50 protein-coding genes (2 of these 50 only partly in view) are annotated in these 57267 nt (G+C 63.9%); 23 read left to right on the plus strand and 27 right to left on the minus strand.

The features are described from left to right. From ytfR to AC3WVQ_RS21275, 5 genes are all read left to right on the plus strand, one after another. A protein-coding gene (gene ytfR, locus AC3WVQ_RS21255) for a galactofuranose ABC transporter, ATP-binding protein YtfR (protein ID WP_440657421.1) crosses the window boundary here: on the plus strand, positions 1 to 561 show its 3' portion. 954 nt of this gene lie to the left of the window's left edge; only the last 561 of its 1515 coding nucleotides appear in the window; its start codon lies off the left edge, out of view; the stop codon is at positions 559 to 561. Then, entirely contained in the window at positions 558 to 1583 is a 1026-nt protein-coding gene (locus AC3WVQ_RS21260; RefSeq protein WP_060519347.1) for an ABC transporter permease, read from the plus strand. Before ytfR ends, AC3WVQ_RS21260 begins: the two co-directional genes overlap by 4 nt. Continuing rightward, entirely contained in the window at positions 1580 to 2548 is a 969-nt protein-coding gene (yjfF, locus tag AC3WVQ_RS21265) for a galactofuranose ABC transporter, permease protein YjfF (RefSeq protein WP_034789588.1), read from the plus strand. Before AC3WVQ_RS21260 ends, yjfF begins: the two co-directional genes overlap by 4 nt. Positions 2549 to 2563: 15 nt before the next feature. After that, positions 2564 to 3292 carry a FadR/GntR family transcriptional regulator gene (locus tag AC3WVQ_RS21270; protein WP_440657420.1) on the plus strand — a complete coding sequence of 243 codons (729 nt, stop codon included), beginning with the start codon at positions 2564 to 2566 and terminating at the stop codon, positions 3290 to 3292. Between the two features lie 150 nt (positions 3293 to 3442). After that, a complete protein-coding gene (locus AC3WVQ_RS21275) occupies positions 3443 to 4966 on the plus strand; it encodes an FAD-dependent monooxygenase (protein ID WP_404524458.1) in 1524 nt (507 codons plus the stop codon). A 105-nt stretch (positions 4967 to 5071) separates the two neighbouring features. Here the strand turns inward: AC3WVQ_RS21275 and AC3WVQ_RS21280 are convergent, their stop codons facing one another. The 3 genes from AC3WVQ_RS21280 to katG form a co-directional block, all read right to left on the minus strand. Further along, positions 5072 to 8260, minus strand: coding sequence for an efflux RND transporter permease subunit (locus tag AC3WVQ_RS21280; RefSeq protein ID WP_218686193.1), 3189 nt, complete (start codon positions 8258 to 8260; stop codon positions 5072 to 5074). Positions 8261 to 8263: 3 nt separating this feature from the next. After that, on the minus strand, positions 8264 to 9376 hold the full coding sequence (locus AC3WVQ_RS21285) for an efflux RND transporter periplasmic adaptor subunit (RefSeq protein ID WP_060519355.1): 1113 nt from the start codon (positions 9374 to 9376) through the stop codon (positions 8264 to 8266). A 405-nt stretch (positions 9377 to 9781) separates the two neighbouring features. Continuing rightward, positions 9782 to 11989 carry a catalase/peroxidase HPI gene (gene katG / locus AC3WVQ_RS21290; RefSeq protein ID WP_404524455.1) on the minus strand — a complete coding sequence of 736 codons (2208 nt, stop codon included), beginning with the start codon at positions 11987 to 11989 and terminating at the stop codon, positions 9782 to 9784. 439 nt (positions 11990 to 12428) lie between these two features. On the opposite strand from katG, the gene AC3WVQ_RS21295 reads away from it, so the two are divergent. Beyond that, a complete protein-coding gene (locus tag AC3WVQ_RS21295; protein WP_440657418.1) occupies positions 12429 to 14717 on the plus strand; it encodes an aq_1923 C-terminal domain in 2289 nt (762 codons plus the stop codon). A gap of 42 nt (positions 14718 to 14759) precedes the next feature. Here AC3WVQ_RS21295 and AC3WVQ_RS21300 read toward each other — a convergent pair whose 3' ends face one another. After that, positions 14760 to 15140 carry an alpha/beta hydrolase gene (locus AC3WVQ_RS21300; RefSeq protein WP_252160798.1) on the minus strand — a complete coding sequence of 127 codons (381 nt, stop codon included), beginning with the start codon at positions 15138 to 15140 and terminating at the stop codon, positions 14760 to 14762. Positions 15141 to 15462: 322 nt separating this feature from the next. Here AC3WVQ_RS21300 and AC3WVQ_RS21305 point away from each other — a divergent pair, with 322 nt between their 5' ends. From AC3WVQ_RS21305 to AC3WVQ_RS21350, 10 genes are all read left to right on the plus strand, one after another. Then, positions 15463 to 16353, plus strand: coding sequence for a helix-turn-helix domain-containing protein (locus tag AC3WVQ_RS21305; RefSeq protein WP_034789833.1), 891 nt, complete (start codon positions 15463 to 15465; stop codon positions 16351 to 16353). A gap of 133 nt (positions 16354 to 16486) precedes the next feature. Next, positions 16487 to 17395, plus strand: coding sequence for a helix-turn-helix domain-containing protein (locus tag AC3WVQ_RS21310; protein WP_113189198.1), 909 nt, complete (start codon positions 16487 to 16489; stop codon positions 17393 to 17395). Between the two features lie 227 nt (positions 17396 to 17622). After that, positions 17623 to 18531, plus strand: a complete 909-nt coding sequence (locus tag AC3WVQ_RS21315) for a helix-turn-helix domain-containing protein (protein WP_060519361.1) — start codon at positions 17623 to 17625, stop codon at positions 18529 to 18531. A 146-nt stretch (positions 18532 to 18677) separates the two neighbouring features. Beyond that, a complete protein-coding gene (locus AC3WVQ_RS21320; RefSeq protein ID WP_043623178.1) occupies positions 18678 to 19328 on the plus strand; it encodes a hydrolase in 651 nt (216 codons plus the stop codon). A gap of 84 nt (positions 19329 to 19412) precedes the next feature. Next, positions 19413 to 19700, plus strand: coding sequence for a XapX domain-containing protein (locus AC3WVQ_RS21325; RefSeq protein WP_060643584.1), 288 nt, complete (start codon positions 19413 to 19415; stop codon positions 19698 to 19700). A gap of 2 nt (positions 19701 to 19702) precedes the next feature. Beyond that, positions 19703 to 21685 (plus strand): amidohydrolase, encoded by a 1983-nt coding sequence (locus AC3WVQ_RS21330; RefSeq protein ID WP_440657417.1) that lies wholly within the window; start codon positions 19703 to 19705, stop codon positions 21683 to 21685. Between the two features lie 23 nt (positions 21686 to 21708). Continuing rightward, complete coding sequence (locus AC3WVQ_RS21335; protein ID WP_060520016.1) at positions 21709 to 21924, plus strand: hypothetical protein; 216 nt, start codon at positions 21709 to 21711, stop codon at positions 21922 to 21924. 122 nt (positions 21925 to 22046) lie between these two features. After that, entirely contained in the window at positions 22047 to 22433 is a 387-nt protein-coding gene (locus AC3WVQ_RS21340) for a DoxX family protein (protein WP_420829002.1), read from the plus strand. Continuing rightward, on the plus strand, positions 22430 to 24031 hold the full coding sequence (locus AC3WVQ_RS21345; RefSeq protein WP_060529159.1) for an MFS transporter: 1602 nt from the start codon (positions 22430 to 22432) through the stop codon (positions 24029 to 24031). Before AC3WVQ_RS21340 ends, AC3WVQ_RS21345 begins: the two co-directional genes overlap by 4 nt. An 85-nt stretch (positions 24032 to 24116) precedes the next feature. Then, positions 24117 to 24947, plus strand: coding sequence for an alpha/beta fold hydrolase (locus AC3WVQ_RS21350; RefSeq protein ID WP_060520010.1), 831 nt, complete (start codon positions 24117 to 24119; stop codon positions 24945 to 24947). A gap of 223 nt (positions 24948 to 25170) precedes the next feature. On the opposite strand, the gene AC3WVQ_RS21355 is transcribed toward AC3WVQ_RS21350, so the two are convergent. Further along, on the minus strand, positions 25171 to 25812 hold the full coding sequence (locus AC3WVQ_RS21355) for a Vgb family protein (RefSeq protein WP_060520008.1): 642 nt from the start codon (positions 25810 to 25812) through the stop codon (positions 25171 to 25173). A gap of 10 nt (positions 25813 to 25822) precedes the next feature. Beyond that, on the minus strand, positions 25823 to 27043 hold the full coding sequence (locus tag AC3WVQ_RS21360) for a helix-turn-helix domain-containing protein (RefSeq protein WP_112772317.1): 1221 nt from the start codon (positions 27041 to 27043) through the stop codon (positions 25823 to 25825). Between the two features lie 320 nt (positions 27044 to 27363). Here AC3WVQ_RS21360 and AC3WVQ_RS21365 point away from each other — a divergent pair, with 320 nt between their 5' ends. Continuing rightward, on the plus strand, positions 27364 to 28578 hold the full coding sequence (locus tag AC3WVQ_RS21365) for an MFS transporter (protein ID WP_113135496.1): 1215 nt from the start codon (positions 27364 to 27366) through the stop codon (positions 28576 to 28578). An 83-nt stretch (positions 28579 to 28661) separates the two neighbouring features. On the opposite strand, the gene AC3WVQ_RS21370 is transcribed toward AC3WVQ_RS21365, so the two are convergent. From AC3WVQ_RS21370 to AC3WVQ_RS21420, 11 genes are all read right to left on the minus strand, one after another. Continuing rightward, positions 28662 to 29966, minus strand: a complete 1305-nt coding sequence (locus AC3WVQ_RS21370; RefSeq protein ID WP_112975340.1) for a CynX/NimT family MFS transporter — start codon at positions 29964 to 29966, stop codon at positions 28662 to 28664. Further along, on the minus strand, positions 29963 to 30640 hold the full coding sequence (locus tag AC3WVQ_RS21375; RefSeq protein ID WP_034790270.1) for a FadR/GntR family transcriptional regulator: 678 nt from the start codon (positions 30638 to 30640) through the stop codon (positions 29963 to 29965). The genes AC3WVQ_RS21370 and AC3WVQ_RS21375 overlap by 4 nt, the downstream gene beginning before the upstream one ends. A gap of 219 nt (positions 30641 to 30859) precedes the next feature. Further along, entirely contained in the window at positions 30860 to 31201 is a 342-nt protein-coding gene (locus tag AC3WVQ_RS21380) for a slr1659 superfamily regulator (protein ID WP_034790268.1), read from the minus strand. A 13-nt stretch (positions 31202 to 31214) separates the two neighbouring features. Then, positions 31215 to 31775, minus strand: coding sequence for a slr1658 superfamily regulator (locus AC3WVQ_RS21385; protein ID WP_034790266.1), 561 nt, complete (start codon positions 31773 to 31775; stop codon positions 31215 to 31217). Between the two features lie 4 nt (positions 31776 to 31779). Continuing rightward, positions 31780 to 34140 carry a SpoIIE family protein phosphatase gene (locus AC3WVQ_RS21390; protein ID WP_112772320.1) on the minus strand — a complete coding sequence of 787 codons (2361 nt, stop codon included), beginning with the start codon at positions 34138 to 34140 and terminating at the stop codon, positions 31780 to 31782. After that, the gene (locus tag AC3WVQ_RS21395; RefSeq protein ID WP_034790262.1) at positions 34137 to 35309 is read right to left on the minus strand and encodes a class I SAM-dependent methyltransferase; all 1173 of its coding nucleotides are present in this window, start codon (positions 35307 to 35309) and stop codon (positions 34137 to 34139) included. Before AC3WVQ_RS21395 ends, AC3WVQ_RS21390 begins: the two co-directional genes overlap by 4 nt. Next, positions 35309 to 35827, minus strand: a complete 519-nt coding sequence (locus tag AC3WVQ_RS21400) for a hypothetical protein (protein ID WP_034790260.1) — start codon at positions 35825 to 35827, stop codon at positions 35309 to 35311. Before AC3WVQ_RS21400 ends, AC3WVQ_RS21395 begins: the two co-directional genes overlap by 1 nt. Positions 35828 to 35980: 153 nt before the next feature. Then, the gene (locus AC3WVQ_RS21405; RefSeq protein WP_034790258.1) at positions 35981 to 37657 is read right to left on the minus strand and encodes a putative bifunctional diguanylate cyclase/phosphodiesterase; all 1677 of its coding nucleotides are present in this window, start codon (positions 37655 to 37657) and stop codon (positions 35981 to 35983) included. 530 nt (positions 37658 to 38187) lie between these two features. Next, positions 38188 to 39984: an adenine deaminase gene (gene ade / locus AC3WVQ_RS21410; protein ID WP_492382960.1), complete on the minus strand. Its 1797-nt coding sequence runs from the start codon at positions 39982 to 39984 to the stop codon at positions 38188 to 38190. Positions 39985 to 40051: 67 nt separating this feature from the next. Then, complete coding sequence (locus AC3WVQ_RS21415) at positions 40052 to 41452, minus strand: NCS2 family permease (protein ID WP_060520030.1); 1401 nt, start codon at positions 41450 to 41452, stop codon at positions 40052 to 40054. 60 nt (positions 41453 to 41512) lie between these two features. Beyond that, a complete protein-coding gene (locus AC3WVQ_RS21420) occupies positions 41513 to 43312 on the minus strand; it encodes an adenine deaminase (protein WP_440657415.1) in 1800 nt (599 codons plus the stop codon). Positions 43313 to 43423: 111 nt separating this feature from the next. On the opposite strand from AC3WVQ_RS21420, the gene AC3WVQ_RS21425 reads away from it, so the two are divergent. Further along, positions 43424 to 44365: a LysR family transcriptional regulator gene (locus AC3WVQ_RS21425; RefSeq protein WP_090299107.1), complete on the plus strand. Its 942-nt coding sequence runs from the start codon at positions 43424 to 43426 to the stop codon at positions 44363 to 44365. 54 nt (positions 44366 to 44419) lie between these two features. On the opposite strand, the gene AC3WVQ_RS21430 is transcribed toward AC3WVQ_RS21425, so the two are convergent. From AC3WVQ_RS21430 to AC3WVQ_RS21455, 6 genes are all read right to left on the minus strand, one after another. Continuing rightward, entirely contained in the window at positions 44420 to 45382 is a 963-nt protein-coding gene (locus AC3WVQ_RS21430; protein ID WP_440657414.1) for a pyridoxal-phosphate dependent enzyme, read from the minus strand. Further along, entirely contained in the window at positions 45379 to 46356 is a 978-nt protein-coding gene (locus AC3WVQ_RS21435) for an ornithine cyclodeaminase family protein (RefSeq protein ID WP_440657413.1), read from the minus strand. The genes AC3WVQ_RS21430 and AC3WVQ_RS21435 overlap by 4 nt, the downstream gene beginning before the upstream one ends. After that, a complete protein-coding gene (locus AC3WVQ_RS21440) occupies positions 46353 to 46964 on the minus strand; it encodes a helix-turn-helix transcriptional regulator (RefSeq protein ID WP_083523682.1) in 612 nt (203 codons plus the stop codon). The genes AC3WVQ_RS21435 and AC3WVQ_RS21440 overlap by 4 nt, the downstream gene beginning before the upstream one ends. 156 nt (positions 46965 to 47120) lie before the next feature. Next, positions 47121 to 48626 (minus strand): tripartite tricarboxylate transporter permease, encoded by a 1506-nt coding sequence (locus AC3WVQ_RS21445; protein WP_060529152.1) that lies wholly within the window; start codon positions 48624 to 48626, stop codon positions 47121 to 47123. A gap of 24 nt (positions 48627 to 48650) precedes the next feature. Further along, positions 48651 to 49109, minus strand: coding sequence for a tripartite tricarboxylate transporter TctB family protein (locus AC3WVQ_RS21450; protein ID WP_060519980.1), 459 nt, complete (start codon positions 49107 to 49109; stop codon positions 48651 to 48653). Between the two features lie 127 nt (positions 49110 to 49236). Beyond that, a complete protein-coding gene (locus AC3WVQ_RS21455) occupies positions 49237 to 50208 on the minus strand; it encodes a Bug family tripartite tricarboxylate transporter substrate binding protein (protein ID WP_060585733.1) in 972 nt (323 codons plus the stop codon). A gap of 279 nt (positions 50209 to 50487) precedes the next feature. On the opposite strand from AC3WVQ_RS21455, the gene AC3WVQ_RS21460 reads away from it, so the two are divergent. The 3 genes from AC3WVQ_RS21460 to AC3WVQ_RS21470 are packed head-to-tail and all read left to right on the plus strand — an operon-like array spanning position 50488 to position 53637. Further along, a complete protein-coding gene (locus AC3WVQ_RS21460; RefSeq protein WP_268087897.1) occupies positions 50488 to 51162 on the plus strand; it encodes a response regulator transcription factor in 675 nt (224 codons plus the stop codon). Further along, complete coding sequence (locus AC3WVQ_RS21465) at positions 51149 to 52534, plus strand: sensor histidine kinase (protein WP_090299122.1); 1386 nt, start codon at positions 51149 to 51151, stop codon at positions 52532 to 52534. Before AC3WVQ_RS21460 ends, AC3WVQ_RS21465 begins: the two co-directional genes overlap by 14 nt. Positions 52535 to 52536: 2 nt before the next feature. Next, positions 52537 to 53637 carry an ABC transporter substrate-binding protein gene (locus AC3WVQ_RS21470; protein WP_113504345.1) on the plus strand — a complete coding sequence of 367 codons (1101 nt, stop codon included), beginning with the start codon at positions 52537 to 52539 and terminating at the stop codon, positions 53635 to 53637. Positions 53638 to 53682: 45 nt separating this feature from the next. On the opposite strand, the gene AC3WVQ_RS21475 is transcribed toward AC3WVQ_RS21470, so the two are convergent. From AC3WVQ_RS21475 to AC3WVQ_RS21490, 4 genes are all read right to left on the minus strand, one after another. Beyond that, positions 53683 to 54192, minus strand: coding sequence for a DoxX family protein (locus AC3WVQ_RS21475; RefSeq protein WP_060643983.1), 510 nt, complete (start codon positions 54190 to 54192; stop codon positions 53683 to 53685). 4 nt (positions 54193 to 54196) lie between these two features. Then, positions 54197 to 54973, minus strand: coding sequence for an HvfC/BufC N-terminal domain-containing protein (locus AC3WVQ_RS21480; protein ID WP_060643982.1), 777 nt, complete (start codon positions 54971 to 54973; stop codon positions 54197 to 54199). A 13-nt stretch (positions 54974 to 54986) separates the two neighbouring features. Further along, positions 54987 to 55913, minus strand: a complete 927-nt coding sequence (gene bufB / locus AC3WVQ_RS21485) for an MNIO family bufferin maturase (protein ID WP_090427667.1) — start codon at positions 55911 to 55913, stop codon at positions 54987 to 54989. Between the two features lie 126 nt (positions 55914 to 56039). Continuing rightward, a complete protein-coding gene (locus AC3WVQ_RS21490) occupies positions 56040 to 56363 on the minus strand; it encodes a BufA1 family periplasmic bufferin-type metallophore (RefSeq protein ID WP_034790329.1) in 324 nt (107 codons plus the stop codon). A gap of 208 nt (positions 56364 to 56571) precedes the next feature. On the opposite strand from AC3WVQ_RS21490, the gene AC3WVQ_RS21495 reads away from it, so the two are divergent. Both AC3WVQ_RS21495 and AC3WVQ_RS21500 read left to right on the plus strand, forming a co-directional pair. After that, a complete protein-coding gene (locus AC3WVQ_RS21495) occupies positions 56572 to 57108 on the plus strand; it encodes a sigma-70 family RNA polymerase sigma factor (protein ID WP_034790212.1) in 537 nt (178 codons plus the stop codon). 2 nt (positions 57109 to 57110) lie between these two features. Further along, positions 57111 to 57267 carry the 5' portion of an NrsF family protein gene (locus tag AC3WVQ_RS21500; protein WP_034790211.1) on the plus strand. The gene runs 482 nt beyond the window's last position, so the window shows 157 of its 639 coding nt (coding positions 1–157); the start codon lies at positions 57111 to 57113; its stop codon lies beyond the right edge, outside the window.

Below are 57267 nucleotides of genomic sequence, written 5' to 3' on the forward strand. Positions count from 1 at the left end.
CGTGCGGTCGATCTCTCGTCGCCGCGCGCTGCCATTCGCCATCGCTTCGGCTTCTGCCCGGAGGATCGCAAGACTTCGGGCATTATCGGCGATCTCTCGGTGCGCGAAAACATCGTGCTGGCGCTGCAGGCCCGCCGCGGCTGGACGCGGCCGATCTCGCGGGCGGAGCAGAACCGGCTGGCGGACCACTATATTCGCGCGCTCGATATCCGCACGGCCGATCGGGAGAAGCCGATCAAGCTTCTGTCCGGCGGCAACCAGCAGAAAGCGATCCTCGCGCGCTGGCTCGCGACCGAGCCCGAATTCCTGATCCTCGACGAGCCGACGCGCGGCATCGATGTCGGCGCCCATGCGGAAATCGTCAAGCTGATCGAGGCGCTGCGCGAGAAGGGCCTGTCCCTGATCGTCGTCTCCTCGGAGATCGAGGAACTGGTCGCTTACAGCACCCGGGTCATCGTGCTTCGCGACCGCGCCCATGTCGCCGAACTCGACGGCAGCCGCATCACTGCCAGTGAGATCGTCGAAGCGATCGCCGCAACCAATGAAAGGAGGACGTCGTGACGTCGTTCCTCAGGCTCTATTTCAACCGGTTGCTGCCGCAGCTGATTGCGCTCGGCATAATCGTCGCGGCGGTATCACTGGTGTTTCCCGGCTTCCTCAACCTGCAGATCCAGAATGGCCGCCTCTATGGCAGCCTCATCGATATCCTCAATCGCGGCGCGCCGGTGGTGCTTTTGGCAATCGGCATGACGGTCGTCATCGCCACCAAGGGCATCGACCTCTCGGTTGGCGCGGTCATGGCGATCTGCGGCGCAACGGCCGCCGCGGCGATCACGTCGGGACACTCGCTCGCCGCGACGCTGCTGATCACGCTTGGCGTCGGTATCCTTTGCGGTCTCTGGAATGGGGTGCTGGTCGCGGTGCTCGACATCCAGCCGATCATCGCGACGCTGGTGTTGATGGTCGCCGGCCGCGGCGTCGCCCAGCTCATCACCGAGGGGGCGATCCTGACCTTCAACGACCCCGGCCTCGTCTTCATCGGCAGCGGTTCCTTTGCCGGCCTACCGATGCCGGTGGTGATCTGGTTGATATTCGGCATATTGACTGCGCTGCTCGTAAGGCGGACGGCGCTCGGCATGCTGATCGAGGCGATCGGTGTCAATCGCCAGGCGAGCACGCTGTCCGGGGTGCTGACGCCTGTGCTGTTGATCGCCGCCTATGTGCTTTCCGGTCTCTGCGCTGCCATCGCCGGCATTATCGCCGCCGCTGACATCCGCGGTGCGGATGCCAACAATGCCGGTCTGTGGCTGGAGCTCGATGCCATCCTTGCGGTCGTCGTCGGCGGCACGTCGCTGCTCGGCGGCCGCTTCAGCATCGCCGCATCGGTGCTCGGCGCGATCATCATCCAGGCGATCAACACCGGCATTCTTCTCTCCGGCTTCCCGCCAGAGTTCAACCTGATCATCAAGGCCGCGATCATCGTCTTCATCCTGGTGCTTCAGTCGCCGCGCTTCCGCACGGCCTTTGCCTTCCTCGTGCCGGCGCGCGGTGCGAGAAACCCGAGCGAGCGAGCCGCAAAATGAAGCCGAAATATCTTCCGCTCACGGCAACGCTCGTGATCTTCCTGCTCGGCTACGCGCTTTGCGTGGCGCAATATCCGAACATGCTGTCGACGCGTGTCATCGGCAACCTTCTGACGGACAACGCCTTCCTCGGCATTGCCGCTGTCGGCATGACCTTCGTCATCATCTCCGGCGGCATCGATCTTTCGATCGGCTCGGTGATCGCCTTTACCGGCGTGTTTCTCGCCGTCGTGCTGGAACACACGAGCATCCACCCGCTCATTGCCTTCGCGATGGTTCTGGCGATCGCGACGCTCTTCGGCGCCGCGATGGGGGCGATCATCCACTATCTGGAAATGCCGCCCTTCATCGTCACGCTGGCGGGCATGTTCTTGGCGCGGGGCATGGCCTTCGTGTTGTCGATCGACAGCATTCCGATCAAGCATCCCTTCTACGCGACCTTGAAGGCGCTGTACTTCAAGCTGCCGGGCGGCGGGCGCATCACCCTGATTGGCGGCCTGATGTTGCTCGTCTTCGCGATCGGTATCCTGATCGCGCACCGCACACGCTTCGGCACCAATGTCTATGCGCTCGGCGGTGGCACGGCGACGGCGCGACTGATGGGCGTGCCGGTTGCGGCGACGACGATCCGCATCTATGCGCTCTCGGGCCTGCTTGCGGGATTGTCCGGCATCGTCTTTTCGCTCTACACCTCGGCCGGCTATTCCCTTGCCGCCGTCGGCGTGGAGCTCGACGCCATCACCGCGGTCGTCATCGGGGGCACGCTTTTGACCGGTGGTTCGGGCTTTGTTGCCGGCACGCTGGTGGGCATCCTCATTCAAGGGTTGATCCAGACCTACATCACCTTTGACGGATCGCTGTCGAGCTGGTGGACGAAGATCCTGATCGGCCTTCTGCTCTTTGCTTTTATCCTGCTGCAGAAGGGTATCATCTTCGTTTCGCGCCAGCGCCAGCAGCGGGCGTGAGGCAAGGGTCGCGCGATGTGGCCGTCCCCCCATCAGCCGCGCAAACGCACGAGCCACCGGCTCGTCGTCGAGGAACTCGGCCAGGCGGTGGTCGGAGGGGAATTCGCTGTCGGGGATATCCTGCCGGGCGATGTGGAACTGGCGGCACGCTTCAACGTTTCGCGCACGGTCCTGCGCGAGGCGATGAAGACGCTTGCCGCCAAGGGGCTGATCGTCGCCCGCGCCCGCATCGGCACGCGCGTGATGCCGCAGGCAAACTGGAACCTGTTCGATGGCGACGTGCTTTCCTGGCATTTCCGGGCCGGCGTCGATGAGGCGTTTCTCCGCCATGTCAGCGAGGTCCGCCTGGCGCTCGAACCCTATGCGGCCGGACTGGCGGCACGCCGCGCCACGGACGCGGATATTTCCCAGATGATGCGGCTGGCCGTTGCCATGGGCGATGCCGGCCATAGCGCGCAGACGCTGGCGCGTGCCGATCTAGACTTCCATCTCCGTCTGCTCGAAGCGTCGCTCAATCCGTTCATGCAGACCGTCGGCAGCCTGATCGAGGCGGCGCTGATGGGTGTCTTTCAATTGAGCAACACGGCCGCCGATGGCGCCGAGATCGACCGCGTCGCTGTCGCGCATATCCGCATCGTCGAGCAGATCCGCCTGCGCAATGAGGAAGGTGCACGGGTTGCGATGGAGCAGGTGATCCGCGTCGGCCAGCAGCAGTTGATCGCCAATTTGAGGGCACGCGGCTGATCCGCAGCCGTGTCCGTCGGCAAGACACAAGGCGGAATTCGCCGCGCTGCTTGGCATTTGCCGGCACCTGCGCGTAGGCTGCCGTTGTGGGCGGAGAAACCCAAATCCCGATGCGACCGGGCCGCCGACAGAGCGAGCGGGGAGAGCAGGGTGAAACAGGATGTGCTGATCGCCGGCGCGGGACCGACCGGCCTGGTGCTGGCTCTCTGGCTGACCGCCCAGGGTGTCAAGGTCCGCATCATCGACAAGAACGTTGGTCCCGGCCCGACATCGCGGGCGATGGTCGTGCATGCGCGAACACTTGAGCTTTACCGGCAGCTCGATCTGGCCGATGCCGTGCTCGAGGCGGGTCACCGCAACCCTTCGGTCAACCTCTGGGCGAAGGGCAAGGTCAAGGCGCGGATATCCTTCAGTCCGACCGGCGGGAAAATGACGCCCTATCCCTTCGTTCTTGTCTATCCGCAGGATCATCACGAGCGGCTGCTGGAGGCCCGACTGGCGGCCTTGGGCGTCAAGGTCGAACGGCAGACCGAGCTTGTCGACTTCGAGCATGACGCCGCCGGGGTGAGCGCTCGCTTGCAGTTGCCCGATGGCGGCTCGGACGTTTGCACGGCGCAGTATCTTGCCGGGTGCGACGGCGCGCGCTCGCCGGTCCGGCACGGACTGGAGGTCGATTTTGCCGGCGGAACCTACAACCAGACCTTTTACGTCGCTGACGTTGAAGTGAGTGGCGCGACTGCGAATGGAGAAGCCCATATATCGCTCGAAACCGGTGATTTCGTCGCCTTGCTCGCCTATGCCGAGGGGCGGGGCCGCCTCATCGGTCTGGTGCGGGAGAAGCGGGAGGATGCAGACGCTCTCACCTTCGCCGATGTGAGCCATCGCGCCATCGAAAGCCTTCGCCTCACCGTCGACAAGGTCAACTGGTTCTCCACCTACCGTGTGCATCATCGTGTCGCCGATCGCTTCGGGCGCGGGCGCGTGTTTCTGCTCGGCGACGCTGCGCATGTGCATAGTCCGGTCGGCGGCCAGGGCATGAACACCGGCATCGGCGACGCGGTCAACCTTGCCTGGAAGCTCGCAGCGGTGCTGAAGGGACAGGCGCCGGACCGCCTGCTCGACAGCTATGAAGGCGAACGGATCGCATTTGCCCGCCAGCTTGTCGAAACGACCGACCGGCTGTTCACCTTCGTGACGGCCGAAGGCAGCGTCGCGGATTTCCTGCGCGTCCACGTCGCCCCAGCCTTGGCTGGTGTCGCTTACCGCGTCGGCGGTGTCAGAGAATTCCTGTTTCGCATCCTGTCGCAGACGCAGCTCAACTATCGCGGCGGCCCCTTGAGCCGGAGTGCGCGCGGCCGGGTGCAGGGTGGCGATCGGCTGCCCTGGCTAGGCATCAATGGCCTCGACAATTACGCTTCGCTGGCGGCCATCGCCTGGCAGGTGCATGTCTATGGCGAGGCGCAAAACGACATAAGAGCTTGGTGCGCGGCCAAGCACATGCCGCTTCACGTCTTCCCATGGGGCGAGCAACAGGCCGCCGCCGGCCTGGCGCGGGATGCTGCCTATCTGTTGCGTCCGGACAGCTATGTGGCGGTGGTTGCGGACCGAGCGATGCCGGAAGCCCTCGAAGCCTACTTCGCCGACCAGGGGATCCGCCTGTCGGCGCCGGCTTGAGATTTCTCGAGACGGCGGCGCGGTGCGCCGCCGATGCTTGGTCGCAAGGAGCGTCAAACTGAGACGAGAGATACGATCCCTTGTCGGCTTGAACTCGACCGGCGGTCAGTGCCCGGCCGGCGTCTCGGCCTTGCCTTCCGCCGCTTCGCCTTCAACGGCCGGATGCCGGGAAATGCCCACGAGCTTGTGGCCGCGCTCACGCAGCCACTGGAAAGCGACGTAGAGCGCCGGAATGACGAAGATGCCGACGAGCGCTGCGGCAAGCATGCCGCCAGCGACACCGGTGCCGACCGCGCGCCGACTGAGTTCGCCGGCGCCCTTGGCGACCACCAGCGGCACCAGGCCAACGATGAAGGCGAAGCTCGTCATCATCACGGCGCGGAAGCGGGCGCGGGCGCCTTCGATCGCCGCATCGACGATGCTTGCTCCAGCCTCGCGGTGCGCCTTGGCAAACTCGACGATCAGGATCGCGTTCTTCGAGGCGAGCGCGATCAGCACGACGAGGCCGATCTGGGCGTAGATGTCGAAGGACAGACCCGCGACGAGCACGGACAAGAGCGCGCCTGAGACGCCGAAGGCAACCGACAGGAGCACCGGCACGGGGATCGTCCAGCTTTCGTAGAGCGCGACGAGGAAGAGGTAGGCGAACAGCACGGCCATTGCCAGGATGGCGGTGGTCTTGCCCGCCGCCTCCAGCTCCTGCAACGCCGTTCCGGTCCATTCGTAGCTGTAGCCGGGCGGCAAGGTCGAGGCCGACAACGCTTCCATGGCGGCAAGCGCCTCGCCCGAGGAGTGGCCGGCGGACGGCTGGCCGTTCAGCGTGATCGAGCGATAATTGTTGTAGCGCACGATCGACTGGGGACCGACGATATAGTCGACCTTGGCGACTGAGGCGACCGGCACCATGTCGCCGCTCGTATTGCGCACGTGTAGGCGCTGGATGTCGTCGACGGCGTTGCGGTCGGCTTGCGCCGCCTGCATCGTCACCTTCCAGGTGCGGCCGAAGAGGTTGAAGTCGTTGACGTAGTAGCTGCCGAGCGTGCCCTGCAGCGTGGTGAAGAGGTCGCTGACCGAAACGCCGAGGGCCTGCAGGCGGTCGCGATCGATATCGAGATAGAGTTGCGGCGAGCTTGCCGAATAGGTGGTGAAGGTCGGCCCGAGCGCCGGGTTCTGGTTGGCGGCGATAATCAACCCGCCCGCCGTTGCCGAAAGGTCGGCGACGGAACGGCCCTGCAGGTCGAGCAACTGATACTCGAAGCCCGAGCCGGTGCCGAGGCCCATGATCGGCGGCAGGTTGAAGGCGAAGATCTGCGCGCCGCGGATCGCCTGGCCCTTGACCATGGTCGTGCGGATCGCCGCCTCGACGCCGGCCGCATCGCTCAGGCGTTCCGCAAAGGGTTTCATCGTGACGATCGCGAAGGCCGAGTTGGACTTCGACAAACCGTCGAGGAAGGAGTAGCCGGTGACGGTGATGACGTTGGCAACGCCCTCGATGCCGCCGAGCATCGTCTCGACCTGTTTCACGACTTCGTCGGTGCGGTTGTAGGAGGCGCCTTCCGGCAGACGGATTTCCGTGAAGAACGCGCCCTGGTCTTCCGCCGGCAGGAAGCCGGTCGGCACGACCTTGAAGAGGAAGCCCGTGGCGACGAAGGCGACCGCGAGCAGTGCCAAGCCGATGATGGCGCGCCGGGCGATGTGTCCGGCGACGAAGGCGTAGCCGTCGCGCCCCTTGTCGATGGTCCGCGAGATGTAACCGAGGATGCCGCGTTTCGGCCCGTGATGGGGTTTCAAGAGCACCGCGCAGAGCGCCGGGCTGAGCGTCAGCGCGTTGATCGCCGAGATCACCATCGACACCGAAACGGCGACGGCAAACTGCTGGAACAGCTGGCCGCTGAGGCCAGGAATGAAGGCGACGGGCACGAAGACGGAGAGCAGCACGAGGGTGATGGCGACAATGGCGCCGGTGATTTCGCCCATCGCACGCCTTGCCGCTTCCGCAGCCGACAGGCCTGGATTTTCCTCCATCACCCGCTCGACGTTTTCGACGACCACGATCGCGTCGTCAACGACGATGCCGATCGCCAGCACCATGGCAAGCAGCGATACGGTATTGAGCGAGAAGCCCATGGCGAGCAGCACGGCGAAGGTGCCGATGAGCGCGACCGGAACGGCAACGAGCGGGATCAGGGTCGCCCGCCAGTTTCCGAGGAACAGGAAGACGATGATGATGACGAGGATGAAGGCCTCAAACAGCGTCTCCTCGACGTTGTCGACGCTGGCTTCGACAAACTGGGCTGTGTCGTAGGAGACCGAATAGGTGAGGCCCGGCGGGAAGGATTTCGACAATCGTTCCATCGCGTCCTGCACGCCCCTGGCGGCAGCAAGCGCGTTGGCGCCCGGCGCCTGGTAGGTGCCGATCATGGCGACCGGCTTGCCGTTGATCCGGGCGTTGGAATCGGAGCTGGCGGCGCCGAGCTCGACGCGCGCGACGTCGCGGATGCGCACATAGGAGCCGTCGGGCCGTGCGCGCAGCACCACATCCTCGAATTGCTTGGGATCGGTCAGGCGCCCTTGCGTCTGGAGATTGAGCTGGAACAGCGGGTCGTCGGTCATCGGCTGGGCGCCGATGCGGCCGATCGCGGCCTGGACGTTCTGGGCCTTCAGCGCATTGATCACATCGGTCGGCGTCAGGTCGAGGCTGGTCATGCGGTCGATGTCGAGCACGACGCGCATCGAGTAGTCCTGGGCGCCGAAGAGCTGGGCATCGCCGACGCCGGGCACGCGCTTGACCGTATCAAGCACGTTGATCGTGGCGTAGTTGGACAGGAACAGGCTGTCGAAGTTCTGCTTCTCGTCCGCTGCAAAGATCGTGACGACCTGCATCAGCGCAGAGGACTTCTTGCGCACGCTGACGCCGCTCTGCTTGACCTCGGAGGGCAGGCCGGCCTCGGCGAGCGACACGCGGTTCTGCACGTTGACGGTGGCGATATCAGGATCGGTGCCGACGGCGAAGGTGACGGTCAGCGTATAAGAGCCGTCGGCGCCGCTCGTCGACTTCATGTAGAGCATGTCGTCGACGCCGACGACTTTGCTTTCGATCGGCTGGGCGACGGTGGTTTCGACCACGTCGGCGCCGGCGCCGGGATAACTGGCGGTGACGCTCACCTGCGGCGGCACGATATCGGGGAACTGGGCGATCGGCAGACGGGTGAGCGCAAGCAGACCCGCCAGCGTCAGCACGATGGAAATGACCGTGGCGAAGCGCGGGCGATCGATAAAGATCTCTGAAATCATCGCTTAGCCACCTGCTGCCGTGGCCGCATCGACGGTGATGCCCGGGCGAACCTTGCCGGCGCCCTCTGTGATGACGTTCTCGCCTTCCTTGAGGCCCTTGCTGATGACCGCCTGGCCGCGGGCGTTGCGTGACACGTCGATGCGGCGAAGCTCGACCTTGGAGCTGGCGTCGACCACCAGAACGAAAGCGCCCTGCTGGTCACGCTGGACCGCTTGCTGCGGCACGGCAAGCACGTCCTGCTTGTCGGATTGTTCGAGCATCACCCGCACCAGCGCACCGTCGAGCAGGATGCTGTCCGGATTGGGGAACTCGGCGCGCACGGTCACCGTGTCCGTCCCTTGCGAGACGTTGCTGGCGATAAAGTTGATCGTGCCTTTTTGCTTGTACTCGGTGCCGTTCGGAAGGCCGAGCCCGACATTGGCGCCGCCGCTGATCTCGCCCTTCAGCACCCGTTCGCGATAGGTGAGGTAAAGTGCGGTCGCCACCGGAAACTGGACATAGATCGGGTCGAGCCGGGTCAGCGTCACGAGCGGGCCGCTGTCCGGGCCGACGAGGGCGCCGACATCGGCCGCCGTCAGGCCGACGATGCCGTCGAAAGGCGCCGTGATCTTCGTATAGGAGAGGTTGAGGTCGGCGTTGTCCTTGCTGCCCTTGAGCCGGATCAGGTCGCCTTCGGCTTTCCTAACTTGCGCGTGCGCTTCGTCGACCTTGGCTTGGCTGATCGTCTTGCTGGTGAGGAGCTGCTCGGCGCGGTCGCGCTCGAGGATCGCGAATTCCTTGGCGGCTTCGGCCGCCTCGATCTGCCCTTCGATCTCCTGCACGGCGGCGCGGTAGGCGCCGTCTTCCACCCGGTAGAGCTCCGTGCCCGCCGTCACCTTCTGCCCTTCGGTGAAGTTGACCGCCTCGAGGAAACCCGAAACGCGGGCGCGAATGTCGACCTTCTGGATCGCCGTAACCTTGCCCGTCAGATCCACGCTCTCGCGCAGGTCCATGATGGTGGCCGGCGCCACGACCACGGCTGGCGCCTGCTGCGCCAATGCCGTTTGCGCGGAAAACCCGATCGCGACAAGCAGTGCTGATGATAGTGAAAGGGCAGGAATTCTCGAACGACGCATGCAACGTTCCCCCTGAACGAAACAGCTGGAGATAAGATCAGTCCTTGGCAGTGCATTGAAATCAGAACATGTTCTCCGCGCCAAGTCACGCAATCATGGGTTGATTTAAGCGGAGGCTTGCAAAGATGATGCAAATACCCGCGAAAGGCGGGTTCAGAGAGAACTTGTCACAAAAGCAATGATTTGCTGGACCATCGTGCGTTCACGGCAGAGGGAGGCGACAGGCTGATTTTGTCGGATTTCGGTTGAGGGAAGTGCGTGGAGGCGAACGTTTTACGTGTGCCACATCGTCACAATTGACGAGATCGATCTGCAACCTCCGGTGACATTTCCGCGGAACCATCGAGTAGACAGGTCCCGGCGCGATGCCGGGACCAAGCTTAGTACTGTTGCCGGATCCAGCCGTCAGACGAGGTCGAAACGGTCGGCGTTCATCACCTTGTTCCAGGCCGCGACGAAGTCGCGTACGAACTTCGCCTTTGCATCCGCCTGGCCGTAGACTTCGGCGATGGCCCGCAGCTGCGAGTTCGAACCGAAGACGAGATCGATGCGGGTGGCCGTCCGCTTGACGTCGCCGGTTCTGCGGTCACGCCCTTCGAAGACATCCTTCGCGTCGGACGTCGCCGTCCAGGCCGTGCCCATGTCGAGCAGGTTGACGAAGAAGTCGTTGCTGAGCGTTTCCGGGCGATCGGTGAAGACGCCGTGAGCGGTCTGGCCGTGGTTCGCGCCGAGAACGCGCAAGCCCCCGACGAGCACGGTCATCTCCGGCGCGGTCAGCGTCAGCAGCTGCGCCCTGTCGATCAGCAGCTCTTCCGGCGAAACCGCGTACTGGGCCCGCTGGTAGTTGCGGAAGCCGTCGGCGATCGGTTCGAGAACCGCGAAGGACTCGACATCGGTCTGCTCTTGCGTCGCATCCATGCGGCCAGGCGCAAAGGCGACCTCGATGTCGTGGCCGGCGGCTTTGGCTGCCTTCTCGACCGCTGCGGCGCCGCCGAGCACGATCAAGTCGGCGAGCGACACCTTCTTGCCGCCGGACTGGGCGTCGTTGAAGCTACGCTGGATGCCTTCGAGGACATCGAGAACCTTCGCCAGCTGTGCCGGCTGGTTGACCTGCCAGTCCTTCTGCGGGGAAAGGCGGATGCGCGCGCCGTTGGCGCCGCCGCGCTTGTCCGAGCCGCGGAAGGTCGAGGCCGACGCCCAGGCGGTCGAAACCAGTTCGGATACCGAAAGGCCCGAAGCGAGGATCCTGGCCTTGAGATCGGCGATATCCTTGGCGTCGACGAGCGGATGATCGACGGCCGGGATCGGATCCTGCCAGATCAACTCTTCGGCCGGCACTTCCGGGCCGAGATAGCGGGCGCGTGGACCCATGTCGCGGTGCGTCAGCTTGTACCAGGCGCGGGCGAAGGCGTCGGCGAAGGCATCCGGGTTCTCGTAGAAATGCCGTGCGACCTTCTCGTAGGCCGGGTCGACGCGCAGGGCGAGGTCGGTCGTCAGCATCGACGGCGCATGGCGCTTGGATTTGTCGTGCGCGTCCGGCACGGTGTTGGCACCCATGCCATGCTTCGGCGTCCACTGGTGTGCGCCGGCCGGGCTCTTCGTCAGTTCCCATTCGTAGCCGAAGAGGTTCCAGAAGAAGTTGTTGCTCCATTTGGTCGGCGTCGTCGTCCAGGTGACTTCGAGGCCGCTCGTGATGGTGTCGCCACCACGGCCGCTGGCGTAGGTGCTCGCCCAGCCGAGGCCCTGTTCCTCGATGCCGGCAGCTTCCGGCTCGCGGCCGACATTGGCCGCATCGCCGGCGCCATGGGTCTTGCCGAAGGTGTGGCCGCCGGCGATCAGCGCCACGGTTTCCTCGTCGTTCATCGCCATGCGCGCGAAGGTTTCGCGGATGTCACGCGCGGCGGCGAGCGGGTCCGGAGTGCCGTTCGGGCCTTCCGGATTGACGTAGATCAGGCCCATCTGAACGGCGGCGAGCGGGTTCTCGAGGTCGCGGTCGCCCGAGTAGCGCTTGTCGTCGAGCCAGGTCTTTTCCGTGCCCCAGTAGATGTCTTCCTCCGGTTCCCAGACGTCGGGGCGGCCACCGGCAAAGCCGAAGGTCTTGAAGCCCATAGACTCGAGCGCACAGTTGCCGGCGAGGATCATCAGGTCGGCCCAGGAGATGCTGTTGCCGTATTTCTGCTTGATCGGCCACAGCAGCCGGCGTGCCTTGTCGAGGTTGGCGTTGTCCGGCCAGCTGTTGAGTGGCGCAAAGCGCTGCTGTCCGGCGCCCGCGCCGCCGCGGCCGTCACCGGTACGGTAGGTGCCGGCGCTGTGCCAGGCCATGCGGATGAAGAGCGGGCCATAGTGACCGAAGTCGGCCGGCCACCAATCCTGCGAATCGGTCATCAGCGCGAAGAGGTCCCTCTTCACCGCCGGCAGGTCGAGTTTCTTGAATTCCTCGGCGTAGTCGAAGGCTTCGCCCATCGGATCGGACAGCGAAGAGTTCTGGTGCAGGATCTTCAGGTTGAGCTGGTTCGGCCACCAGTCGCGGTTCGAGGTGCCGGGCGACTGTGCGCTCGTCTGGGCTCCGTGCATGACGGGACATTTGCCCGTTTTGTCGGCTTTCGCGTCCATTTTTATCTCCCTTCAAGATGACGTGAATTTTGGATGGGTCAGAGGAAAAGCGCCAGGCGCGGACAGGCGCCCAGCCGAGCCCGCGGCCCGGCATGTCTGGTGCCGTCGGTGGTTGTCGTTCCGCGAAGCGGTGTCGCCACTGGCTGCGTCTCCCTCATTGTGCCGTAGACTCTATCAAAGTGGTTCCATTAATTTAAGTTGGATTTCCTGATTGTGGCGATAAGCAGATCCTATCGCTAATGGACATGGGTCCCATGGGCACATGCTTGCAGCCCTCCATGCATTTTTGATGACGTTCGAGCGTTTGCCGATTGCAGCCGATACAAGAAAATTGTTGCACTGCACTCCCGCCAAACTTGCGGAAGGTAGCGCCAATGGTTAGTCACACCGCAACGACTCAAGAGCTTTCCATTTTTCGTGTGACGAAAGGACAGAAATCGTGGCTGAGACAGAAATTGGTGCCGGCAAGGGCCGTCGCAAAGCACTTTGGGCTGCTGTCGCGGTCATCGCGATCGCAGCCGCGGGTGTCGTCGGCGGCAAGTTCATGCTCGAAAAGGCGGTCGGGACCTTCATCGCCGAGCGCGGCGGGAAGGCCGGTTCGGTTGAGGCGGACTTCTTCGGCCGCATTCATCTGCGCGACGTCACGCTGCCTTTCGCCGATGGTGTCAGCGCGCGCATCGCGGCAATCGACGGACGTCCGAAGATCTTTTCGCTGAGCGGCAAGCTCGACGTGAAGGGCCTGGAGCTCGACCTGAAGGCCGCCAAGCTTTCCGTGCCTGCGGCAACGCTGGAAGATCCCGACTTTTTCGCAGCCGGCCTGACGGCAAGCGGGGAAAAGGCTGACCTTTTGAAGCGCATCGAGCGCTTCGCGGCAAAGCAGGTCTCCGCGCCGGAAGTGGCCATCGTCCAGAACGTTGCAAGCTCCGAGCAGAAGACGGTCTACAAGGATGTCCGGCTCGAGGATATCGCCAGCGGCCGCGTTGCGCGCTATTCGGCGAGCGGCGCCACGTTCGCCTTTGCCATGGATATTCCTGACGGCGAAGGGGCAACGAAGCGGGAAAAGATGGACGGCACCATGGGCGCCGTCACTGGAGAGAGCTTCGATGTGGCCTACATGGCCCGCATCTACACGCAAAAAGCCGGTCCTGAGGACAAGGAACCGAAGCTGCTCTACGGCCCGATCTCCGTAAAGAACCTTGCCTTCTCCGATAGCAAGTCGCGTTTCGGCTACGACGAAGTGCGCAGCAGCGGCCTCAGCGTCCGCATGCCGACCGAGCCGCTTCTCGAAACGCTCGAGCAACTCCAGGCGGTCAGCGATCCGCAAGCCCTGCCACCGGCGGAGCGCCAGGCATTCTTCAAACGCATTCTTTCGCTGGTCGACATGCTGGCAAAGGGCGACATGGAATTGCTCGGCCTGAAGATGGAAGTGCCGGAGCAGGAAAGCGCCGAAGGCAAGCTCGTGAAGCTCGCCGTCGACAAGATGGCGTTCCAGCTCAACGGCCGCAGTTTCGATGGCACGATGAACGGTGTCACGGCGGGCGAGGGGACCGACTACTTCAAGTTTGCCGAAGCCAGCATCAACGGTTTCTCCTGGGCTCCGACCATGGAGGCACTGACGAAGCTTGCGGGCCTGAAGGAGGAGGAATTCGAGACCTTCCCCTACACCACGCTGATGCCGGAATTCGGCACGATCCGGGTCGCCGGGCTCGACGTGGACATGCCCGGCGGCGACCCGGCAGCCGTGACGGACAGTGAAACCGTCGAGGACGAGAGCGCGACCGAAACCGAGGTCGATCCGTCGATCAGTGCCGAACAGGCGCCGGAAGCCGAGCAGGTGCCGGACGAAACGACAAACGGCGAAGCCGCCAGCGACGCGGCGGTCCCCGGCGATGCAGCAGAAGAGCCAATGGCCGAGGCGCCTGCAGAGCAGTCGGCGGATGAAGCGACCGACGGCGAAGCCGCCAGCGGCGCGGAGATCGCCGGTGAAGTGCCGGAAGACCCGATGGCCGAGGCGCCCGTAGAGCAGTCGGCCGTGCCGTCCGTTCCGGAACGCGTTCGTTTCACGCTCGATACCTATGAAATCGCGCTGACGAAGCCGCGCAACGGCATTCCGACGGATGTCCGCGTCAGCTACCGCGACCTCAGCGTTCCGATCCCTGCGGACACGCAGGAAGAGGGCTTCAAGACGCTGCGCAAGATCGGCCTCGACAAGCTGGTCTTCTCGTCCAACGTCGAACTGTCGTGGGATGAGCCCAACGAGAACTTCGTCATCAAGCAGATTTCGCTGGATGGCAAGGACATGGGCAGCCTCTCCTTCTCCGGCGTCATGGGCGGCGCTTCGGAGGACTTCTTCTCCGGCGATCTCAATGCCGCGCAGATCGCGATGTTCGGTCTTACGGCGAGGGAAGTCACGCTCAAGCTCGAGGACAAGGGCATCATGGCCAAGGGCATCAAGCTCTATGCCGAAGATAACCACATGACCGAGGACAGCGTTCGCGGCCTGCTCGTGTTGATGACGAGCGCCGGTGTGCAGCATTTTGCCGCCACGCAGCCGAAACTGCAGGACGCGGCGACGGCGTTTACCCAGTTCATCAGCAAGCCCGGCACCTTCACGCTGAAGGTCAAGGCCAAGGATGAAGCCGGTGTCGGCGCGCTCGAACTGATGGGAGCTGCCGAAAACCCGGCGCTTCTGCTCGAGCAAGTCGATATCGAAGCCAAGGCGCAGTAAAATCTATCGCGGGCCGCGTCATCAGATGCGGCCCGCATTGCTTCAGTCGATGGCCGCCTGAAGGAAATCCCGAAGCGCTATCAATTCATCCTGCTCGATCTCGTGTGCGGCCCGATTGTAGAGGGGTCGGACATCAGCTTTCTGCCCCGCAAGATAATCGACCAGTTGTTCGGCGAGCGCCAATGGACCGGTAGGATCGTCTTGGCCGCCGGTGGCCAGGATCGGTTTGCCCTGAAGTCCGGCGTTGCCGGGTGGCACCCAAGACACGAGGGGATGCAGCAGGACCGCTCGCTCGAACAGACCAGGATATTTGACCAGGAGTGCGGCGAGCAGCGTCGCGCCTGTGGCGTAGCCGATGCCATAGACGGCTTGGCCCGGGTACACACGCCGCCTGTCGCCGATGGAGTTCGCCAGGTCTTCCACGGAGGCCGCGAATGCCCGGATGTCGCACAGCCCGTCAACGGCTGCCGCTCAGGGTTGCCAAGTTCTCCGATTTCTTCGAGAGCTACGTCACCGAGACGCGGCCGCTTTGAAGCGGCGGGATCATGCGGCATGAAGTCAATACAGAGCCGTTTGCGGCTAAATGTGAGCAAAGGATACAAGAAATTACTGGCAGCACCCCCCATGTTTTCTCGGATATGAGCGGCAATAGCGAGATGCCCCCTTGCGTCGGATCTTTCGCGCATCGAATCGGATTGCACGCGAGGAGTGAACTCCATCGCCAGGGGGCGGGGCTGGACGGATGATGACAGAGCCAAGCGGTATTGGAGCGTATTTTGGCGAGCCGAAGGCGCCGTTTCTCATGGTGCGGCCCGTGCGGGACGCCCGGTTTTCGGTGACGCGCCTGCGGTGCCGGCTGAACGGAGAACTGAGCCGCATCGTATCGCTGCCCGCCGACGACGCCTATTTCCTGATGTTCTACTTCAAGGATGTCATGCACTGCGACCTGGTGCCGGGCGAAAGCGAAAGTGAAATTCGCCGCTACCGGCAGGGGTCGATCTGTCTCGTCGATCTCGCTGAGGGCGCCAGTATCCGGCTCGTCAGCGATCTCGATTCACTCGCTTTCCATCTGCCACGGGCCTTGTTTCATGAAGTCTGCGAGTTTTCGCATGCTCCCGCCGCCACCAGTCTTAGATGCCGTCGCGGCGAGGTCGACGACGTCATGCACAATCTCGCCTTGGCGCTGTCGCCGCTTCTTGACGAGAGCGAGGGTGAACCGGGTGCGGTGCTGCAGCACATCGCCGTCGCCATCTGCGCGCATCTTCTGCATTCCTACCCGGATCGCGCCGTCGCATCCGGCGGCCCCGATCTGTCTGTGTGGCAGGAGAAGGCGGCCAAGGACTTCATGATCGACCATTGGGCCAAGGACTTTTCGTTTGCGGCAGCAGCAGCGGCCGCAAATCTTTCGGAAGAGGGTTTTGCCGCGGCTTTTGCATCCGTGACCGGCCAGACGCCGCAAGAGTGGTTGATGCGGTACCGGATCGGTCGCGCCAAGCGCTATCTGATCGAAGAGGGATGGTCGCTGAGCAAAACCGCCGCCAGTTGCGGCTATGCCGACGAGGCCCGGTTCGTCGAGGCCTTTCGTGAGGTGACGGGCGTGACACCCGCCGTCTGGCGCGCGCGCTGGCTGCAGTGAGGGTACCATGCTGACCTTTGACGCTCGGCGATGCATCGCTGGATTTGCCTCTGTATTGCGACAGCCAACCGTTGTAGCATCCGCCCGGCCGCTGAAGCGGGCGGCTGAGCTGGAAATCGGGAGACCCTGACCGATGGCCTTGCAAGAAGGACTGAGCGCAGACGAACGCACACCGCGCCCTATCGTCAAGCGGATCAGCGCCGGCGACATCACCGTCACGAGAACCTTCTCGGATCGCTTCGATCTGGAAGTCGGGCCGCTGATTCCGGTCGCCGATGCCTTCAACGTCATCGTCCAGATGCGTGACTTCGAGGCGCATCGCCTGTGGCGGCGTGGCGAACTCGTGTATGAGGGAGGGCATCCCAAGGCTTCGCTCGCGATCACCGATCTTCGCGACCAATGGCAGTGCCACCATCTGTCGCCCTTCGACAATGTCCGCTTCCACATTCCCTTTGCCTCTATGCGGAGCTTTACCGAAAGGGCCGGGCGCGGCGAGTATGTGTCGCTGTCTCCCGTGCAGGGACGCGTGGATCCGGTCATGTTCGGCCTTGCCCAGGCGCTGCTGCCCTCGCTCGATGAACCGGACCGGGCCAATCTGCTCTTCGTCGAACAGATCAATCTTGCCGCATTGGCCCATCTCAGCCAGGCCTATGGCGGTCTGCATTTCCCCGTCGACAAGAAGGGGACGCTGGCGCCATGGCAGGAGAGGCTGGCGACGGAGTTTCTGGTCGCCCATTTCAACACGCCGTTCTCGATCGGCGATCTTGCGGCCCAGTGCGAGCTCTCGCGCAGCTATTTCAACAAGGCTTTCAAGGAAAGCTTCGGGCGCACACCGTCCAGGTGGCTGTCCGAATATCGGATCGCGCGGGTCAAGGAGTGTCTGCTTCAGGACACCCCCCTTGCTGAAATTGCTATCCACTGCGGCTTTGCCGACCAGAGCCACATGACCCGGGTATTCACCAGCCTGACGGGGGAAACGCCGGCACGCTTCCGGAAAAAGAACCGGTCGGTCGGCGTCGCTGTGGATCGACCTCCGCAATAGGGTGGAAAGAGGGCGCGCCCTCGTGCAAAATTTTCAAAACAGGTGAAAAACGTGCAAGAATGATGCGGCGACCGGGGCAATCATAGGGCCGCTCCTGCAAATGATTTGGTGAAACCGAGAATGAATTGCGCGCACGTTTACCCTGCGCGAGGCGACTTACGTCTTTCGTTTTCGTCGTCACGGCAGGTGGGTTTGGCGGGCAGTCTCGACACATAGGAGCGAAGACGATGACGAATGTTTCCGCTGCCTCGGCCGGAGCGCGACCGCGCGACAGTCTCGGATGCTCGCTCGACCAGCTGGATGACGACAGGACGATCGAAGGCCGCGACATGGTCTTCCACCGCAAGCGGTCGACAGCGGGACCGCCGGGCCAGGTCACGACACCTGGCAACGGGCGAGGCTATCTGATCGGCCTATCGCTTGTGGGCGGTCATCGCCGCCGGGTTTTCGGAGCGCACCACTCTGCGACCCAGGAGTTCGGCCAAAACTCGATCTACGTCAGGAACTTTGCCGACGATTATAAAGCCGATCTCAAAGGATCCTTCGATTTCACCTTGCTTGAAATCGGCCACGGTGCGCTCGAACGCATCGCAGACGCGGCAAATGCTTCTGGCGTCAGCGAGCTGCGGCCCGTTTCCGGCTCGCCCGACCCTGTTCTCGGCGGCATGCTCGGCGCTTTGTTTGCGTCGGTGGACGGATACACGGATCGAAGCGCGCTGTTTGTCGACCAGCTCTCGGTGGCAATCGGCGTGCATATGGTCCGGCAGTACGGTAACGGCCGTGGCGAGAGCCTTGCCGGAGGACGCAGGCTTTCGCAGCGCTGCCAGGCAAAGATCCGCGATCTGGTGCAAGCCCGTCTGGATGGCGAGCTCACCGTCGAGGAAATGGCTGCGACCTGCAATCTGTCGCAGGCGGCTTTTTTGCGTGCCTTTCGCGAGACCATGGGCAGCACGCCCTACCGCTGGCTGCTGCAGCAGAGGATCGAAAAGGCCAAGGATCTGTTGCAGTTCTCGCCCACGTCCCTAAGTGAAATTGCCGTCGTCTGCGGCTTTTCGGATCAGAGCCATTTTACCCGGGCCTTTGCGCAGGCCGCAGGTGCCACGCCGCGCCAGTGGCGGCGCAGCCGACAGTCGTAACCCTCTGAAAGTACACGCGCCCTGCCGGCTGAAGGCGAGCGAAATTTTCAAAAATCCACCTTTGGCGACAAGAATGGGTCGCCGGTCGGCGGCATAGTTGGGCCTCGCCAATCGGAGTTCAGTTTCAACAGTAAGAGGTCACGACCATGTCTGCGACAGCGACCCCCGGCAAACTCCTCGTCTCGCCCAAAGACCACACTCTGATCATGATCGACTTCCAGTCGCAGATGTCCTTTGCGACCAAGTCGATCGACGCGGTGCTCTTGCGCAACAACGCAGCACTTGTCGCCAATGCGGCGGCAGGTTTCGGCGTTTCGACCATCCTCACGACCGTTGCCGAAAAGACCTTCTCCGGCCCGATGTTCTCCGAGATCACCGATGCCTTCCCCGGCCAGAAACTGCTGGACCGCACCTCGATGAACACCTGGGAAGACGCCGCCGTGATCGAAGAGGTCAACCGCATCGGCAAGAAGCGCCTTGTCATGTGCGGGCTGTGGACCTCGGTCTGCATCGTCGGCCCGACCCTCTCGGCGCTCGATCAGGGATTCGAGGTCTATGTCATCGCCGACGCCTGCGGCGACGTTTCGGATGAGGCGCATGAGCGGGCGATGGACCGCATGGTGCAGGCCGGCGTCCGGCCGATGACCTCGCTGCAATACATGCTCGAGCTGCAGCGCGACTGGGCGCGCACCGAGACCTACGACATGACCACCGGTATCGCCAAGAAGTTCGGCGGTTCGTATGGTCTCGGCATCATCTACGCCAAGTCGATGTTCGGCGCGTCCGAAGGCCACTGACAGAACGCTTCCGCGCTCTAGATTAACGCTCTGGCCGCCTCGCTGCGGCCGGAGCGCCACCTTTATCCCGTAAAGGAGTTGGCGATGAAGATGTACCTTCTCTCGCTTGGAGCCGGGCTGGTCGTCGGCGTCATCTATGCGCTGCTCAACGTCCGCTCGCCGGCGCCGCCGGTCATCGCGCTGATCGGTCTGCTCGGCATTCTCATCGGGGAGCAATCCGTCCCCCTGGTCAAGCGCGCCCTGTCGGGTGAGCCGGTCAACCTCTCCTGGTTCAATCGGCAGTGCATGCCGCACGTGTTCGGCCATCTGCCCGGCGGGCAGATCGCAACCGGCACGGCGAAGGATGCTGCCGGCCCCGACGAAAGGGCCTGACGATGCCGACTAGACGCTCGTTCCTCGGTGCCGCCTCGTCGCTGGCGCTGCCCGCTCTCTTCCCGTCGGCCCGCACCGCCGGCGCCCAACAGACCGGAGATACTTCGATGACGCCCGACCTGATCCTTCACAACGGCCTCGTGACGACGCTCGACCGCGCCAATCCGACTGCCACTGCCGTTGCCGTCAAGGATGGCCTGATCCTCGCTGTCGGTGACGACAGGACGATCATGGCGCTGGCAGGCTCAGGCACAAAGACCATCGACCTCAAGGGCAAGCGCGTCCTGCCGGGCCTGAACGACAATCATACCCACGTCGTGCGTGGCGGCCTCAACTTCAACATGGAGCTGCGCTGGGACGGCGTGCGCTCGCTTGCCGATGCGATGGACATGCTGAAGCGGCAGGTGGCGATCACGCCGGCGCCGCAATGGGTGCGGGTCGTCGGCGGCTTCACCGAGCACCAGTTCGCCGAAAAGCGGTTGCCGACGATCGATGAGATCAACGCGGTCGCGCCCGATACGCCGGTGTTCCTGCTGCATCTCTATGACCGGGCGCTGCTCAATGCCGCGGCGCTCCGCGCCGTCGGCTACACCAGGGACACGCCGAACCCGCCGGGCGGCGAGATCACTCGCGATGCCAGCGGCAACCCGACGGGGCTGCTCTTGGCCAAGCCCAATGCCGGCATCCTCTATTCGACGCTCGCCAAGGGGCCGAAGCTGCCCTTCGATTACCAGGTCAACTCGACCCGTCATTTCATGCGCGAGCTCAACCGGCTCGGCGTCACCAGCGTCATCGACGCCGGCGGCGGCTTCCAGAACTACCCGGATGACTATGCCGTCATCCAGAAGCTCTCGGACGAGGGCCAGATGACGGTCCGCCTTGCCTACAACCTCTTCACCCAGAAGCCGAAGCAGGAGAAGGACGACTTCCTGAAATGGACGTCGTCGGTCAAGTACAAGCAGGGTAACGACTATTTCCGCCACAACGGTGCCGGCGAGATGCTGGTGTTTTCCGCCGCCGACTTCGAGGACTTCCGCGAGCCGCGCCCGGACATGCCGCCGGAGATGGAGGGCGAACTCGAAGAGGTCGTGCGCATTCTTGCGGAGAACCGCTGGCCCTGGCGACTGCATGCCACCTATGACGAGACGATCACCCGTGCGCTCGACGTCTTCGAGAAGGTCAACCAGGATATCCCGCTTGAGGGCATCAACTGGTTCTTCGACCATGCGGAGACGATCTCTGACCGCTCGATCGACCGGATCGCCGCCCTTGGCGGCGGCATCGCCGTGCAGCACCGCATGGCCTATCAGGGCGAGTACTTCGTCGAGCGCTACGGCCATGGTGTCGCTGAAGCGACGCCGCCGGTGGCCAAGATGCTGGCAAGGGGCGTCAACGTTTCCGCCGGCACCGATGCGACCCGCGTCGCATCCTACAACCCCTGGGTTTCGCTGTCGTGGATGGTGACCGGCAAGACTGTCGGCGGCCTGCAGCTCTACCCGCGCGCCAACTGCCTCGATCGCGAGACGGCGCTTCGGATGTGGACCGAGAAGGTGCAGTGGTTTTCAAACGAGGAAGGCAAGAAAGGCCGGATTGAGAAAGGGCAGTTCGCCGACCTCATCGTGCCGAACAAGGACTTTTTCAACTGCGCCGAGGACGAGATTTCCTTCCTCACGTCAGAGCTCACGATGGTCGGCGGCAAGATCGTCTATGCGGCCGGCGAACTTGCCTCTCACGACGAGAACAAGGTGCCGCCGGCAATGCCCGACTGGTCGCCGGTCCGCACCTTCGGCGGTTATGCCGCCTGGGGTGAGCCCGAGGGCGCCGGAAAGCGCTCGCTCCGGCGCACCGCGATCACGTCGTGCGGCTGCGCCAGCGATTGCGGCGTCCATGGCCACGATCATGCCGGCGCCTGGACGTCGAAACTGCCGATCGCCGACCTTAAGGGTTTCTTCGGCGCGCTTGGATGCTCCTGCTGGGCGGTGTGACGATAGCGGAAGGGAGACGCAGAATGCGCACGAAAGCTGGCGCCGTCGCGATGGCCGCGGTCTCAATCTTGCTCAACGCATCGCTCGGACCGGAGCAGGCCTCGGCCTCGCCGACTGAGGGCGTCCGGCACCTCTCGGCGAAAGTCGTGGTGAACCATCCGCCGGCGAAGCATGGAGCCTACTACCAAGGCATATCCCAGAGCGCGATCACCGCTTTGAAATGGCCGAAAAATCGATGAGGGCGGCTTTGCCGCCCATCAAGCCGAAGACCGCCTGACAAGGAAACGAAAGATTGAGCCTCTCTTCCCTCGAAAATCGTCTCGCCGCTCGCCTCCGGCCGGGCCTTTCCGGCAACCGTGTCATATTCGTCGGGTTGCTGGCGCTCTGCTCGGCCTATATCCAGGGACCCTTGACGAAAATTTTCGACTTCCCGGGCGCGCTTGCCGAGATGGAGCATTTCGGCCTCTATCCGGCACCGCTCTTTGCTGTCGGCATCATCGTTTTTGAGCTTGCGATGTCGGCTCTCGTTCTCTCAGGCTTCTACCGCTGGGCGGCGGCAGGCGCGCTTGCGGCCTTCACCCTCGCCGCCACCTTGCTCGCATTCCGCTTCTGGGAACTGCCGCCCGGCATGGAGCGCGCGATGGCGACAAACGGTTTCTTCGAACATATCGGCCTTGCCGGCGCATTCGTGCTCGTTGCAGTCTATGATCTGCGCGAACGTGCATCCACGGAGAGGGGCGGCCAATGACGCAGGCAGCGACCAACAACGCCGGCACTTTCGCGCCCTTGCGCCAGAAGGTCTTCGCCGTGCTCTGGGTGGCGACGATCATCGGCAACACCGGCAGCTTCATCCGCGATGTCGCAAGCTCCTGGCTCGTCACCGACCTGTCGGCAACGCCCGCCGCCGTCTCGATGATCCAGGCGGCCGCGACGCTGCCGATCTTCCTGCTCGCCATTCCCGCCGGCGTGCTCTCCGATATTCTCGACCGACGCAAATTCCTGATCGTCGTGCAGTTCCTGCTCGCATCCGCGAGCCTCTGCCTGTTGTTCCTCTCTGCAAGCGGGCTGCAGTCGGTGACCTCGCTGATTGCGCTTACCTTTGTCGGCGGCATCGGCGCAGCGCTGGTTGCCCCCACCTGGCAGGCGATCGTGCCGGAGCTCGTGTCGCGACCGGACGTCAAGGGCGCGGTCGCACTGAACTCGCTCGGCATCAACATCTCCCGCGCGATCGGCCCGGCGCTTGGCGGTCTGCTGCTTGCCTGGTTTGGCGCGGCCGTCACCTATGGCGTCGATGTCATCAGCTATGTCTTCGTCATTGCCGCATTGGTCTGGTGGCGGCGGCAGGTGCCGGAGGACGACGCGCTCGCCGAGCGCTTCCTCGGCGCCTTCCGGGCCGGCCTGCGCTATGCGCGCGCCAGCCGCGAGCTGCATGTGGTGCTTTTGCGTGCAGCCGTGTTTTTCGCTTTTTCAAGTGCGATCTGGGCGCTGCTGCCGCTGGTCGCCCGCCAGCTTCTCGGCGGCGGCGCCAGCTTCTACGGCATCCTGCTCGGCGCCGTCGGCGCCGGCGCAATCGGCGGCGCGCTGGTGATGCCGCGCTTGCGGGCCCGGATGGATGCCGACGGATTGCTGCTTTTGTCCGCGGTCCTGACCGCCGCCGTCATGGGCGTGCTTTCCTTCGCGCCGGCGCAATGGGTGGCGGTGGCGGCGCTGCTCGTCTGTGGTGCGGCCTGGATCACGGCGTTGACGACGCTGAACAGCACTGCGCAAGCGATCCTGCCCAACTGGGTGCGCGGACGCACGCTCGCCGTCTATCTGACCGTCTTCAACGGCGCGATGACCGGCGGGAGCCTTGCCTGGGGCGCGACCGCCTCGGCGATCGGCGTGCCCTTCACGCTCGCCGTGGCGGCCATCGGCCTTCTCTCAGTCGGCTTCGCCTTCCACGCCATGAAGCTGCCGAAAGGTGAGGCGGATCTCATACCTTCCAATCATTGGCCGGAGCCGCTGACCAGCGAGCCGGTCGAACACGACCGCGGACCGGTTCTCGTCCTGATCGAATATACGATCGACAAGGCGGATCGGTCCGAGTTCCTGAAGGCGCTCGCCCGCCTGTCGCACGAGCGGCGGCGCGACGGCGCCTATGGCTGGGGCGTGACCGAGGACGCGGCCGATCCCGGACGGCTGGTCGAATGGTTTATGGTCGAATCCTGGGCAGAGCATCTGCGCCAGCACAAGCGCGTGTCGAAGGCCGATGCCGACATTCAGGACGATGTCCGCCGCTACCACAAGGGGCCGGCCGCGCCGGTCGTCAACCACTTTCTCGCGATCAACCACCCCCATCTCGGTTGACGCGGACCGCACGTCCCGGCGCGGATCTCGCGCCGGGGCCACATCTCGAAGACATACACCCAACCCAAACAAAGGAACCGTTCCCATGACCGAGAACTTCGTCAGGACTGAAGACGGCGTCGATATCTTCTACAAGGATTGGGGCTCGGGCCAGCCCATCGTCTTTCACCATGGCTGGCCCCTGTCGGCGGACGATTGGGATGCGCAGATGCTTTATTTTGTCAGCAAGGGCTACCGGGTCATCGCCCATGACCGCCGCGGCCATGGCCGTTCGACGCAGGTGAGCGAGGGACACGACATTGCACACTACGCGAAGGATGTTGCGGCGCTGACCACCAAGCTCGGCCTCAGCGATGCAATCCACATCGGTCACTCCACCGGTGGCGGCGAAGCGGTGGCTTACGTGGCGCGCCACGGCGGCGGCCGGGTTTCCAAGCTGATCATCGTCGGCGCTGTGCCGCCGATCATGGTCAAGACCGAAAACAATCCGGGCGGCCTGCCGATCGAGGTGTTCGACGGTTTCCGGGCGGCGCTTGCTGCCAACCGCGCCCAGTTCTTCCTCGACGTTCCGGCCGGCCCGTTCTACGGCTACAACCGCCCGGGTGCCGAAGTATCGGAAGGCGTCGTCCGCAACTGGTGGCGTCAGGGCATGATGGGCAGCGCCAAGGCCCATTACGAAGGCATCAAGGCCTTCTCCGAAACCGACTTCACCGAAGACTTGAAGGCGATCGACGTGCCGACGCTGGTCATGCACGGCGACGACGACCAAATCGTGCCGATCGACGACAGCGCGCGACTGGCGGTGAAGCTGCTGAAGAACGGCACGCTCAAGGTCTATGAGGGTTATCCACATGGCATGTTGACAACCCATGCCGATGTCATCAATCCCGACCTGCTCGCCTTCATTAAGGCCTAAAGCTCGGGCACGGTCCGCGGTGTCCGGGTATTGCGGACCGTGCCGGGACAACGCTACTGCATGGTTCCCTATTCATCGCCGGTTTTGCGGACGGAACATGCAGCGCTTCGAAGCGCTACAGCGCCCTCTATGCGCCTCAAAGGCGCGCGGCGCTGTAGTGCCGGCGCCGCACCGACAGCGGCGCGCAGCCGCGCCGGTTGCCAGGAATTCATCGTCAGTGTCTTCAGCGCGCCCGCTTCGGCCGGCGAACGGCCCGGACGACGCCGCTCGGGCCGCCGCCACAGAAGAAGCGCTCGCCGCCATCGGACTCTAGGCCCGATACGCCCATTCCGGACGGCATGGCGACCGTTTCGAGCACCGCTCCCGTTTGCGGATCGATGCGCCTGATATCGCTTTCGTCACCCTCCCAGGTGCCGTGCCAGAGTTCGCCGTCGACCCAGGTCACCCCGGTCACGACGCGCTTGGATTCGATCGTGCGCAGGATTGCGCCGTTCTCGGGATCGATCTGATGAATTTTGCGGCCCCGATGCTGCCCGACCCAAAGCGTGCCCTCGGCCCAGGCAAGGCCGGAATCGCCGCCACCGCCCGGCGCCGGGATTGTTGCGAGAATTTTCCCGGTTTCCGGATCGATCTTCTGGATGCGATCTTCGGCGATCTGGAAGAGGTGCTTGCCGTCAAACGCCGTACCGGCATGCGCGGCGACGTCGATCGAGCGGACGGGCGCACCGTTTTCCGGGTCGAAGGCGTTGATCGTGTCACCGGCGGCGAACCATACGTTCCGGCCGTCGAAGGTGACGCCATGGACCTGGTCTGCCCCGGGGAACGGGCCATATATCTGGATGATTTCGGCTTCGGATCTTTTCATGGGTCTGATCCTATTCGTTTGGCAAAGGGCCGGGGAGTAACAACACTGTCGGGAATGCGGCAATCGGCGGCACGACCCAGCGCCGTGCCCGCCCGCGCCCGATCGGCATAACCTTGCCTTGCGAGGCGAGCTCTTCGAGCGCCCGCTGCACGGTGCGCGCGCTGGCGTCGAGCGCGATTGCGAGCGCCGAACTTGACCAGGCCTCGCCGTCCGCCAGCAGCGCCCGCATCGTCGCATGTCGCTCGTCGACCGGCGGGGCAAGGACGACGACTGTGTGCTTGCCGTGCGGCACCAGCCGGAAGCCATCGCTCGTCGCCGTGATATCCGCAAGCGGGCGCAGTTCCTCGCGCAGCCGGCCGATTTCGACACGCAGCCTTGCCCGGTGGGATTCGTCGACATGTCGTGCGCCGAAGGCCCGGGCGAGCAAGGTTCGCCTTGAGACGTCTCCCGGCCAGGCTTCGCCCAGCGCGCGCGCCAGCGCAAAGAGCACCGGCCGAGTGGCAAGCGTGCACAAGGTCGCTTGTCTTCGGACGAGGTTCCGGCAGGCGTCGATGACGAGGGCGCCGGAAGCAAGCAGCTCTTCGACCTCGCCAAGCAGCAGCGAGCGCTCTTGCCCATCCGCCATGAGGCGGGCAGCCGGCGCTTTAAGCACGGCGGCCGCGTTTTCAACTTCCAAGATCAGGGCCGGAATGCCGGTCGCCCGTGCCGCTTCGCCCGCCCGCCCGAAGGCGGCGGTGGCGGCCTCGGTTCGCAACCGGCGCACGGCGATGCCGGCGAGCGCCAGGTCGTGGGCGGCTTTCGACAGCGGTGTCAGCCGCGCCGTATCGATATCGGCAAGCAAGTTCTCGGCCTCGTCCAGACGGCCGATCAAGAGCAGGCGCCGTGCCCCGAGATTGCGGGCGTGGGCGGCATTGAGGTGGTCGCCATGGGTTTCGAGCGTCGAGCGGGCGGCGTCGAGCGCCCGCATCGGCCAGGAAAGATCACGGGAGACGATGGCGATCTCCGCCTCGGCGACGATGCACCGCGCCCGCGCCACCGCTTCCTTCGGGCCGAAGGCGCGCGCGGCGTTCTTCAGCAGGACCTTTGCGCGGGTGAAGTCTCCAAGCTGGGCCATGGCGATGCCGCGCAGCGCCAGTGCCGGCGGATCGTCGCGTAGCGCCACCCGCTTCAGCGCGCCGAGCGGGTCGCCCGACGCCAGTGCTCGCGCCGCGGCGGTGATCAGCGAATCCATCGAAATCCCGTCACACTTGTCACTCCCGCAAGCCGTGTTCCAGCCTTTATCTATCTCTCAGGTGGCAACGGACAACAGAAAGAAGCTTCGTCGCACAATCAAGCGGAAACAGTCGGGCGCATGCCTTCAAGGCTGCATCGAATGTGAATCTGCACCTATTATGAAATTCTTTCGAAGCTCCTGTCGGCTTGGCACCGGCGTGAGCGTCTTTCAATCGGGCGGGCGAGGGGATGTCCCAGGCACGGTCCGTCGCGCGATCAGGTTGCACAATTTTTCGGCGTGGCCGGACGTCGGGCCGGGCGGATTTAAGGAGATTTGCAATGACCAATTCGCATTACCGTTGGGTCATCGTGGCGGCGGGCGGGCTGCTCGGCTGCCTGGCGATCGGCGCCATGTTTTCGCTTCCGGTGTTCCTGCTGCCGATTTCGCGCGACACCGGCTGGTCGGTGACAGGCGTTTCGAGCGCCATGACCATCGGCTTCCTGGCCATGGCATTTGCCAGCATCGCTTGGGGCAGCCTTTCCGACCGATGGGGCGCGCGTCCGATCGTGCTCATCGGCTCGGTGCTCTTGGCCGTCAGCCTGATGGCAGCGAGCTGGACGACCTCGCTGATCGCCTTCCAGATCCTTTTCGGTGTCGTGGTCGGCACCGCGACGGCGGCGATCTTCGCGCCGATGATGGCTTGCGTTACCGGCTGGTTCGATACGCATCGCAGCCTCGCGGTCTCGCTCGTCTCGGCCGGTATGGGCATGGCGCCGATGACGATGTCGCCCTTTGCCGCCTGGCTGGTATCCGCCTACGACTGGAGAACCGCTCTGCAGATCATCGCGCTGGTCGTTGCCGTCATCATGATCCCGGTCTCGTTTCTCGTTCGCCAGGCGCCGGCACTTGCCGACGGCGCTGCCGCGGCCTCGCCCGGGGAAGAGCCCCATTCGTCGATGACGACCAGCCAGGTGCTGAAATCGCCGCTCTTCATCATCCTGCTTCTGACCAACTTCTTCTGCTGCGCCACCCATTCCGGCCCGATCTTCCACACTGTGAGCTACGCGATCACCTGCGGCATTCCGGTCATGGCGGCCGTGTCGATCTACAGCGTCGAGGGTCTTGCCGGCATGGGCGGCCGCGTCGTCTTCGGTCTGCTCGGCGACCGTTTCGGGGCCAAACGTGTGCTCGTTCTTGGACTTCTGGCCCAGGCCTTCGGCGCGCTTGCCTATGTCTTTGCCGCCGGGCTCGGCTCGTTCTACGCAGTTGCCGCCCTGTTCGGCTTCATCTACGCGGGCGTCATGCCGCTCTATGCGGTGCTTGCCCGCGAGAATTTCCCCTTGCGGATGATGGGGACGGTGATCGGCGGGACGGCCATGGCTGGCAGCCTTGGCATGGCGACGGGACCGATTGCCGGGGGCCTGATCTATGATGCGCTGGCAAGCTACACCTGGCTTTACATCGGTTCCTGGGGCATCGGCCTCGGCGCGTTCCTGATCGCGCTCACCTTCCGGCCGGCGCCGCGCTACCAGGCGGCGGTGGCCGCGGCCTGATGCGAGCGTGCTGACAGCGAGAGAAAGGGCTCCGCCTGGGAAGGGGACCTTTGGATCATTCCACGCGCTGATCCGCGTCCGTCTTAGCGGTCGTCTATCCGGACGGTTCGTGCGCCGACATGCAGCGCCCGGCCGGCGCCCAGACCCATGATCGCCACGCCGATGCCGAGCGCGATGAAGAGAACGGCGCTGGCGGCGAAGCTGCCGGTCCAGCTGCGGATGAAGCCGACAAGCAGGGGGCCGATGGCGGCAAGCACGTAGCCGACGCCCTGGGCCATGCCGGAGAGATGGGCCGCCACGTGCGAATCGGGCGAGCGCAGCACAATGAGGGTCATCGCTGCAGCAATCAGGCCGCCCTGTCCGATCCCTTGCAGAACAGCCCAGACGAGCACCGTCGAGAGCGGCGCGAAAAGGATGCCGATCAGTGCGATGACGGCGGCGGCGACGAGCGCCACGCAGACGGCGCGCTGGTCGCGGCGCCTTACGGCGAAGGATGGCACGAGCAGGCAGGTGACGACCTGCATCATGATCGAGGCGGAGACGACCGCACCGGCAGTTGCGGCATCGAGGCCACGCTCACGCAGGATCGGCGCCATCCAGCCGAAGACGCAATAGGCGAGTGCGGATTGCAGACCCATGAAGAGCGTCACCTGCCAGGCGAGCCGATCGCGCCAGAGGCCGACGACGCGGAAGCCGCTATGGCGGGCTTGCGCCTTGCCGCGCAGCGCCTGCGGTGCCCAGATCATCAGCACGATGAGGGCGGGTACCGCCCAGGCCGCGAGCGCGCCGGACCAGGAGCCGACCACATGGTGTTCGATCGTCAGCGTCAGGCCGGCGGCGCTGGCAGCACCGGCGCAGAGCGCCATGGTATAGAGGCCCGTCATCATCGCGGCGCGGTCGGGAAAGTCACGCTTGACGAGCCCGGGAAGCAGCACGTTGCCGATCGCGATCGCCGCACCTGCCGCAAATGTCGAAAGGAAAAGCAGCGGCACGGACTGAACGCCGCGCAGACCCGTGCCGAGCGTCAGCAGGACGAGCACCCCGAGAAGCGTGCGTTCGGCACCAAAGCGTTGGGCGAGCTTCGGCGCAAGCGGCGCGAAAAGGCCGAGGCAGAGCACCGGCAGGGTGGTGAGCACGCTGGCGCTGGCGGTGGAAAGGCCGGTCGCCTGCATCACCTCGGGCAGCAGCACCGAGAGACTTGAAAACAGCGGCCTGAGGTTGAAAGCGATGAGCACGAGGCTGGCGCCCAGCAGGATGCGGGCGCTGCGGCTCAGCACCGGTGGTTGCGGTGCCGGCAGGCTGTCGGCCTCGGCATCGATAAGCTGGTCTTCGATGTCCAGCGGTTCGGCGGCTTCGGCTTTGTGGGGATCACGAAAAGTCTGGTTCATTGGGAAAGTAGCCGATCAAGTTCAGCGAGGACGGGGGCCATGAACGCCCGAACGGCGGCCGCGGCCTTGTCCGGATCACTGGCCGCAATGGCCTCGACGATCGCCGCATGCGCCCGGTCGTCCGGCTCCGGCAGGTCGCCTGACAGCGTCGAGTGAATGGTTTCAAGAATGGCCGAAGTGAAAAAGTCATAGAGCTCGACGATGGCCCTGTTGCCGGAGGCCTCGACGATCGACCGATGAAAGGCGATGTCGCGCCGTCCGAAGGCCTCACGCCCGCCATCGGAAACCGTGCCGCGGGCGAGAAGAAGGCGCTTCATATGTTCCAGATCCTTGGGCGAATGTCGCAGCGCCGCCAGGCGTGCGGCTTCCACGTCGAGGGCCGCGCGCGCCTCCCATTGGTCGCGCAGGCTCGCCCGCTTGACGCGGTCAAGCGCGCCCGAGCTATCGACCGTCGAGCGGACATAGGTGCCGGAGCCCTGGCGGGCGTCGAGCAGCCCCTTCGAGATCAGGACCCGAACGGCCTCCCGCACGGTTCCGCGGCTCACCGCCAGAAGTTCGGTCAGCGCCGTCTCGTTGGGAATGCGTTCGCCGATAGCCCAGCGGCCGCTCAGGATTTCCGCCCGCAGGCTTTCGGCAGCGCTCTCGGCAAGGTTGGTACGATTGATCGGTTGCATTGTCTGCTCATCAAGTCATCAGATGATTTGATCAATAGGGTTAGGCGTTCGCAGAGTCAAGCGTGACGACGGGGAATGAAGAAGGCGTCGAAGCCTCGTGAGGCCGGTTTCGGCGACAGGATTTGTCGGTGGCTGGCGCGCGGAATCGCGGTCGCGCGCCGGTCGGCGCGCGATACTCAGGCTTTAGCTACGGGAATCCAGTCCCGGCACCGCGTGATCTCAGTTGAGCCTGAGATCGAGGCCGGGATGCAGCTTCTTGAGGTTCGGCAGCGATTTCGACTGCCACGGGATCTCAGAGGTTCCGCGCACCGTCAATTGCACGTTCGGGCGGTTGCGTGCCTCGATCGTCAGCTTGGCGAGCAGGTTGATCCCGGACGAGTTCAGGAACTGCAGTTCGGTGAGGTCGATCGTGATGTGCTCAGGCTCGGTCTCCAGAACGCCCATCACCGTCGAGAAGATCGGGGCATAGGCCTCCGTTCCCGGCAGCCGCATCGTGCCTTCAAAATGAATATCGTTGCCTTCGGACCAAACGCGATACTCTTCTTCGTCCTTGTTTTCCATGTTCACCGGCTCATCAGTTCGAGAGGTCTGGGACCGCAATGGAGGCATAAGTCTCCAATGAGGTTTCGCCGTCGTCACCCTGGGCGCCAAAAACCCAAGCGAAACGAACGCCATAATCGCTCATCAGCGTCAAAAGACCAAGCCCCGAACCGCTCTTGCCGAGTCCGGTTGCGTTGGCTTCAATGCGCTCGATGAGCAGGTCGCCCGGGTCGCCGTCGGCGATCTCGGACAAAAGATCCTGGAAGCGCGCAGCCGCTTCGTTGTCGATCACGTTCGACACTTTCGTGCGGAAGCTGTGGCCCTCGAGGGCGGCCTCGACGACCACGGAACCGGAAGCGCGGAACTTCACGGCATTCTCGACCAGTTCGTTGGTGAGGTAGCCGATGTTGTGGCGCACTTCCCGATAGGTGTTGCGCGACGCGCGATAGCGCAGCGCCGCCAGTTCGGCGACGAAATCCGAAGCCATGGCGCAATGCTTCCAGCTGAGATCCAGCGGCCCGTCGTAAAGACGCAGCCGGGTCATCTTCTGGTGGGCGCCGATCGTCAGGTCCGCCAGTCCGTAGAGCGTGGTCATCTGATCACCTGTGTCTCATGACGACGAGCGTGATGTCGTCGTAGATCTTCTGCTTGCCGATATGCGCCATCAGGTCGTTGATGATACCCGATTTGACGTCCTCGGCGCTCTGTCCGTAAAACTTTCCGGCACTCTCGCACAGTCGCTCGATGCCAAACAGTTCGCCCTTGGCGTTCGCTGCCTCGGTCACGCCGTCCGTATGCAGCACGATCATGTCGCCGCGGCCGAACGAGATCTCGCGGGTGGCAACAAAGCGCGAAATGTCCGATTCCAGGCCAATCGGCAGGCCGAGGTCGAGCGTGTCGATCCGCTCGATTTCCGCACCCTTGCGCACGACGATCAGTTCCTCGTGCTGCCCCGACAGCGTCAGGCGGCCGTGGTCGTAGTCGAGGAAGGCCAACGACAGATGCTTGTCAGTGTTGGTGCGCACGATGTTCTTGTAGATGGCGCGGTTGAGGCGGTTGAGAAACTGCTCCGGGTCCATGTCGCCGGCTTCCTGCAGGGCCCTTGCGACCGACTGCACCATCAGCATCAGCACGCCGCTTTCAAGGCCATGACCGGTCACGTCGCCGATGCCGATCTTCAGCCGCTCACCGTCGCGCAGCACATCGTAGTAGTCGCCGCCCACCTCGTCGGCCGGGCGCATATAGGCGGCGATTTCGAGATCGGCGATTTCCGCGAGCTCGCCGGCCTTCGGCAGCACCATCATCTGGATCTGCTTGGCGACGGCGAGTTCGGCGCCAAGGCGCAGGTTCTCGCTGCGCAGTTGGGTATTCAGCGTCGAAATCTGATGGTTGGCGTCCTCGAGCTGCTTGGTGCGTTCGGTCACCAGGTTTTCGAGGTTCTCGGTATGGTAGCTGATCTCCTCAGCCATTCTATTGAACGCGATAGCGGCTTCACCGACTTCGTCGCGCGTCGTGATGGGCACACGGACGGAGTAGTCCTTCGCCTCGATGCTGGTTGCCGCTCCGGCGAGCGCGCTGATGCCGCGGGTGACCCGCTTGGAGATGCCGAACACGGCGAGCGTGACGAACAGCAGCGAAGCGAGCAGGGCCAGGATCTGATAGATGAGGATGCGGTTCGTCGCTTCAGAGATACTCGCCTGTGCCGCAAACAGCGAGGCATAGATTTCGCGCTCCGGCACGACGATGCCGATCGACATGGTCTCGCGGCGCACCGGGCCGGAAACCCAGAGGTTCTCCGGCTCGAGCTGCTTGAGGAGAATGAGATAGGGGACCTTCTCACCACTCTCATCGAGCAGCACCCGCTGAATGGCGCCATCGGTGCCAAGCGGCAGCTCTGCGATCGCGGGCTGGGCGCTGCGGCGCAGCGAGCGCTCCAATCCGGTGACGCCTTGTCCACCCGTGTCGCTGGACCGCCGCAGACCGATCACCTTTTCGCCGACCGGATTGATGGCAAGCACGTTGCCGTCGGACATCACCAGAAATCCGAAGCCGCTGTCGCCGACCTTAACGCTTTCGACAACCTCGGCCAGCTGGTCGAGCGTGATATCGGTTCCGGTTGCTCCGGCGACACCTTTGCGGTCGGGCGTCCAGAGCGGCTGGAAGAAACTGACGATCAGTTTGCCCGAGGCGGCATCGGTGTAAGGTGCCGTTTGCGTGGTATCGGCTGCAACGGGCCTGAGGCTCGGTTGCTTCGCCCATTCCTCCCAGGACTCATAGAGGCCGGGGAAGAAGAAGTTCCAGAAGTTGGCTTCGTTATGGCCGGGGTAGAGACGGTCGAACGTCTGTGCCTGATCCGCATAGGGCGCCATCCGCAAGATCGGCCGTTCTTTTGGTCCGACGTAGTACATCTGCAGTTTGGAGCGGCCGTGCGCAAGCAGGGCGGGGGCAACCAGATCAAGAACGGCGCTGTTCTCGATATCGGTCTGTACCTCGGGTAGTGGCCGATGGTCGGGGCCAAGGAGATAGCTCCAGACGCTTACGCTCGAGAGCGGCCCCGGAAGGTTCTGCGCCCACCCACCTTTGGCATCGTAAGTGACGGTAACGGACTCCGGTGCGTGCCGCGCAAGTGCCTCACCGACGTCGGACCGGCGCACGGGGCGGTCGATCTGCGCCTGGATTACGCCCGCGAGCGTGGCGACGTCGGCGTGAACCTGGCCGAGCAGAAGATTAACCCGCGCGGCCGTCGATTCCGCGTAGGTGAGCATGTAGTCTTCGTTGGCGTTTTGCAGGCCCTGTCCGACTTCCGTCGTCGCGTCGCGCGACAGTCTTTGAACGTTCCAGAGCGCCAGCCCGCCTGTCAGCAGGAGGTCGAAGAGCACGGCGCTGCCGACGACCAGCACGAACTTGGCGCGAAAGGATCTCAATCCGAACCGGGGACGTTTGATATTGCTCGCGCTCATAGTGGTTTGCGCCCGGACGCTGCCCAGATCGGCCAGCCCGCATAGCCCTTCGGATGCAGTGCAGCGAAGATGTGATCCCGGAAGCCCTGGCGGAACCGCTCGATGAATTCGGGTGTTTCGCCGTGCCTCACCGCCATGTCCGCAAACATCTTCTCCCAGCCGGCGATGATATCGGCGAAATCCTGTGGGTCACCGTCCAGATTGGTGACCATGAAGGATTCGACCAGGATGTCGTCGAAGCCCGTGTCGGCAAGATAGCGCCGGCTCTTCGGCCCGAACTCCACATCTATCTCGAAATTGCTCAAAAGCCGCGCGAGCTCATTGTAGGTCCATTGGATGCTTTGCGCCCGCGGCTCGCCGAGGCAGTGCGAGTTCTTCTCGTTGGTGATGTAGACGCGGCCGCCCGGCTTCACGATCCGATAGAGTTCCTTGAGAAGCAGCTCCGGCTGATTGAAGACCTGCAGCGAGTGGCGGCAACTCACGAAGTCGAACTGGTTGTCCTCAAGCAGCATCTCCGACGCGTCGCCGTAGGTGTATTCGATACCCGTCACGCCGAACTCGGCGGCCACCTTTCGGGCATAGGCGAGGCTCGGCTTCGAGTGGTCGAGCGCGACGATCCGCGACGGCTGGAACTCCTTCTGCGCGAGCACGGCGAAATCGCCGATGCCGCAGCAGATGTCGGCCACGGCGATGCCGGGCCGCATGCCGTGGCGCGGCAGGATGGTGCGCTCGTGGCGCCAGGTCAATTTCGTCTGCGCGCGCAGGATTGGGATGAAGCTCGTATCCTCGAAGTAGTCCTGGCCAGGATAGAACATCGAATCATAGACCTCGACGGAGATCTGCGGCTCGATCGTGCTCAGGTGCCGGAACATGCGCGTCGTCCAGCTGACGACGCTTGACGTGATGACGATCAGGCGCAGGTCCGACCGCTCCCGGCAGGCGTCGAGGGCGACCCGGATGAAGGCCTGGAAGGCCGTGTTGTTCATCTGGATGAGGCGCTTCACATCGATATAGAGAACGCCGCGCACCGTATCGATGGCTTCCCTCAGCGCATGGATACTCTCGGCGATTTCATCGATCGAACGCGGCCGAATCGTTCCGGCAAGCGAGAAGATCTGGCTGTTCGGATCGAAGTCGACCTTGAAACGCTGAGGAAGGCTCGCCGCCATCAACTCACCATTCCTTCAAGAGGAAGATCCACGATCAGGGTGATGGCCGGAGCCGCATCCTCGTCAAGCCGGAGGCGGGCGTCATAGTTGACCGCCAGGTCCAGAAGCACCGATTCCCGGCTGGGGGCAAGGTCGTTGGAAATGGCGTCGAGATAGCGGGCCTGGGCATCGCTCTCGCGGGTTTTCGAGACCGCCTCGCGATAGAAGCGCGCCTGACCAGGTGGGCATGGAAAGCTCAGTTGAACCCGTTCCGTGGCGCCTTGGCGATAGATCGACAGGCCGATCTTTCCGTCGGTGGTGCCGCCGCGAAACGAAACCTCCAGAAGCTCGTTGAGGGCGGAGGAAAAGAAGTTGGAATGCCGTACCGGATCGGTCCTGTTGTGGCTGATCATCCGGGCGAGGTAGCTCGAGACATGATCGCAATGGTGCCAGTCCGAAAGGAAATCTTCCATCTCCATATCGAACTGAAGCAGCGGCTCGAAAGCCGTTTCCGTGGTCTTATTGACACTAGCACCCATGCAGCAATGTCCTCCGCACCCCGAACTCTGCCACGGCCATACGCCACTTTCTATAATGATTTCTAACCACGCAACCCCGGGATCTTGCATGAAGACAACCCAGGTATTGCCTCGCGTCATATCGGGCGCAACGCACAGATGCGGGGGGGGGGGCTACAGCGTCGCCATTGCCGATGAGCGGCGAAGATAGGCGCCGATCGCGTCCGCCGGCATGGGCATGCCCAGGAAATAACCCTGCAGACGGTCGCAACCCTCTTTTCGAAGCCAGACGGCCTGCCCGATCGTCTCGACGCCCTCGGCGGTCACGCGCATGCCGAGACCGTGGGCAAGGGCGATGATCGACCGGACGATCGTCTGGCTCTTTTCGTCGCTCTCCAGATCCTTGATGAAATAGCGGTCGATCTTGATCGTATCGAAGGGGAAGTTCTTGAGGTAGCTGAGCGAAGAATAGAAGGTGCCGAAATCGTCGAGCGAGATCTGGATGCCGAGCACGTTGAGGGTGTTCAGCGTGTCGAGATTGTTGGTCGTGCGTTCAAGCAGCACCGATTCGGTGACTTCCAGCTCCAGCCGGTCGGCCCTCAAGCCCGCCATGTCGATTGCCTGGGCGATCCGGTCCGTCAGGCCCTCGCGCAGGAACTCCGCCGGCGACAGGTTGACGGCGACGGTGAAATGCGACGGCCAGGTGGCAGCCTGCCGGCAGGCCTCCTCCAGGACCCATTGGCCGATCTCGTTCATCAGGCCGTCGGCTTCCGCCATCGGGATGAAGACGTTGGGCGGGATCGTGCCGACCAGCGGATGATGCCAGCGCACCAGCGCCTCGAAGCCGACGATCGAAAATGGCGGCTCGACGAGCGGCTGGTATTCGATTGAAAACTGCTTGTCCTGCAGCGCGGTGCGCAGACTGCGGCGCAGCATCTCGCGCTGTTCCAGCACGATCAGCATGGAACGGCTGAAGGTCTTTGCCCTGCCTCGTCCATCCTTCTTGGCGGCATAGAGCGCAATGTCCGCCGCCTTCATCAGTTGCTCGATGTCGTTTCCGTCGTTCGGCGCAATGGCAATGCCGATGCTGGCGCCGACGAAGACGGAGATGCCATCGATGGTGAAAGGTTCGCTGAACGCCTCGATCAGTGCCTCGGCGAGATACTCGGCGTCCGCCGGCTGGTCGCTTTGACGCTGGATGACGGCGAATTCGTCGCCGGCCAGGCGATAGGCGACTTCGCCGTCGCGAAGGGCGCCGCGAATGCGCTCGGCCGCCATCTTGAGGACGGCGTCGCCGGCGCCGTGGCCCAGCGTGTCGTTGACCGGCTTGAAATCGTCGAGGTCAATCTGCATCAGCGCCAGCTTCTCGCCGGATGTCGGCAGGATGCTCTGCAGGTCGTCGCTGAACTGCCGCCGGTTGGGCAGGCCCGTCAGCACGTCGTGGGTCGCCTGGTGCAACAGCAGCGCGCGTTCGCTTTCGCCATGGCTGCCGATCTCGCGGCGGGTCGCGCGGCCGCTCGTTTCGAGCACGCCGATGCCGCGCATGGCGCGAAAGACGAGCAGCGTGCGCCGCGACTTGGTGGCGGCGTCGACCACCTCGACGCTGCGCGGCACGCCGTAAGCGATGACGGATTCCACCGCCGCCTTGGAAACGGGCGCAAGCAATTCGGGATAGAGATGCCACAGGGTGGCATCGACAAGCGTGCCGACTTCGTAGGTTTCCTGCAGCGCCGGCGAGGCGCTGGTCAGATGAAAGGCCTCGTCATAGAACGAGAGAACCTCGTCCATATGAGCCGCAACGGGATCCTGCACTGAAGCTGAAGCAGACAAGGTTGCATCAGTGTCCGGCATGCTTGCCTTTCCCTCTCTGTTTCGAACGCGCCGGAAGAATATAAAAGCCCGCTCCAGCGGCGCTCCGGTTCGGCTCGTCCTTCTGCAAAGCTACCGCGTCGCCCGCCCGGGTCAATGCCAATAGGCTGCCTGCGATCTTACCTGTGGAAACCTCGCTTCGGAGCATGGCGAGCGCTGCTCGATATCCTTTGCCCCACACGGTTGTATATAAGCTTCCTCTTGTATCATTTGCCATCATTGCATGCAATTTGGGGCGGAACAGCTGTGGGCGTTTCAGCTCCGCCTATACGCATGTCCCATTGTGGGACGCCATATCAGCAAGGGTTTCGGGCGTCTACTGCGGCCGGTCGCGGTTAAGCAAACGGCAGATACGCCCGGGCAACGGGGCCGTTGGGCTCCGTTTAAGTTTCGGTTAACCATAAAGGAAGTTTTCAGGGGATTATGTAGCTTGACCCATCCCGCGATCACCCGGAATTAAGAACCACGGGCGAGTTGGCCACCGGGTTGCCGGTGGCCAATCGCTATTAAGCTCAGTGCGTGCTCAGAATCACGTCGGTCTTCTGGAAGGTCCGGACGTCGATCAGGCCCTTGTCGGAAATGCGCAGTTCCGGAATGACGACGAGCGCAAGCAGCGAGTGCTGCATATAGGCGTTGTTCAGCCGGCAGCCACAGGCGCGCATGGCCTCGACGATGGCGGCCGCTTTCTCGGCGACGATCTCCGCTCGCTGAGCCGACATCAGGCCGGCGACGGGCAGCTCGACCAGGGCCAGTTCGCGGCCTTCCTTGATGACGACGATGCCGCCGCCGACCTCGTGCAGGCGGTTGGCGGCCTTGGCCATGTCCGCCTTGTTCGTGCCGACCACGATCATATGGTGGCTGTCATGGGCGACCGTGCTCGCCATGGCGCAATCGCTGTCATAGCCGAAGCCGGAGACGAAGGCGTTGACCACGTCGCCGGTGCCGCGGTGGCGCTCGACGAGCGCGATCTGGCAGACGTCGCTGGCCCGGTCCATCTGCACGAGGCCGTTCTCGATCGCCACCTCGGCCTGAAGCGCCCGCGTCGGCGCCTGGTTCTCGACGACGCCGATGACGTTGACCCGCGCGCGCGTCGCCCGTGCGTTGGATGGGATGTCGAAATCCGCGGCGGCCAGTAACCGGCCAAGGTGGACGGTGTTGCGGGCGCTTTCCGGGTAGACATAGGCCGGGATATCGCGCGCGAGTGTGCCGTTCTCGGCCATCAGCTCGCCGCGGGCAAAGACCATTTCGATCGGCAGCGCGGCGAGGTCCGAGGTGACGATCAGGTCTGCCCGGCGACCCGGTGCGATCGAGCCGATTTCGCGCTCCAGGCCGAAATGCTGGGCGGTGTTGAGCGTCGCCATCTGGATCGCGGTCACGGGTTTCAGACCTTGAGCGATGGCATGGCGCACGACGCGGTTCATGTGTCCGTCGTGAACCAGCGTGCCGGAGTGGCTGTCGTCGGTGCAGAGCAGGAAGTTGCGCGGGTCGAGGCCGGATTCGGTGACGGCCTTGATCTGCGCGGCAACGTCGTACCAGGCGGAGCCGAGGCGCAACATGGCGCGCATGCCCTGGCGCACACGGGCGATTGCGTCGTCGACCGTCGTGCCTTCATGGTCGTCGGCCGGTCCGCCGGCGGCATAGGCGTGGAACTCGCGGCCGAGATGCGGCGAGGCATAGTGCCCGCCGACGGTCAGCCGCGCATCCTGGGTGGCGGCGATCTCGGCCATCATCCTCGGATCGTTTCCGGCAACGCCGGGGAAATTCATCATCTCGCCGAGACCGATGACGTTCGGCCAGGCAAGCGCCTCGGCGACATCCTGTGCTGAAAGCTCGGCGCCGGCAGTTTCAAGACCCGGGGCGCTCGGCACGCAGCTCGGTACCTGGACCAGCACGTTGATCGGCAGGCTCTGGGCTTCCTCGTTCATCAGCCGGACGCCGTCGAGGCCGAGCACATTGGCGATCTCGTGCGGGTCGATGAACATGGTGGTGGTGCCGTGCGGAATGACCGCGCGGGCAAATTCGGTGACGGTAACGAGGCCACTCTCCACATGCATATGCGCGTCGCAGAGGCCGGGAACGAGATAGCGCCCAGCGGCGTCGACGACCTTGGTGCCTTCGCCGATCGTGTGGCTGGCATCCGGACCGACATAGGCGAAGCGGCCGGCTTTGACGGCGATATCGGTGCCGGGGATGATTTCGCCGGAGTAGACGTTGACCCATTTGCCGTTGCGGATCACGAGATCGGCGGGCTTGCGGCCCATGGCGACGTCGACCAGTTCGGGTGCGGTCTTCGACCAGGATTGAAGCATGACTGTTTCCTTCGGATGGGCGATGTCGGCGCCCTTGCATTAAGGGCGCCGTCGGATTTTCTGGCGGTTACTGGGTCTGGGCGACGAGCGCTGCGGCGAGCAGTGCCACGAACCACATGACCGGTCTTACATCGCCAGCCCGGCCACAGACCAGCTTGATCAGCACATAGGCGATGATCGCGAGCGACAGGCCGAGCGTGATCGAGAAGGTGAGCGGGATCAATACGATCGCAAGGAAGGCCGGGATCGCCTCGTCGAGCGCGCTCCAGCGGATGTTGCTGATAGGCTCGGACATGAAGAGGCCGGTGAGGATCAGCACCGGGGCGGTCGCAACCGCCGGCACCAGAGAAAGCAGCGGCGACAAAAACAGGAAGGGCACGAAGAGCAGACCCGCGACCAGCGCGACGAGACCGGTGCGTCCACCCTGCTGGATGCCGGCGCCGGATTCGAGATAGACGGTCGCCGGGCTGGTGCCGAGCGGTGCGGAAATCAGTGCCGCGATGGCGTCGACATGCATCGATTCCCGGATGTTGCGGGGCATGCCGTTTTCATCCTTGAGGTCTGCCGCTTCCGCAAGGCCAAGGAAGGTCGAGAGCGCCTCGATGAAGTTGGTGAACAGGAAGACAAAGATGAAGGGCAGGTAGATCAGGTTCAGCGCGCCCAGGAGATCGATCTGGCCGACGAAGCTGAAATCCGGTGCAGCGGAGAAACCGCTCCAGTTGACCAGCGTGTGCACATCCGGCGTCTCCGGCCAAAACGCGCTGCCGTCGCCCCACCAGCGACCGATCGGGATCGAGAGAATAGTGGTGAGGATCATGCCGGCCATCATCGCGCCCGGAACCCGCCGCACCACCAGCGCCACCGTGAGCACGAAGCCGGCGATGAAGGTGAGGGTGACCGGGTTGAACTGCGTGAGACCAACGATCGTGTCGGGGTTGGCGACGATGAACTTGGCGTTTTCCAGGCCGATCAGCGCGATGAAGAGGCCGATGCCGCAGGCGATGCCATAGCGCAGATCGACCGGGATCGCCTCGATGATCGTCTGGCGCAGATTGAAGAACGCCATGACGGTAAAGAGCACGCCGGCCCAGAAGACGCAGCCAAGCGCGACCTCGAGCGGCACTTTGGCGCCGACCACCATGGTGTAGGCAAAGAGCGCGTTGATGCCCATGCCCGGCGCCACCAGAATGGGGCTACGCGCATAAAGCCCCATGGCGCAGCTGCCGATGAAGCTGACGAGCACCGTCGCCGTCACGCCGGCCGAAAATGGAATGCCGGCATGCGCCAGGATCGAGGGATTGACGACGATGACGTAGGAGGCGGCGAGGAAGGTGGTGAGGCCTGCGAGGATCTCGGTGCGGACGGTCGAGCCGAGCCGCGAAATCTGGAAGTAGCGGTCGAGCAGCGCTGCGAGCCAGGATGTCTCCGGGCTTGGTGCCGCCTCCACGGACTTGTTCTGATAGTTCATCTTGTTCCCCTTTTTTTGAACGAAGAAGGGGGCCGGCATGACCGGCCCCCTTCCAAGGCATCATTCCGCAGCGACGGCGCGCTCGTCCCCGCCGGCGGGCGAAAACGGCGAGATCACCTTCAGCCCGACGCAGTCGACGACACCGAGATCGGTGATCGCATATTCCGGGATCGCCGTGATCTGCAACACGAACATGTACATGAAGGGCCAGGGCAGCGGGCAGCCGAGCGCGCGGGCCGCGTCGTCGAGCTGGTCTTCCAGCGCTGCCATCTCGGCCGGCTCGATGTCGGAAACGATGCCGCCGATCGGCAGGTGCAGGAAGGCCTCGACCTTGCCGTTCCTGACCACGACCTGGCCACCATGGTTGCCGATCAGGTGGTTGATGGCGATACGCATATCCTCGAGATCGGCGCCGATGCAGATGATGTTGTTGTCATCGGGCGCAGTGGAGCTGGCGATCGCGCCTTGCTTGAGGCCGAAGCCCGACGCAAAGGCGACCGGACGGTTGCTCGTCTTGCCGTAGCGTTCGACGACGGTGACGTATTGCACGTCCCGTGCGGGATCTGCGAGCACCTGGCCGTCCTTGACCGCAAGCGTCACGTCGCGGCGAGTGCGCACGAAGATCTTTTCCGGGGTGACGGCGATCGCCATGGCGTCTGCCGTCTCGCCGGCGCCGTGATAGGCGACCTTGAGATCGCCGGGCTGAAGCGGCGCGACCTTCACCGAGTTCAGAAGTGCGACGCTGCGCTGCGGCGGGATCAGTTCGATCGCCATCTTGCCGTTGCGGGCGACGACTTCACCCTTGGCGACGACGGTTTCGATGGTGAAGTTGCGCAGGTCGTCGACGAGCAGGATGTCGGCCGCGCGGCCGGGCGAGATCGAGCCGACCTTGTCGTCGATGCGGAGCGCATCGGCGCCGTTGATCGTCGCCATCTGGATCGCCGCCATCGGCGAAATGCCCATGGCGATCGCCATGCGCACCATGTTGTCGAGATGGCCGCGCTTGAGGATGTCGCTTGCTACCACGTCATCGGTGCAGAAGCTGATGCGGCGCAGTGCCTTAACGCCCATTTCCGTGACGATACGCAGGTTGTCGGCGAGGAAGTGCGAGATCGAGGATTCCCGTACAACGACATGCATGCCGGCGCGCAGCTTTTCGAGCATTTCTTCCGGCGTGTAGCTCTCGTGGTCGGCGCGAACGCCGGACTGCTGGTAGCCGTTGAGCCGCGCGCCACGGGTCATCGGGCAGCAGCCGAGAACCGGCAGGCGGCTCCTTTCAGCGAGTTCGAGCGCCGCGAGCACGTCGGGGTCTTCCTCCTGGATGAATTCGCGCACGGTCTCCCATATGCCGACGCATTCCGGCCAGTGGTGCGTCGCCTGGTGGTCGGCCGGGCTGAAATAGTGGCCGACGGTCGAGCGCGGCATGGTGTAGGGCGTCTTGCACGGCGCGCCCCAGAAGACCTTGAGTGGCGTCTGTTTTGCCTCGTCGAGGAACTCGCGCGCCGCGGCCGGGCCGCCGACGACGATGATCTGGTCGAGGCCGGTGACGATCGAGGTGGTGCCGAGCGGCACGACGGCCTTGGCAAAGCTCGTCAACGACATCTTCGAGCATTCGACATGCAGATGCCCGTCGATCATGCCGGGTGCCAGGTATTTGCCGGTGGCATCGACGATCCTGGTCTCTGGCCCGATATAGTCGGAGATGTCGCCGACGGCGATGATGCGTTCGCCATAGATCGCGACGTCGGCCTGATAGATCTCTTCCGAAACGACGTTGACCAGGCGACCGCCGCGGATCGCCAACGTTGCCTTGCCGCCGGTGCCCGATGCGGCGCGAATGAATTCTCTGATATCGCTCACTGGAACCTCTTCTCCCTTAGCTCCAGTGAATATTCCCAATTCCCAGTCGTTTACACAATGGGCCGAAATAGGCTATTCTCTGGACATATCGTGCAAGATTTTGGACGAAATATGGATCTCTCGCTCATAGACTGTTTCGTGAAAGTTGCGGATTCCCGCTCGATTTCTGCGGCTTCCAGGCGCTATCGCCTGCCGAAATCAACACTCAGCCACAAGATCCGGCAATTGGAGGATGAGTTCGGCATCGAGCTCTTCGTGCGCGAGGGTCATCAGTTGCATGTGACCGACGCGGGCGCGGAGTTCCTGCGCTACGCCCGGCTCATTCAGTCGAATTGCGACGATGCGGCAACGGCGATGGCGGAGATGCGCCAGGAGGTGGCGGGCACCCTGCGCGTGGGCTCGACCGGCGAGTTCGGCACGACGATCACCTCGGAACTGCTCTATGCCTTTCGCCAGCAATATCCGCAGGTCAATCTCGACGTTGTGTTCCTGTCCTCGCGCCAGCCATTCTCCGACGTCACCGAACAGGCGCTCGACGGTATCTTCCATTGGGGCGAGCCGTCCGATGTCGACTACATCAGCCGCAGACTTTCGGTCTCGTCTTATGGCCTCTTCGCCAGCCCGCACTACATCGCCCGCCATGGCCAGCCGGATAATCCGGATGCGCTTGCCGGCCACCGCGGCCTCGTCTTCCGCCAGCCGACGCGGCTGCAGTCCTGGTATCTGACACAGTCAGGCGAAGACGAGGTGGACCTGCTGCCGACGGCGACCTGCACAACCAACGACTACTGGACGATCAAGTATTTCGCCGTCGCCGGTGAGGGCATCGCCTATCTGCCCGACTTTTTCGTCGAGACCGAGCGGCAAGCCGGCCTGCTGGAGCCGGTGCTATCGGACTGGCGCTCGCCGCAGACGGCGATCAACCTCATCTATTCGCGCCGCCGGCACGTCTCGAAGCGGTTCAAGGCCTTCGTCGACTTCTGCATCGACTTCTACCGCGACCGGGACCGGGTGAAGATCCCGCGCTACTACGTGGAGCGCGTGAGCCTCTAGAGGCGAGGCGAGGCGAGGCGAGGCGAGGCGGGGCAGCGCCATGCAGCGGCGTCTCTAGCCCAGCAACGAAGGCAGCGCGCTGGCGCCGTCGACATTGCCGCCACAAAGCAGGATGACGTTAGTCTGGCCGGCGCACCTCGCCGCGATCTGCCGGAAGCCGGCAAGTGCGAGAGCTGCCGCCCCCTCTACCAGCATATGCTCGTCGAGCAGCAGGTCCCGCATTGCGGCCGCGATCTCTGCTTCCGAACAGGTCACGACCTCATCGAGCACGGCCATCGACAATGGGAGGGTCACGCTGTCTTCGTCGAGACCGCCGGCAACGGCATCGGCGAGCGTTTCGAGGTGTTCGGTTTCGACCACCCGGCCGGCCCTTACCGAGGCCGCAAGCGCTGCCGAATTTGCAGCGGACACACCGATGACGCGAGTATGCGGGCGGAAACTCTTCAGCACCGAGCCGATGCCGCTGATCAGTCCGCCGCCGCCCATGGCGATGAAGACATTGTCAATGCGTTCGGCTTGCTCCAGGAGTTCAAGTGCGATCGTGCCCTGGCCGGCGATGATTTCCGGGTCGTTGTAGGGCGAGACGTAGCCGAGCTTTTCGGTCGCGGCCAGCTGCTGCGCATGCTGTTCGGCAAGCCCGGTTTCGGAACCGTGAAGGACGACCTCGACGCCGTAGGCGCGGATGCGCTCCAGCTTCGCCGGCTTGACAATCTCGGGTAGCACCACCGTCAGCTTCTGGCCGATCGCGCTTGCCGCATGGGCAGCACCGATGCCGTGATTGCCGGAGGAGGCAGTGATCACCTGCTGGTCCCTTGGCAGCGAGGTCATCTTGCTCGCAGCCCCCCGGATCTTGAAGGAGCCGGTCAGCTGGTGGTTTTCCGCCTTTAACAGTACCGTCGAGGCTGTCTGCGGCCCGATCGCGCGCGACGGGATCAGTGGCGTCTCGTAGATGAAGGGGCGGATGCGCTGGCGTGCGCGGACAGCGCGCGCGGCCGTTTCGAAGACGTCTTTGGTCATGCGGTTGTTCCTTGCGAGCGGCCGAGCAAGCCGAGTTCATCGAGCACCGTGCGGGCAATGGCGATGTCCTGCGTCGCGATCCCTGTCAGGTCGGCGATGGTGATGTCGTTGTCCGAATGTCGACCTTCGGCCGCACCGGAGAGGACCGCGCCGAGGGCGACACAGCGTTCCTCCTGGATCACCACGGCCCGAGCCGCTGCAGAAAATTCACCGTGGTCCAGGCATTGCTCGGCGAGATCGACAAAGAGGCGGTCGGCGCGGGCAACGAGGGCAGTTTCGAGCTCCTGCTTGCCGGGTGCGTCCGCGCCCATGGCGGTGATATGGGTGCCAGGCCTGATCCATTCCGATCGGATCAGCGGCTCCTTCGATGGCGTCGTGGTTACGATCGCATCGGACTGGCGGCAGAGCGCTTCGAGATCGGTTGTCGCAGCGATGTGAAGGCCGAGGTCCGCGAGGTCGGCAAGCACGGCGTTCGCCCGTTCCATTGATCGCCCCCAGACCGTGAACCGCAATGGACGATTCGAGAGGGAGGCAAGCGCCCGGATCTGGATGCGCGCCTGCGTGCCGGCGCCGACGATCCCGATCGAGCAGGCGTCCTTGCGCCAGAGCGCCGTGGTCGCGATCGCACCGCCGAGACCGGTGCGAAGATCGGTGAGGAGACCCTTGTCGTCGAGGACGGCCACCACGTCGCCGGTCTCTGCGGAGACCGCAACCATCATGCCGGTGCTCGACGGCAGTCCCTTGGCCGGATTGTCGTAGAAGCCGGAGGCGATCTTCACGACGAAGATCGGATCGCCTTCGATGTAGCCGTATTTGATGTGGCAATCCGCATTCCGACCGGGAAGCGGCAGATAGCCGACCGGCGGCAGATTGGCGCGACCGTCGGTGACGGCGATATAGGCGTCGCGGATGGCCGGTGCCGCGAGCGTCAGCAACGGCAACTCGGCCAGCCTTTCTCGATCGATGACGATCATGGCGCGCTCCCCTGGCTCAGATATTTGTAGACGGTCGCCCGGCCCATGCCGAGGATGCGCGAGATGTAGGAGGCGGCATTCTTGCCGCCGAAGGCGCCATCAGCAGAAAGGGCGATCACCAGCGCCTGCTTGTCGTTGCGGCTCAGGCTCGAGACTGTCAGCCCGCGCGCCACGGTCCATTGCTGGACATATTCGTTGACGCGCTCGTGCCAGTCTTCCTTGAACAGGCTCTCGGGCTTGTCCGCGTCGACGGGAACGCGGACGAGCGCGTTGAGCGTCCTGAGCGCCGCATGAAAGTCGGAGACATCGGCATTGATGCAGAGCACGCCGATCGCCTTGCCGTCCGCGTTTCGCAGCACGGCGCTGATCGCCTTGATCGAGCGTCCGTCCCAATTGACCTTCTCGTAGGGGCCGATGATCGCTTCGCCTTGGCTGAACCCGATTTCGCTCAGCAGCGAAGCTTCGCCGATCTCGCGCTTGGAGAAGTTGCCAGCGATATGGACGACGGTTTCAGTCGCCAGATCGTGCAGCACGACCTCGGCATAGGGCTGGAACAGCAAGGCGATCGCGTCGCAGACCAGGCAATAGGGGCGGAGTTCTGGGGTCACGGCGTTCCTCTTCCTCGATAGCAATCCTTAAATCACGCGTAGACGTAAAAGTCTATATTGGATTTATAGTCTGAATTCCGCTCAAAACGACGACAGCGGCGCGCCGCCCTGGGCTCGCGCGCCGCTGTCCAAGCAGCCGACAGAGAGAGGGATCAGCTAGCTGGTGGCGGTCTTGACGACCTTCGTCCGCCTCCAGCCGGCGACGAGTGGCATCACGGCCATGGCGCCCGCCAGGATCCAGAGAATGATCGAGATCTTGCTCTGGAACAGGATCGAGATATCGCCGCCGCTGATCGCCAGCGCATTGCGCAGGTTCACCTCCATCACATGGCCGAGCACGAAACCGAGGATGATCGGCGCCATGTCGAAGCCGGCCTTTCGAAGCAGCCAGCCGATGATGCCGATGCCGAGCATGAGCAGGATCGAGAAAACCGAGGCGTGGGTGGAATAGACGCCGACAACCGACAGCACGAGGATGCCCGGAACCAGCAGCCAGTTCGGTACCGTCAAGACGCGGGCGAAGATGTTGACGAGCGGCAGGTTGAGGAGAAGCAAGAGCACGTTGCCGATGAAGAGCGATGCGACGAGACCGCCGACCACTTCCGGCCGCTCGGTGATCAGCATCGGGCCCGGCTGGATGTTGTAGAGCATCAATGCGCCGAGCATGACGGCGGTCGTGCCGGAGCCGGGCACGCCGAGCGTCAGCATCGGTACGAAGGCGCCGCAGGCGGTGGCGTTGTTGGCAGCCTCAGGGGCCGTGAGACCTCGTACGTCGCCCTTGCCGAAGGTGCCTTCGCTGTCGGAGATGCGCTTCTCCGTGGTGTAGGAAACGGCGCTCGAAACCGATGCGCCGGTGCCCGGCAACACGCCAACGATGAAGCCGATGACCGAACCACGCAGCGTGGCACCGATCGATTTGCGGATATCGTCGAGGCGGGCGGTCATGCGGCCGAGTTCGCGGATGACCGTGACGCCGCTTGCCTGGTGTTCGAGGATCAGCAGCGCCTCGGATACCGAGAAGAGACCGATGACCAGCACGACGAATTCGATGCCGTCGCCGAGTTCCGGCTCGTTGAAGGTGAAGCGATAGGCGCCGGAGGTGGCGTCGAGCCCGACGGTCGCAAGCATCAGGCCGAGCGTGCAGCCGATCAGCGTCTTTACCGGCTGGCTACCGACCATGGAACCGAGGGTCGCGAAGGCGAACACCATCAGCACGAAGTATTCGGCCGGGCCGAAGCCGATGGCGAGGCCCGCAAGCAGCGGCGCGAACAGCGCCAGCCCGACGGCGCCGAAGACCCCGCCGACGAAGGAGGAGAGGCCGGAGAGCATCAACGCTTCGCCGGCGCGGCCCTGGCGGGCCATCGGGTTGCCGTCGAGCGCCGTCATGACGGCGCCGGCATCGCCCGGCACGTTCAGAAGGATCGAGGAAATGCGGCCGCCATATTCGGCCCCGCAATAGACGGCGGCGAGCAGGATCATCGTGCTTTCGGCCGGCAGGCCCATCGTATAGGCAATCGGGATCAGCAGCGCGATGCCGTTGATCGGCCCGATCGCCGGCAGGGCGCCGACCAAAGTGCCGATGAAGCAGCCTGCAAGACCGATGAGCAGGTTCTGCAGGGTCAGGGCGACGGTAAAACCGTTCCAGAGATAATCGAGATTCATTGAGATCACTCCATAACCGGCGGATCAGCCAAACAGCCGGCCGGCGGGCAGATAGACGTCGAGCAGGTAGGAAAAAACGAACCACCAGAGGGCGGCTTGCCCGACGCCGCCAATCAGCGCGAGACGCAGCGGCGCGCCGAAGATCCAGCCGACGCCGAAGGTCAGCAGGAAGATCGAGGCGGCGAAGCCGGCGGGCTCCAGAAGCAGTGCCGATGCAAGAAGCAGGAGCGGTACTGCAATGATCTTCACGAGAAGCTGCCCCTGCGGAAAGGCTTCGGTCGTTCCGGGGCTTTTCAAGTAGAAGAGGCAAAGCACCGCGAGGGTGATGGCGAGCAGCACCGGCACGACGCGTGGACCGAGCGGGTCCGAGGCGAAGGCATATTCGATCTGGCTGCCGCCGATGCCATAGGCAATCGCCAGCGCGAGCATCAAGAGCCCGCCGACCCTGCCGATGCGGGAGGATGAGGAAGTGGTGTCTGACATGGTTCTGTTCCCGATGTTTACGCCAGGGAACGGGTCTTCAATCCGGCCGGATGAGACGATCGGCAGGGAGCCCGTAAAGTGGTGGCAAACAAGCGGAGCGGGAGACTGTCCCGCTCCACCGTCCGGCTTACATGCCGGCTTCCTTGGCGATGATCTTGAAGCGTGCCACGTCCGCCTTGACCTGCTGGTCGAAGGCGTCGCCCACCTGGGTGTATTCGTAGAGGCCGCGCGCCTCGCGCTCCTTCACGAATTCCGGCGTTGCGGCGAGCTTGGTGAAAGCATCGGCCCACCATTTGTAGTCGGCGTCGGAGACGTCCTTGCCGACGTAGTAGCCGCGCCAGACCGGCCATTCGATGTCGACGCCCTGTTCCCTGGCGGTCGGCACTTCGGCGAGTTCGCCCGGCAGGCGATCGGGCGCCATGACCGCGAGCACGCGGACCTTGCCGGCTGCATGGTGCTTGGACATTTCCGCAGCATCGCCGGCACCGACCTTGACGTGGCCGCCTTCGAGCGCCGTCAGTACTGCGCCGCCGCCTTCAAGCGCGACGTAGCGCATCTGCTTCGGCTCCTGTCCCGCAGCTTTTGCCAAGAGCGAGCCCTTCATCCAGTCCTGCGAGCCGACAGCGCCGCCGCCGGCGACTGAGAAGTCGGTCGGGCTTGCCTTGTAGGCGGCGATCAGCTCGCCGAGGCTCTTGTAGGGGGAATCCGCGGCGACCACGAGCACGCCGTAGTCGGCGCCGAGCGCGCCGAGCCAGCGCACGGCGTTTTCGTCATATTGCCCGAACTTGCCCTGGGCGATCAGGAGCGCCGAGCCGGAGGAAGCAGCGGTGATCAGGTTGCCGTCGGCGCCGCGCTTGCCGATGACATGGTTGTAGGCAACCGCACCGACGCCGCCTTCCATATAGGTAACGGCCATCGGCTTGCCGATGATCTTGGCTTCGAGCAGCGCATTGGCGGCAAGCCGGCAGGTAAGGTCGAAGCCACCGCCAGGCTTGGCGCCGGCCAGGCACTCGGGCTTCGACGGCTCCGCACCGGCGGGCGATGCCACGGCGGCGAAAAAGCCGGCCGCCAGAAGGGTCTTCACAAAGGCTCGGGTCATGGTCTCTCTCCCATCCATGAGTTCTTCTTTCAAAGGCGCTATCGCGCGCCTGCCTCCATCGTGACATCCAGGATCCGGACGGCATCGACCCGCATCGACGGACCGCGTGGCGGCCGCCTGAAAATGCCTCGGCGATGATTGTCCTCCAGACCCTGGCCGCATCTCCCGTTGTCGCGATCAGGCAGTCCTCTTTCCTCCGCGAACCTGTCACCACGCTGTCACGAAAGCGGTCAGATCCGTCGGGTTGATCGGTGAAATCTTCCGTGTCACTGCTTGCCCATGCGCATCTTTCTGGTGGAGGACACGAGGGATGTCGGGGAGGTAATCAGCCGGCGACTGGAAAAGGTCGGGCACACCGTCGATTGGCAGACGGACGGTCAAGCCGCCGCCGACATACTCGAATTTACCGACTATGATCTCGTGATCCTCGACGTCATGTTGCCGGGGCTCGACGGGTTTGAGATCCTGCGCCATCTGCGCGCCCGGAAAAAGACGACGCCGGTGCTGGTGCTGACGGCGCGTTCTGAAATCGAGGACCGGGTCGGCGCGCTGGACCTTGGCGCCGACGACTATCTCGTCAAGCCGTTCGATTTCCGCGAGCTCGAAGCGCGCACGCGCGTGCTCCTGCGCCGCCGCCAGGGCGACCCGACCAACCTCATCGAGTGCGGCGATCTGGTGCTCGACCGCAACAGCCGCTCCGTGCGGGTCGGCAACCGCGAGGTCCAGCTCAAGCGGCGCGAGATCACGCTTCTCGAAGTGCTGGCCGCCCGGCCGGGCCGGGTTTTCAGCAAGGACGAACTGCTCGATCGGCTCTTCGGTTTCGACGAAAACGTCAACCCCAACGCCGTCGAACTCTATGTCGGAAGGCTGCGCAAGAAGATCGAGGGCTCGTCGGTGCGCATCGTCACCATCCGCGGTCTCGGCTATCAACTGGTGGCCGATGAAGCGGCGTGAAACCTCGCTCTTCTGGCGGCTCGTGCTGCGCGTGGCGCTGGTGCTTTGTGGTGGTGCGACGCTGCTTTCCGCCGCCGCCTGGTACTATGCCCGCGCGGCCGCCGACGATGCCTATGACCGGCTGCTCCTCGGGGCGGCGATCCAGATCACCGCGAACATGACTGTGGATGCGGGCAATCTGGGTGTAACGCTTCCGTCGTCGGCCTTCGAGTTGCTTGGCCTTGCCGAGCGCGACCGCATTTTCTATCGCGTGGTTGGCCCCGACGGCCGAACCTTGACCGGCTACGACGATCTCGACATCGGCATAAACGTCACCGCGGCGCGGGCCGGCCCGGTGTTCCTGACGACGGAATATCGCAACGTGCCGGTCCGCGTGGCCGTGGTCTCGCGGGCGCTTTCGGATCCGTCTTTTTCTGGCTGGGCCTATGTGGTCATGGCGCAGACGACCGAAGCGCGGCGCGGGCTTGCCGGGGAATTGACGACCCGCGCAATGATCCTCGTCGGCATCATGAGCCTGCTTGCGCTTGCCGGCACCGTGCTTGCCATCCGCTATTCGCTGCTGCCCGTCGATGCCCTTGCCGCGACGCTGCGTGCCCGCGATCCGCAGGATCTGACCCCCGTCGAGGCCGACATGCCCAGGGAGCTCAAGCCTTTCGTCGGGTCGATCAATCACTTCATGGGCCGCCTCGACGAGCGCGTCACCTTGCTTCAGCGCTTCATCGCCGATGCGGCGCATCAGATACGCACGCCGCTGACGGCCCTTTCGGCACAGGTCGACATGCTCGAAGACGACGACCTCGACGTCAACCGCAAGCGGCATCTCGGGCGCGTGCGGGACCGCGTCAGCCAGCTGGCGCGCCTCACTAACCAGTTGCTCAGCCATGCCATGGTCATCCACCGGTCCGATTCCGTGCGCTTCAAGCCCGTCGACCTTGGCGATATCGCCCGGAAGGCTTTCCGCTCGACGGTGCCGATTACAGTCGACCCGGACGTCGTCGTTTCCTTCGAGGACAGTGCCGAGCCGGTCTTCGTGCGCGGCGATGCGGTGAGCCTGCGTGAGGCGATAGCCAATATCATCGACAACGCGCTGCAGCATGGTGTCGAGCAACGGCTGGCCGTGCGCGTGAGGCGCGAGGATGACCGGGCCCTGGTGGAGGTCGCCGACGACGGTCCCGGCATTCCGCCAGCAGAATGGGCGGCGGTCACGACGCGGTTCGTCAGTTCCAAGACGGGAGAGGGAAGCATGGGGCTCGGCTTTGCAATCGCGGCGGAGGTGGCGCTGGCGCATCGCGGCACAGTTCGGTTTCTGGAGAAAGGCGCGCGCGACTTCACCGTCATTCTCGATGTTCCCCTTTATCGGGAGGGAACATGAGGATGTGGCGGCAACTTCGACCGATCGCACTTGTTGCGGTCCTTGGCTTTGCCAGCCCGGCCGGCGCGGTCGAGGGCACGCGGGCGTTCTTTCCGGCGCTCGAAGCCGAGCGCGGCCGGCTTGTCATCAACGGCGCGACCGACATCGAGGCGATGGAGCCGCTGATCCGCGATTTTCAGGAGACGGCGCGCGATGTCGCCATCGATTATACGGACTACGTGACCAACGATCTCTATCGGGACGCCGACATCGCCTGCCGATTGAAGCAGCCTTTCGGTGATCTCCTGCTGTCTTCGTCCGTCGATCAGTTGGTGAAGCTTGCAAACGACGGCTGTGCGCTCGCGCATGTCTCGCCGGAAACCCGCGACGTGCCGGCCTGGGCGAACTGGCGTGACGAGGTCTTCGGCTTTACCTTCGAGCCCTCCGTAATGGTCTACCACAAGGATTTCGTGCCGCCGGAGGATGTGCCGCACACCCATGGAGAGCTCACCGACCTGCTGCGCTTCAAGCCGGATTATTATCGCGGCCGCATCGGCACCTACGACCTGCGCCAGTCCGGTATCGGCTATCTGCTCGCCTTCCTCGATGCCCAGCAGGCCTCGACGACCTACGGCCGCCTGCTCGAAAGCCTCAGCCGCGCCGAAGCCGTGCTGCGCTGCTGCAACAATGCGGTGTTGTCTGAACTCGACAGCGGTAACGTCTATATCGGCTACAACATCCTCGGCTCCTACGCCTATGCCGCGGCGCGACGTAACGGCAAGCTCAGGATCGTGCTGCCGCGCGACTACACGCTGATCCTCAGCCGCGGCGCCCTGGTTCCGACGGGCGCCAAGCACCCCGAGCTCGCCGGTCGCTTCCTCGATTATCTGCTGTCCGAACGAGGACAGGACGTGGCACGGGAGAAAGCGTTTTTCTTCTCGCGGAGCGGCGCACTGCCGGCCGAGGTCGACGGACCCGAAAAACTGGTGGAGTCCGGGATCGGCCGGCCGATCCGGATCGGCCCGGCCTTGCTTGCCGCGCAGGACCGGCTGCAGCGCTCCCGGTTCATTGACGACTGGACCAAGCTGATCGTCGATACCCCGGTTCGGCTGCGCCCGAATTGAAGGGCGCTGCCTGCGGTCAAAGCAGGCGCCGGGATCGCGCGCGGCCTATCGCTCGCCCTTGCGCCAGGCGCACAATGCGTGGTCGAGCGACAGCCTGCCGGGACCGGAGGCCATCAGCGCGAGCGCCATGGCAGCCCAGGTGATGTGGATCGGCCAGCCGTCCGGTACGGTCAGCTGCACAACAATCGTCATGACCAGCAGCCCGAGGGCGGCAAAACGCGTTCCCAGGCCGAAGACAAGCAATATGGGAAGAATGATTTCCGCCGAACCGGCGGCAAAGGCCGTCAAGGCGGGCGCCGGATAGGGATAGGGGCCGCCGGGTAGATGCAGCCGGAATTCCGAGCTGAACAGCAGGACCGCCACGTCGTTCAATTGCAGGAACCCGTCCCACTTGCTCATGCCTGACCGAAAGAAGGGAACGGCAAGGCCGAAGCGCAGGACAAGCTGGGAGAGCCAGAGCGGCGCGAGCGCGCCGACGGCTCGGTTCGCCCGCTGGGTCCATTGCGACAGATCGGCTGTATGGCCGTTTTGCGAAAATCTGGATGCGGACATCATGGTTTCATCCTCCGTGATGAGTTGCCGTAAAGGCCCCCGCTTCGAGCGCGGTGGCGATTGCGGCTGCGAGATCAAGCGTGGGGCATTGCGTGGCAGCATCCGCGGCAGCCGCGGCGAGGGGGATGCCTGCCAGCAGCCGCGAAAGCAGAAGATCGGCGCCGGGCGCGAGACGGCGAACGATGACCTCCAGGTCGGGGCGGGTGATCAGCGCGCTCTCCGCATCAGCCGTTTCGACACGCCCCACCGGCCCGCTCTCGCGATTGACGGCAAAGATCGTGACGGCCGGATAATCGGAACGGACAAGCCTGGTCGCCGGATGCGGATCGAAGACGACGCCGCCGAGCTGCTCGGGCGCAATCAGGGAAAGTGCAGAAGGCGGAAGCGCCGGGGCGTCGGCGGCGTGATAGGCGTCGAGCCAGGCCCGTTCGATCCTTGCTACATCGGCAAGCCATGGCATGGATTGGGCATACTCGTAGCGGGCAATGAAACCTGGAAAGTCGCGGCCATATTCGAAGAGCAGCGGCGAGACTGGCGGTGTTTCGCGCACGTGAAAGCGGGCCATGGCGCGAAAGAAGGCCTCGCCGGTAATGCGCTCAGTCGCCGGGAAGGTCGCCGCCAGCGCTTCGATCAGGCTGACGGTGACGTTGTTGCGGTAGACGTTGAAGCGCTTCACCGCCGCCTTGCCGTTCGGGCCGGCGACCAGAGCCGGCGTCGGCCGGTCAGGTGCGAGCAGCGGCGGCACGAAACCGGCGGCATAATTGCCGATGCGGTTGAGAGGCATGGGGAGCAACCCGTCAGGCGCGGACACGGATCTTCTCCCGCGATATCCGCTGCCCGTAGGCATCGAGGATCGTCTGCGCCGCCGTGGCCTCGCGTTTCAAGACCGGCCAGTCCGGAATGGCGCCGTCCCACTCGATCAGCGTCGGGATGGCGCCGACGCGGGCGATGACGATGTCGTAGAGTTTCCAGACGGCGTCGGCAACCGGCCCGTCATGGCTGTCGATCAGGAGCAGGTCGCCCTCGTCGTCTTGCTGCTCCGCATGCCCGGCAAGGTGAATTTCTCCGACATGTTCAAGTGGGAAGTCATCGAGATAGGCAAGCGCCGAATAGCCCTGGTTGGTGGCGGAAACGAAGACATTGTTGATGTCGAGCAGCAGCCCGCAGCCGGTGCGCTTCACCAGTTCTCGGATGAATACCGTTTCGCTCATCGTCGAATCCTGGAAGGTGACGTAGGTCGACGGGTTTTCGAGCAGCAGCCGGCGGCCGATCGCGTCCTGGACCTCGTCGATATGATCGGATACGCGGGCAACGGTCGCCTCGGTGTAGGGCAGCGGCAAGAGATCGTTGTAGAAGGTGGTCTCGTGGGTCGACCAGGCGAGATGCTCGGAGACGAGGGCCGGTTCATAGCGGTCGACCAGTGCCTTGAACCGCCCCAAGTGCGCCTTGTCGAGCGGCTGTGGGCCGCCGATCGACATGCAGACACCATGCAGAGACACCGGAAAATCCTGGCGAATGCGGGCGAGAGCCGCATGCGGCGGTCCGCCGGCACCCATGTAGTTCTCCGCATGAATTTCGAAGAAGCCGCCGCAGGCATCATCGGCAAGGATCGCCTGGAGGTGCTGATGCTTGAAGCTCGTTCCGGCGAGCCCGGCGATTTCGTGTTTCGGCAGGTGAGGACCTACCGGGGCAAGTCTGCTGCCGTCGTCCGTTGATGTGCGCATTGCCAATCCCGTCATAATCCTGAGACCCTGGATGGCGGGTGGGAACGTCCCTGGACCGCTACCCCTTGAAAACCGAGGCGGAACGGGACGCGATCGCCCCGCGTCCCGTTCCTGAATTGCGATCGATCAGGACGGCATGTCGCGCGAAAGCGCCTCGGGCGAACCCATGCGGCCGTCGGGCAGCTTCATCGTCGTGCAGGTGCCGCCGTCGACGAATTTCCAGGCATTGCCCTGATAGTCGACGGTGGATGTTGCCTGGCACGTCGTGCCCGGGCCGGCGGCGCAATCGTTCTGGCCCTTGAGCGCGACGCCGAAGCATTTCTCCTTGCCGGCATCCATGGCGGACTTGACCTGCGCTTCAGTCAGTGGGCTCGCAACGGCGAGCGACGACAGGGCGGCGGCGACCGCGCTTGCCAGCATTGCGCTGCTGATCGTGGACTTCATGGACATCAAATTATCTCCGTGTTGAACTGTTCCCGTGCGTCCTGTCTGAGGCGCACATCGGGTCTTTCGCCGCGGCGACACCGGGCGTTACATAACGTTGGCAACACGCTTTCGTGATGGGCTCGCGAGGTCGGTCTGAGCAGACAGCGGCCGCGAATTTGAGATAGCCGTGTAACAAACGCCGGGAATCGGCGAATGGGAAGGAAAGAGGCGGGTGAGCGGCGCGGACGACGAACATCTCGCAAGACTTCTCCGCGCGGCCGTGGCCGGCGACGAAAAAGCCTATGCCGACTTCCTGCGGGACGCAGCGCAGGCGATCCGTGGTTGGGCCCGACGTTGGACCATCGGCGGAGGCGTCGATGCTGAGGACGTCGTGCAGGAGGCGCTGCTGGCAGTGCACGTCAAGCGCCACACCTGGCGGGAGGATGCGCCGGTCATCCCGTGGCTGCATGCCATTGCCAGGCACAAATACGTCGATGCCGTGCGTCGTCAGGCTCGCCGCCCGACGGTCGGCATTGAGGGGCTTGAAGACACGCTGGCAAGCGTCGAGACGGAGAAGGCCAGGGATTGGGAAATCGGCCGGGCGCTGGAAGGGCTGGCACCTGGGCAGCGCTCAGTGGTCAACGCGATTTCGATCGAGGGTTTCACGGTGGCTGAGACGGCGCAGAAACTGGACATGAATGAAACGGCGGTTCGGGTGGCGCTTCACCGAGGCCTTGCTGCAATCGCCCGCCGATTTGGACGAAACTAACCATGGACACGAACGACCTCATCAAGGCTCTCGCAGCGGACAATCGGCGACCCGGCCTGCCGATGAACACCGTATGGTCCGGCGTCGCCATCGGCGCACTCGTCCTTGCCGGTGTCGTGTTCTCGATCCTGCTCGGGCCGCGGCCGGATATCGCCGCTG

This window comes from Ensifer sp. EB106-05-01-XG146 (genome assembly GCF_058791875.1).

What these genes read in the sequence shown, in the direction of transcription:
- AC3WVQ_RS21475 (WP_060643983.1), bottom strand. Translation starts at nt 54,192, where the DNA reads ATGATGTCCGCATCCAGATTTTCGCAAAACGGCCATACAGCCGATCTG.
- AC3WVQ_RS21310 (WP_113189198.1), top strand. Translation starts at nt 16,487, where the DNA reads ATGGCCTTGCAAGAAGGACTGAGCGCAGACGAACGCACACCGCGCCCT.
- AC3WVQ_RS21355 (WP_060520008.1), bottom strand. Translation starts at nt 25,812, where the DNA reads ATGAAAAGATCCGAAGCCGAAATCATCCAGATATATGGCCCGTTCCCC.
- AC3WVQ_RS21430 (WP_440657414.1), bottom strand. Translation starts at nt 45,382, where the DNA reads ATGACCAAAGACGTCTTCGAAACGGCCGCGCGCGCTGTCCGCGCACGC.
- AC3WVQ_RS21470 (WP_113504345.1), top strand. Translation starts at nt 52,537, where the DNA reads ATGTGGCGGCAACTTCGACCGATCGCACTTGTTGCGGTCCTTGGCTTT.
- AC3WVQ_RS21350 (WP_060520010.1), top strand. Translation starts at nt 24,117, where the DNA reads ATGACCGAGAACTTCGTCAGGACTGAAGACGGCGTCGATATCTTCTAC.
- AC3WVQ_RS21390 (WP_112772320.1), bottom strand. Translation starts at nt 34,140, where the DNA reads ATGAGCGCGAGCAATATCAAACGTCCCCGGTTCGGATTGAGATCCTTT.
- AC3WVQ_RS21280 (WP_218686193.1), bottom strand. Translation starts at nt 8,260, where the DNA reads ATGATTTCAGAGATCTTTATCGATCGCCCGCGCTTCGCCACGGTCATT.
- AC3WVQ_RS21480 (WP_060643982.1), bottom strand. Translation starts at nt 54,973, where the DNA reads ATGCCTCTCAACCGCATCGGCAATTATGCCGCCGGTTTCGTGCCGCCG.
- AC3WVQ_RS21405 (WP_034790258.1), bottom strand. Translation starts at nt 37,657, where the DNA reads ATGCCGGACACTGATGCAACCTTGTCTGCTTCAGCTTCAGTGCAGGAT.
- AC3WVQ_RS21415 (WP_060520030.1), bottom strand. Translation starts at nt 41,452, where the DNA reads ATGAACTATCAGAACAAGTCCGTGGAGGCGGCACCAAGCCCGGAGACA.
- AC3WVQ_RS21490 (WP_034790329.1), bottom strand. Translation starts at nt 56,363, where the DNA reads ATGTCCATGAAGTCCACGATCAGCAGCGCAATGCTGGCAAGCGCGGTC.
- AC3WVQ_RS21400 (WP_034790260.1), bottom strand. Translation starts at nt 35,827, where the DNA reads ATGGGTGCTAGTGTCAATAAGACCACGGAAACGGCTTTCGAGCCGCTG.
- AC3WVQ_RS21450 (WP_060519980.1), bottom strand. Translation starts at nt 49,109, where the DNA reads ATGTCAGACACCACTTCCTCATCCTCCCGCATCGGCAGGGTCGGCGGG.
- AC3WVQ_RS21380 (WP_034790268.1), bottom strand. Translation starts at nt 31,201, where the DNA reads ATGGAAAACAAGGACGAAGAAGAGTATCGCGTTTGGTCCGAAGGCAAC.
- AC3WVQ_RS21365 (WP_113135496.1), top strand. Translation starts at nt 27,364, where the DNA reads ATGACCAATTCGCATTACCGTTGGGTCATCGTGGCGGCGGGCGGGCTG.
- AC3WVQ_RS21270 (WP_440657420.1), top strand. Translation starts at nt 2,564, where the DNA reads ATGTGGCCGTCCCCCCATCAGCCGCGCAAACGCACGAGCCACCGGCTC.
- AC3WVQ_RS21465 (WP_090299122.1), top strand. Translation starts at nt 51,149, where the DNA reads ATGAAGCGGCGTGAAACCTCGCTCTTCTGGCGGCTCGTGCTGCGCGTG.
- AC3WVQ_RS21335 (WP_060520016.1), top strand. Translation starts at nt 21,709, where the DNA reads ATGCGCACGAAAGCTGGCGCCGTCGCGATGGCCGCGGTCTCAATCTTG.
- AC3WVQ_RS21345 (WP_060529159.1), top strand. Translation starts at nt 22,430, where the DNA reads ATGACGCAGGCAGCGACCAACAACGCCGGCACTTTCGCGCCCTTGCGC.
- AC3WVQ_RS21305 (WP_034789833.1), top strand. Translation starts at nt 15,463, where the DNA reads ATGACAGAGCCAAGCGGTATTGGAGCGTATTTTGGCGAGCCGAAGGCG.
- AC3WVQ_RS21460 (WP_268087897.1), top strand. Translation starts at nt 50,488, where the DNA reads ATGCGCATCTTTCTGGTGGAGGACACGAGGGATGTCGGGGAGGTAATC.
- AC3WVQ_RS21385 (WP_034790266.1), bottom strand. Translation starts at nt 31,775, where the DNA reads ATGACCACGCTCTACGGACTGGCGGACCTGACGATCGGCGCCCACCAG.
- AC3WVQ_RS21445 (WP_060529152.1), bottom strand. Translation starts at nt 48,626, where the DNA reads ATGAATCTCGATTATCTCTGGAACGGTTTTACCGTCGCCCTGACCCTG.
- AC3WVQ_RS21425 (WP_090299107.1), top strand. Translation starts at nt 43,424, where the DNA reads ATGGATCTCTCGCTCATAGACTGTTTCGTGAAAGTTGCGGATTCCCGC.
- AC3WVQ_RS21360 (WP_112772317.1), bottom strand. Translation starts at nt 27,043, where the DNA reads ATGGATTCGCTGATCACCGCCGCGGCGCGAGCACTGGCGTCGGGCGAC.
- AC3WVQ_RS21395 (WP_034790262.1), bottom strand. Translation starts at nt 35,309, where the DNA reads ATGGCGGCGAGCCTTCCTCAGCGTTTCAAGGTCGACTTCGATCCGAAC.
- AC3WVQ_RS21370 (WP_112975340.1), bottom strand. Translation starts at nt 29,966, where the DNA reads ATGAACCAGACTTTTCGTGATCCCCACAAAGCCGAAGCCGCCGAACCG.
- AC3WVQ_RS21435 (WP_440657413.1), bottom strand. Translation starts at nt 46,356, where the DNA reads ATGATCGTCATCGATCGAGAAAGGCTGGCCGAGTTGCCGTTGCTGACG.
- yjfF (WP_034789588.1), top strand. Translation starts at nt 1,580, where the DNA reads ATGAAGCCGAAATATCTTCCGCTCACGGCAACGCTCGTGATCTTCCTG.
- AC3WVQ_RS21330 (WP_440657417.1), top strand. Translation starts at nt 19,703, where the DNA reads ATGCCGACTAGACGCTCGTTCCTCGGTGCCGCCTCGTCGCTGGCGCTG.
- katG (WP_404524455.1), bottom strand. Translation starts at nt 11,989, where the DNA reads ATGGACGCGAAAGCCGACAAAACGGGCAAATGTCCCGTCATGCACGGA.
- AC3WVQ_RS21455 (WP_060585733.1), bottom strand. Translation starts at nt 50,208, where the DNA reads ATGACCCGAGCCTTTGTGAAGACCCTTCTGGCGGCCGGCTTTTTCGCC.
- AC3WVQ_RS21325 (WP_060643584.1), top strand. Translation starts at nt 19,413, where the DNA reads ATGAAGATGTACCTTCTCTCGCTTGGAGCCGGGCTGGTCGTCGGCGTC.
- AC3WVQ_RS21375 (WP_034790270.1), bottom strand. Translation starts at nt 30,640, where the DNA reads ATGCAACCGATCAATCGTACCAACCTTGCCGAGAGCGCTGCCGAAAGC.
- AC3WVQ_RS21315 (WP_060519361.1), top strand. Translation starts at nt 17,623, where the DNA reads ATGACGAATGTTTCCGCTGCCTCGGCCGGAGCGCGACCGCGCGACAGT.
- bufB (WP_090427667.1), bottom strand. Translation starts at nt 55,913, where the DNA reads ATGCGCACATCAACGGACGACGGCAGCAGACTTGCCCCGGTAGGTCCT.
- AC3WVQ_RS21320 (WP_043623178.1), top strand. Translation starts at nt 18,678, where the DNA reads ATGTCTGCGACAGCGACCCCCGGCAAACTCCTCGTCTCGCCCAAAGAC.
- ade (WP_492382960.1), bottom strand. Translation starts at nt 39,984, where the DNA reads ATGCTTCAATCCTGGTCGAAGACCGCACCCGAACTGGTCGACGTCGCC.
- AC3WVQ_RS21285 (WP_060519355.1), bottom strand. Translation starts at nt 9,376, where the DNA reads ATGCGTCGTTCGAGAATTCCTGCCCTTTCACTATCATCAGCACTGCTT.